The sequence below is a fragment of the Microbulbifer maximicatervae (SeqCode) genome (genome assembly GCF_052467955.1).
On record NZ_CP174329.1, the window covers coordinates 115,343 to 172,179 of the forward strand.

60 protein-coding genes and 1 tRNA gene (1 of these 61 cut by a window edge) are annotated in these 56,837 nt (G+C 51.0%); 26 read left to right on the forward strand and 35 right to left on the reverse strand.

The features are described 5' to 3' along the window. The 4 genes from ACJJI5_RS00360 to ACJJI5_RS00375 all read left to right on the forward strand — a co-directional run. Positions 1-255, forward strand: the end of a protein-coding gene (locus tag ACJJI5_RS00360; RefSeq protein ID WP_445355243.1) for a uroporphyrinogen-III synthase. It extends 561 nt beyond the left edge of the window; only the last 255 of its 816 coding nucleotides appear in the window; its start codon lies off the left edge, out of view; it ends in the stop codon at positions 253-255. A gap of 120 nt (positions 256-375) precedes the next feature. Continuing rightward, positions 376-1,704 carry a uroporphyrinogen-III C-methyltransferase gene (locus tag ACJJI5_RS00365; protein ID WP_445355244.1) on the forward strand — a complete coding sequence of 443 codons (1,329 nt, stop codon included), beginning with the start codon at positions 376-378 and terminating at the stop codon, positions 1,702-1,704. Beyond that, complete coding sequence (locus ACJJI5_RS00370; RefSeq protein WP_445355245.1) at positions 1,701-2,951, forward strand: heme biosynthesis HemY N-terminal domain-containing protein; 1,251 nt, start codon at positions 1,701-1,703, stop codon at positions 2,949-2,951. The genes ACJJI5_RS00365 and ACJJI5_RS00370 overlap by 4 nt, the downstream gene beginning before the upstream one ends. 87 nt (positions 2,952-3,038) lie before the next feature. Continuing rightward, the gene (locus ACJJI5_RS00375; RefSeq protein WP_445355246.1) at positions 3,039-4,067 is read left to right on the forward strand and encodes an alpha/beta fold hydrolase; all 1,029 of its coding nucleotides are present in this window, start codon (positions 3,039-3,041) and stop codon (positions 4,065-4,067) included. Between the two features lie 197 nt (positions 4,068-4,264). Here the strand turns inward: ACJJI5_RS00375 and ACJJI5_RS00380 are convergent, their stop codons facing one another. The 15 genes from ACJJI5_RS00380 to proC all read right to left on the reverse strand — a co-directional run bounded on the left by ACJJI5_RS00380 (position 4,265) and on the right by proC (position 19,289). Beyond that, on the reverse strand, positions 4,265-4,594 hold the full coding sequence (locus ACJJI5_RS00380; RefSeq protein ID WP_413664065.1) for a hypothetical protein: 330 nt from the start codon (positions 4,592-4,594) through the stop codon (positions 4,265-4,267). A gap of 306 nt (positions 4,595-4,900) precedes the next feature. Continuing rightward, the gene (locus ACJJI5_RS00385; protein WP_445355247.1) at positions 4,901-5,437 is read right to left on the reverse strand and encodes a hypothetical protein; all 537 of its coding nucleotides are present in this window, start codon (positions 5,435-5,437) and stop codon (positions 4,901-4,903) included. Between the two features lie 53 nt (positions 5,438-5,490). Further along, entirely contained in the window at positions 5,491-6,711 is a 1,221-nt protein-coding gene (locus ACJJI5_RS00390) for a serine hydrolase domain-containing protein (protein WP_445355248.1), read from the reverse strand. Positions 6,712-6,894: 183 nt separating this feature from the next. Continuing rightward, positions 6,895-8,361 carry a 4-hydroxy-3-polyprenylbenzoate decarboxylase gene (gene ubiD, locus ACJJI5_RS00395; protein ID WP_445355249.1) on the reverse strand — a complete coding sequence of 489 codons (1,467 nt, stop codon included), beginning with the start codon at positions 8,359-8,361 and terminating at the stop codon, positions 6,895-6,897. Positions 8,362-8,517: 156 nt separating this feature from the next. Then, entirely contained in the window at positions 8,518-8,787 is a 270-nt protein-coding gene (gene rbp / locus ACJJI5_RS00400) for an RNA-binding regulator (RefSeq protein WP_108731407.1), read from the reverse strand. Between the two features lie 270 nt (positions 8,788-9,057). Further along, positions 9,058-10,317 carry a transcription termination factor Rho gene (gene rho, locus ACJJI5_RS00405; protein ID WP_108731406.1) on the reverse strand — a complete coding sequence of 420 codons (1,260 nt, stop codon included), beginning with the start codon at positions 10,315-10,317 and terminating at the stop codon, positions 9,058-9,060. A 365-nt stretch (positions 10,318-10,682) separates the two neighbouring features. Continuing rightward, positions 10,683-11,012, reverse strand: a complete 330-nt coding sequence (gene trxA / locus ACJJI5_RS00410; protein WP_282930316.1) for a thioredoxin TrxA — start codon at positions 11,010-11,012, stop codon at positions 10,683-10,685. A 147-nt stretch (positions 11,013-11,159) separates the two neighbouring features. Then, positions 11,160-12,374 carry a radical SAM family heme chaperone HemW gene (gene hemW, locus ACJJI5_RS00415; protein ID WP_444918787.1) on the reverse strand — a complete coding sequence of 405 codons (1,215 nt, stop codon included), beginning with the start codon at positions 12,372-12,374 and terminating at the stop codon, positions 11,160-11,162. Next, positions 12,367-12,984, reverse strand: coding sequence for an RdgB/HAM1 family non-canonical purine NTP pyrophosphatase (gene rdgB, locus ACJJI5_RS00420; protein ID WP_444906642.1), 618 nt, complete (start codon positions 12,982-12,984; stop codon positions 12,367-12,369). The genes hemW and rdgB overlap by 8 nt, the downstream gene beginning before the upstream one ends. Before the next feature lie 92 nt (positions 12,985-13,076). After that, the gene (locus ACJJI5_RS00425; protein WP_413664060.1) at positions 13,077-13,526 is read right to left on the reverse strand and encodes a DUF4426 domain-containing protein; all 450 of its coding nucleotides are present in this window, start codon (positions 13,524-13,526) and stop codon (positions 13,077-13,079) included. Between the two features lie 140 nt (positions 13,527-13,666). Then, positions 13,667-14,257 carry a methionine biosynthesis protein MetW gene (metW, locus tag ACJJI5_RS00430; RefSeq protein ID WP_444918786.1) on the reverse strand — a complete coding sequence of 197 codons (591 nt, stop codon included), beginning with the start codon at positions 14,255-14,257 and terminating at the stop codon, positions 13,667-13,669. Next, positions 14,257-15,441 (reverse strand): homoserine O-succinyltransferase MetX, encoded by a 1,185-nt coding sequence (metX, locus tag ACJJI5_RS00435; RefSeq protein ID WP_445356338.1) that lies wholly within the window; start codon positions 15,439-15,441, stop codon positions 14,257-14,259. The genes metW and metX overlap by 1 nt, the downstream gene beginning before the upstream one ends. A 137-nt stretch (positions 15,442-15,578) precedes the next feature. Beyond that, positions 15,579-17,546, reverse strand: a complete 1,968-nt coding sequence (locus ACJJI5_RS00440) for a dynamin family protein (RefSeq protein WP_413664058.1) — start codon at positions 17,544-17,546, stop codon at positions 15,579-15,581. 233 nt (positions 17,547-17,779) lie between these two features. Next, positions 17,780-18,388, reverse strand: coding sequence for a YggT family protein (locus tag ACJJI5_RS00445; protein WP_445355250.1), 609 nt, complete (start codon positions 18,386-18,388; stop codon positions 17,780-17,782). A gap of 67 nt (positions 18,389-18,455) precedes the next feature. Beyond that, entirely contained in the window at positions 18,456-19,289 is an 834-nt protein-coding gene (gene proC / locus ACJJI5_RS00450; RefSeq protein ID WP_445355251.1) for a pyrroline-5-carboxylate reductase, read from the reverse strand. Between the two features lie 126 nt (positions 19,290-19,415). On the opposite strand from proC, the gene ACJJI5_RS00455 reads away from it, so the two are divergent. After that, entirely contained in the window at positions 19,416-21,431 is a 2,016-nt protein-coding gene (locus ACJJI5_RS00455) for an alpha/beta hydrolase family protein (protein ID WP_445355252.1), read from the forward strand. Positions 21,432-21,508: 77 nt separating this feature from the next. Here the strand turns inward: ACJJI5_RS00455 and ACJJI5_RS00460 are convergent, their stop codons facing one another. Both ACJJI5_RS00460 and ACJJI5_RS00465 read right to left on the reverse strand, forming a co-directional pair. Next, on the reverse strand, positions 21,509-21,796 hold the full coding sequence (locus tag ACJJI5_RS00460) for a hypothetical protein (RefSeq protein ID WP_413664054.1): 288 nt from the start codon (positions 21,794-21,796) through the stop codon (positions 21,509-21,511). A 38-nt stretch (positions 21,797-21,834) separates the two neighbouring features. Then, entirely contained in the window at positions 21,835-22,539 is a 705-nt protein-coding gene (locus ACJJI5_RS00465; protein ID WP_413664053.1) for a YggS family pyridoxal phosphate-dependent enzyme, read from the reverse strand. A gap of 69 nt (positions 22,540-22,608) precedes the next feature. On the opposite strand from ACJJI5_RS00465, the gene ACJJI5_RS00470 reads away from it, so the two are divergent. The 4 genes from ACJJI5_RS00470 (at position 22,609) to ACJJI5_RS00485 (ending at position 26,461) form a co-directional block, all read left to right on the forward strand. Then, complete coding sequence (locus ACJJI5_RS00470) at positions 22,609-23,643, forward strand: type IV pilus twitching motility protein PilT (protein WP_108731395.1); 1,035 nt, start codon at positions 22,609-22,611, stop codon at positions 23,641-23,643. Positions 23,644-23,703: 60 nt separating this feature from the next. Then, on the forward strand, positions 23,704-24,855 hold the full coding sequence (locus tag ACJJI5_RS00475; protein ID WP_108731394.1) for a PilT/PilU family type 4a pilus ATPase: 1,152 nt from the start codon (positions 23,704-23,706) through the stop codon (positions 24,853-24,855). Positions 24,856-25,091: 236 nt separating this feature from the next. After that, positions 25,092-25,841 carry an SDR family oxidoreductase gene (locus ACJJI5_RS00480; RefSeq protein ID WP_445355253.1) on the forward strand — a complete coding sequence of 250 codons (750 nt, stop codon included), beginning with the start codon at positions 25,092-25,094 and terminating at the stop codon, positions 25,839-25,841. A gap of 11 nt (positions 25,842-25,852) precedes the next feature. Next, positions 25,853-26,461, forward strand: a complete 609-nt coding sequence (locus ACJJI5_RS00485) for a LysE family translocator (protein ID WP_445355254.1) — start codon at positions 25,853-25,855, stop codon at positions 26,459-26,461. Between the two features lie 3 nt (positions 26,462-26,464). Here ACJJI5_RS00485 and ACJJI5_RS00490 read toward each other — a convergent pair whose 3' ends face one another. Both ACJJI5_RS00490 and ACJJI5_RS00495 read right to left on the reverse strand, forming a co-directional pair. Beyond that, on the reverse strand, positions 26,465-27,211 hold the full coding sequence (locus ACJJI5_RS00490; RefSeq protein WP_445355255.1) for a LytR/AlgR family response regulator transcription factor: 747 nt from the start codon (positions 27,209-27,211) through the stop codon (positions 26,465-26,467). Beyond that, positions 27,208-28,365, reverse strand: a complete 1,158-nt coding sequence (locus ACJJI5_RS00495; RefSeq protein WP_445355256.1) for a sensor histidine kinase — start codon at positions 28,363-28,365, stop codon at positions 27,208-27,210. The genes ACJJI5_RS00490 and ACJJI5_RS00495 overlap by 4 nt, the downstream gene beginning before the upstream one ends. 89 nt (positions 28,366-28,454) lie before the next feature. Between ACJJI5_RS00495 and argH the strand changes: the two genes are divergently transcribed. After that, positions 28,455-29,879 carry an argininosuccinate lyase gene (gene argH, locus ACJJI5_RS00500; protein WP_445355257.1) on the forward strand — a complete coding sequence of 475 codons (1,425 nt, stop codon included), beginning with the start codon at positions 28,455-28,457 and terminating at the stop codon, positions 29,877-29,879. A gap of 7 nt (positions 29,880-29,886) precedes the next feature. Here the strand turns inward: argH and cyaY are convergent, their stop codons facing one another. Continuing rightward, positions 29,887-30,213, reverse strand: coding sequence for an iron donor protein CyaY (gene cyaY / locus ACJJI5_RS00505; protein WP_282930329.1), 327 nt, complete (start codon positions 30,211-30,213; stop codon positions 29,887-29,889). Between the two features lie 107 nt (positions 30,214-30,320). On the opposite strand from cyaY, the gene lptM reads away from it, so the two are divergent. From lptM to ACJJI5_RS00525, 4 genes are all read left to right on the forward strand, one after another. Continuing rightward, positions 30,321-30,671 carry an LPS translocon maturation chaperone LptM gene (lptM, locus tag ACJJI5_RS00510; RefSeq protein ID WP_282930330.1) on the forward strand — a complete coding sequence of 117 codons (351 nt, stop codon included), beginning with the start codon at positions 30,321-30,323 and terminating at the stop codon, positions 30,669-30,671. An 11-nt stretch (positions 30,672-30,682) separates the two neighbouring features. After that, positions 30,683-31,936 (forward strand): diaminopimelate decarboxylase, encoded by a 1,254-nt coding sequence (gene lysA, locus ACJJI5_RS00515; RefSeq protein ID WP_445355258.1) that lies wholly within the window; start codon positions 30,683-30,685, stop codon positions 31,934-31,936. Positions 31,937-32,029: 93 nt separating this feature from the next. Next, the gene (gene dapF / locus ACJJI5_RS00520; protein ID WP_413664046.1) at positions 32,030-32,860 is read left to right on the forward strand and encodes a diaminopimelate epimerase; all 831 of its coding nucleotides are present in this window, start codon (positions 32,030-32,032) and stop codon (positions 32,858-32,860) included. 123 nt (positions 32,861-32,983) lie between these two features. Beyond that, positions 32,984-33,721 carry a DUF484 family protein gene (locus ACJJI5_RS00525; RefSeq protein WP_445355259.1) on the forward strand — a complete coding sequence of 246 codons (738 nt, stop codon included), beginning with the start codon at positions 32,984-32,986 and terminating at the stop codon, positions 33,719-33,721. Between the two features lie 74 nt (positions 33,722-33,795). Here the strand turns inward: ACJJI5_RS00525 and ACJJI5_RS00530 are convergent, their stop codons facing one another. The 5 genes from ACJJI5_RS00530 to ACJJI5_RS00550 form a co-directional block, all read right to left on the reverse strand. Beyond that, on the reverse strand, positions 33,796-34,020 hold the full coding sequence (locus ACJJI5_RS00530; protein WP_108731384.1) for a hypothetical protein: 225 nt from the start codon (positions 34,018-34,020) through the stop codon (positions 33,796-33,798). Between the two features lie 383 nt (positions 34,021-34,403). After that, positions 34,404-34,742 (reverse strand): P-II family nitrogen regulator, encoded by a 339-nt coding sequence (locus ACJJI5_RS00535; RefSeq protein ID WP_108731383.1) that lies wholly within the window; start codon positions 34,740-34,742, stop codon positions 34,404-34,406. An 87-nt stretch (positions 34,743-34,829) separates the two neighbouring features. Beyond that, the gene (gene amtB, locus ACJJI5_RS00540) at positions 34,830-36,089 is read right to left on the reverse strand and encodes an ammonium transporter AmtB (RefSeq protein ID WP_413664044.1); all 1,260 of its coding nucleotides are present in this window, start codon (positions 36,087-36,089) and stop codon (positions 34,830-34,832) included. A 54-nt stretch (positions 36,090-36,143) separates the two neighbouring features. Continuing rightward, entirely contained in the window at positions 36,144-36,482 is a 339-nt protein-coding gene (locus tag ACJJI5_RS00545) for a P-II family nitrogen regulator (RefSeq protein ID WP_282930336.1), read from the reverse strand. A gap of 52 nt (positions 36,483-36,534) precedes the next feature. Further along, complete coding sequence (locus ACJJI5_RS00550) at positions 36,535-37,248, reverse strand: TorF family putative porin (RefSeq protein WP_445355260.1); 714 nt, start codon at positions 37,246-37,248, stop codon at positions 36,535-36,537. Positions 37,249-37,680: 432 nt separating this feature from the next. On the opposite strand from ACJJI5_RS00550, the gene ACJJI5_RS00555 reads away from it, so the two are divergent. From ACJJI5_RS00555 to ACJJI5_RS00580, 6 genes are all read left to right on the forward strand, one after another. After that, a complete protein-coding gene (locus ACJJI5_RS00555) occupies positions 37,681-37,929 on the forward strand; it encodes an accessory factor UbiK family protein (RefSeq protein ID WP_282930338.1) in 249 nt (82 codons plus the stop codon). Positions 37,930-37,958: 29 nt separating this feature from the next. Beyond that, a complete protein-coding gene (locus ACJJI5_RS00560; protein WP_445355261.1) occupies positions 37,959-39,455 on the forward strand; it encodes a YifB family Mg chelatase-like AAA ATPase in 1,497 nt (498 codons plus the stop codon). A gap of 153 nt (positions 39,456-39,608) precedes the next feature. Beyond that, on the forward strand, positions 39,609-42,041 hold the full coding sequence (locus ACJJI5_RS00565; RefSeq protein WP_445355262.1) for a Kelch repeat-containing protein: 2,433 nt from the start codon (positions 39,609-39,611) through the stop codon (positions 42,039-42,041). Between the two features lie 182 nt (positions 42,042-42,223). After that, complete coding sequence (locus ACJJI5_RS00570; protein WP_444915003.1) at positions 42,224-42,511, forward strand: putative quinol monooxygenase; 288 nt, start codon at positions 42,224-42,226, stop codon at positions 42,509-42,511. Between the two features lie 7 nt (positions 42,512-42,518). After that, the gene (locus tag ACJJI5_RS00575; RefSeq protein ID WP_445355263.1) at positions 42,519-42,962 is read left to right on the forward strand and encodes a MarR family winged helix-turn-helix transcriptional regulator; all 444 of its coding nucleotides are present in this window, start codon (positions 42,519-42,521) and stop codon (positions 42,960-42,962) included. Beyond that, entirely contained in the window at positions 42,959-43,156 is a 198-nt protein-coding gene (locus ACJJI5_RS00580; protein WP_445355264.1) for a putative antibiotic biosynthesis monooxygenase, read from the forward strand. The genes ACJJI5_RS00575 and ACJJI5_RS00580 overlap by 4 nt, the downstream gene beginning before the upstream one ends. A 32-nt stretch (positions 43,157-43,188) precedes the next feature. On the opposite strand, the gene bla is transcribed toward ACJJI5_RS00580, so the two are convergent. The 6 genes from bla to ACJJI5_RS00610 form a co-directional block, all read right to left on the reverse strand. Next, entirely contained in the window at positions 43,189-44,055 is an 867-nt protein-coding gene (bla, locus tag ACJJI5_RS00585) for a subclass B3 metallo-beta-lactamase (protein ID WP_445356339.1), read from the reverse strand. Between the two features lie 15 nt (positions 44,056-44,070). Further along, positions 44,071-45,021: an alpha/beta hydrolase family protein gene (locus ACJJI5_RS00590; RefSeq protein WP_445355265.1), complete on the reverse strand. Its 951-nt coding sequence runs from the start codon at positions 45,019-45,021 to the stop codon at positions 44,071-44,073. A gap of 145 nt (positions 45,022-45,166) precedes the next feature. Next, positions 45,167-45,724 (reverse strand): GNAT family N-acetyltransferase, encoded by a 558-nt coding sequence (locus ACJJI5_RS00595; RefSeq protein WP_445355266.1) that lies wholly within the window; start codon positions 45,722-45,724, stop codon positions 45,167-45,169. A 12-nt stretch (positions 45,725-45,736) separates the two neighbouring features. Next, the gene (locus ACJJI5_RS00600) at positions 45,737-46,240 is read right to left on the reverse strand and encodes a GNAT family N-acetyltransferase (protein WP_445355267.1); all 504 of its coding nucleotides are present in this window, start codon (positions 46,238-46,240) and stop codon (positions 45,737-45,739) included. Between the two features lie 17 nt (positions 46,241-46,257). Next, positions 46,258-46,710 carry a YaiI/YqxD family protein gene (locus ACJJI5_RS00605; RefSeq protein ID WP_152450565.1) on the reverse strand — a complete coding sequence of 151 codons (453 nt, stop codon included), beginning with the start codon at positions 46,708-46,710 and terminating at the stop codon, positions 46,258-46,260. Between the two features lie 2 nt (positions 46,711-46,712). After that, the gene (locus ACJJI5_RS00610; protein WP_445355268.1) at positions 46,713-46,931 is read right to left on the reverse strand and encodes a DUF3565 domain-containing protein; all 219 of its coding nucleotides are present in this window, start codon (positions 46,929-46,931) and stop codon (positions 46,713-46,715) included. Positions 46,932-47,084: 153 nt separating this feature from the next. Between ACJJI5_RS00610 and rep the strand changes: the two genes are divergently transcribed. Next, the gene (gene rep, locus ACJJI5_RS00615) at positions 47,085-49,118 is read left to right on the forward strand and encodes a DNA helicase Rep (RefSeq protein ID WP_252084133.1); all 2,034 of its coding nucleotides are present in this window, start codon (positions 47,085-47,087) and stop codon (positions 49,116-49,118) included. 102 nt (positions 49,119-49,220) lie between these two features. Here the strand turns inward: rep and ACJJI5_RS00620 are convergent, their stop codons facing one another. Further along, a complete protein-coding gene (locus ACJJI5_RS00620) occupies positions 49,221-49,643 on the reverse strand; it encodes a c-type cytochrome (protein ID WP_444898270.1) in 423 nt (140 codons plus the stop codon). A 191-nt stretch (positions 49,644-49,834) separates the two neighbouring features. Between ACJJI5_RS00620 and ACJJI5_RS00625 the strand changes: the two genes are divergently transcribed. The 4 genes from ACJJI5_RS00625 (at position 49,835) to ACJJI5_RS00640 (ending at position 51,586) form a co-directional block, all read left to right on the forward strand. After that, positions 49,835-49,911: transfer RNA gene (locus tag ACJJI5_RS00625), tRNA-Arg, on the forward strand. Between the two features lie 759 nt (positions 49,912-50,670). Further along, entirely contained in the window at positions 50,671-50,991 is a 321-nt protein-coding gene (locus ACJJI5_RS00630; RefSeq protein ID WP_445355269.1) for a hypothetical protein, read from the forward strand. Then, positions 50,991-51,176 (forward strand): hypothetical protein, encoded by a 186-nt coding sequence (locus ACJJI5_RS00635; protein WP_444906666.1) that lies wholly within the window; start codon positions 50,991-50,993, stop codon positions 51,174-51,176. Before ACJJI5_RS00630 ends, ACJJI5_RS00635 begins: the two co-directional genes overlap by 1 nt. Continuing rightward, positions 51,173-51,586 (forward strand): type II toxin-antitoxin system YafO family toxin, encoded by a 414-nt coding sequence (locus tag ACJJI5_RS00640; RefSeq protein WP_444906667.1) that lies wholly within the window; start codon positions 51,173-51,175, stop codon positions 51,584-51,586. Before ACJJI5_RS00635 ends, ACJJI5_RS00640 begins: the two co-directional genes overlap by 4 nt. A gap of 198 nt (positions 51,587-51,784) precedes the next feature. Here the strand turns inward: ACJJI5_RS00640 and moeA are convergent, their stop codons facing one another. Both moeA and narL read right to left on the reverse strand, forming a co-directional pair. After that, the gene (moeA, locus tag ACJJI5_RS00645; RefSeq protein WP_445355270.1) at positions 51,785-53,026 is read right to left on the reverse strand and encodes a molybdopterin molybdotransferase MoeA; all 1,242 of its coding nucleotides are present in this window, start codon (positions 53,024-53,026) and stop codon (positions 51,785-51,787) included. Positions 53,027-53,067: 41 nt separating this feature from the next. Further along, positions 53,068-53,733 carry a two-component system response regulator NarL gene (gene narL / locus ACJJI5_RS00650; protein ID WP_108731363.1) on the reverse strand — a complete coding sequence of 222 codons (666 nt, stop codon included), beginning with the start codon at positions 53,731-53,733 and terminating at the stop codon, positions 53,068-53,070. Between the two features lie 198 nt (positions 53,734-53,931). Here narL and ACJJI5_RS00655 point away from each other — a divergent pair, with 198 nt between their 5' ends. Next, positions 53,932-55,545, forward strand: coding sequence for an MFS transporter (locus ACJJI5_RS00655; protein ID WP_444911918.1), 1,614 nt, complete (start codon positions 53,932-53,934; stop codon positions 55,543-55,545). 54 nt (positions 55,546-55,599) lie between these two features. Here the strand turns inward: ACJJI5_RS00655 and ACJJI5_RS00660 are convergent, their stop codons facing one another. Continuing rightward, positions 55,600-56,799 (reverse strand): hypothetical protein, encoded by a 1,200-nt coding sequence (locus tag ACJJI5_RS00660; protein ID WP_445355271.1) that lies wholly within the window; start codon positions 56,797-56,799, stop codon positions 55,600-55,602. Between the last annotated feature and the right edge of the window lie 38 nt (positions 56,800-56,837).

Genomic DNA, 56,837 nt, shown 5'->3' on the forward strand with positions numbered 1-56,837 from the left:
CCGGAGGCTGCAACCTCCCTGGCTGAGTATAAATTCCAACCCGATATTATCAGTGTGCACAGCGGTGAAACACTCGATAACCTGGTTACCTGTATCCGCCAGATAAACCGCAATACACTCTTTGAAACCGCTCTTATCTGCCCGAGTATACGAGTTGCCACTCGGGCAAATGAGCTTGGTTTTGCCCATTGCTATAGCGCGCTAAATGCCGGCGATAACGCTATGCTGGAAACACTGCGTAAAGCCCTCGGCTGATTTGCTATCGAATTCTCGACCGCTTTGCGCTAAAAATCTTAAAACGGCGTTTAGCCCGCTATTAAGGCTCGCGCCACTCGTTATAATCTGACGACATTTTCCACCTGCGCCGCCATACCCATGACCGATAAAAAAGATCAAAATATAGCCGCGACCAATGAGCCCCCGGAAAACACAAAGCCTGTAAAAGGCAAAAGTAATTTCGCCAAAGCCTCAGAGGAAAAAGCCTCTACTGGTAAAGCCAGCGGCGGTGCTGCGGCCAGTAGATCCAATGGGCTGTGGTGGTGGCTACTGTTCATCCTCATTTTGATTGCTGTGGCCTCACTGGCCTGGTTCAACTCTCCTCAGCTGCGCGAACACCTTGGCGCTTACCTCAACTATCTACCCGGAAAAACGGCAGCCCCGGAGAGCACCACCACTATTACCCCTGCAACGGAAGTGCCGGTTGCCGCTGAAAACACCACCCAAGCGCCGACCTCCAATACCACTTCGGAAACCCCAGCTGCTACCCCTGCCCCAACTGAACCCCAAACCCCCGATTATTCCGGGGAGTTCAATCAGCTGGAGCAGGCCGATGCCAATTTACGTAATCAACTGGAGCGACAAAATCGCACTATCGCCCAACTGCAGCAGCAACTGGCTTCCATGCAGCGCAGTGTCACCGCACAGGGAAACCGCTTGGGTCAGCTGGGAAATGTAAGCCGCGACGATTGGCAATTGGCTGAGGCAGATTATCTGTTGCGTCTAGCCAACCAGCGCCTGCTTCTCGAAGACGATAGTCGCGCTGCGCTGGGGCTGGTCGAACGCGTGGACGAGATATTGCGCAATGTGGACTTACCGGATCTGTACGGGGTACGCCAACAGCTTGCCCGTGATATCACCTCACTGAAGCTGGTCCAAAACATCGATCGCCAGGGTTTATACCTCCGTCTCAGCGCCTTGGAAGAACAGCTAATCCGCACAAATATCCAACCACAATTCGATATGGCTTCGGCAGAACAACCCAGTGAAGAGCAGCCCAGCATTGAGGAGAGTGCCCCCCTGTGGAAGCGGGAGTGGCACAACTTCACCCGCTTCATGCGCGAATCGGTGCGCCCCATTGATGGAGACATCAACCCGGTAATGCTGTCCCCTCAGAGTGAAGCTCGCTTTCGCCAGACTCTGCGCCTTTATATGGAGCAGGCCCAACTGGCATTGCTTCGCGGCGATACCACGGTTTACAGGGACGCTCTGGATAGTGCGCGGTCGCTACTACTCAGTTATGGCACTGCCAGTCCGCAGCGCGATGCGCTGGCCCAACAACTAACGGAACTTAGCAAACAACGTATCCAGGTCGAAATGCCTGACCTCAGCGCCTCCCAGCTTGCCCTGCGCAATTATATTGAGCGTTTACACAAAACATCCGGCACCACCACACCAACTGCCTCGCAACAGGAGGAGAGCCAGTGAAAAAACTGTTCTTCACCGCTCTGGTACTACTGCTGCTCGGCGCTTTTCTACCGGAGGCTATTAACAATTATCCCGGCTACCTGGTAATCGGTATTGGCGGTGAGCTGAATAAAGGCTACGAGATGAACCTCTGGTTCGCAATTTTCTCGCTGGCAGCAGCTCTAATTATCCTCTTCTTTGCCATTTGGCTGGCTCGCAGTATCTTTCGCGGATTCCGAGGTAGTGTCGACCGGCTGAGATTTGGTCGCCAGCGTGTAGCGCGCCGACGCCTGACCAGCGGCTTGGTGGAATTTATGGAGGGCAACTGGTCCCGGGCCCGTCGTCAGCTGCTGAAGAGCGCCCCTCGATCTGAAGCCCCGCTGATCAATTATTTGGCGGCAGCGCGCAGCGCCTTTGAGCTGGGCTTTCGTGAGGAGGCCAATGAATTACTCGCCAAGGCGGAGGCCTGTGGTGAAGATACCCGCCTGGCTGTAGCCCTAAGCCAAGCTCGTATGCAGCTCCTCGATAAACATTACGAGCAGTGTATTGCCAGCCTGGAGCGCGCCAAGCAGCTCGAGCCGAAACATCCTGCCCTGTTACAACTTCTCAAGCAGGCTTATTACCTTCTGGGTGACTGGAGCCGTCTTCGCGCATTACTGCCCGAGCTGGAGAAACATGCGAACATGCCCGAAGCTGAGCTGCACCAGCTTGAACTCAAGGTGTATCAACATCAGCTGACCGAAGCAGCTAATCGCAAAGATATCGATAAATTACACGATACCTGGCAAAGCCTGAGTGGCCGCTGGCAACGCAACGAAGCCCTGCGCAGTCTCTATGCACAGCAACTGCATCGGATTGGCGAAGACACAGAGGCAGAGAAGCATTTGCGCTGGCTACTCAATCGAGCTTGGGACCCCAATCTTGCCGAACTCTACGGCTGCCTGGTGGGGGCCGCCCCTGCGGCACAAATATCAGCAGCTGAAGGTTGGCTGAAAGAGTATGGGGAGAGTGCCGCACTGCTAACCTGTCTCGGGCGCCTCTCAATGCGCAATGAACTTTGGGGCAAAGCGCAGCAGTATTTCGAGAAAAGCCTGTTGTTGCGCCAAGATCCCGCTACCTCCGCTGAACTGGCTCGCCTATTTCAATCCCTTGGGGAAAAAGACAAAGCAGCAAAACTCTATGAGGAAGGTTTGCTACAAGCAGTCAAGGACTTGCCCCAGTTGCCTATGCCCAGCCAGGGCACTCCCCTACTAGGCGCACACGCCTGAGTCATCCCCCTGAAAGGCCGACGGGCCTTTCAGCCACTCCCCAATTGCGCCTATAGTGAACTCCCGTTTACCAATAAGGACATGGCTGTGACCCTCTTTGTGCGCTACATAGTTGCCTTACTTTTTACCGCCAGTGTGTTTTTTACCGGCCATGCATCTGCTGAATATTCAGTAACACCTCAAGATAAAGCCTTAACTGATTACGAATATCCCTATCCAGTTCATCACTTTCATTTCGAACAACAGGGGCAACCACTGGCAATGGCCTTTATGGATGTACCGCCTACAGAGGGTAGAGATGCAAGAGGCACGGTACTCCTGTTACACGGTAAGAATTTTTCGGCGGCCTACTGGAAGGAGACTATCTCCCAACTCAGTCAGCTAGGGTACCGGGTTATAGCACCGGACCAGATCGGTTTCGGAAAATCCAGTAAACCGCTTACCCAATATACTTTTCAGGGGCTTAGCAACAATACCAAAGTTTTATTGGATAAATTGAAAATAAGAGAAGTTATGGTAGTTGGGCACTCTATGGGAGGTATGCTGGCTACCCGGTTTACCCTGATGTACCCGGAGCGAGTCAAAAAGTTAGCACTTGTAAACCCTATAGGCCTTGAAGACTGGAAGCGATGGATTCCCTATGAACCTTTGGACAAAGCCATTACTCGCGAGAAAAAACAAACTCCAGAATCTATCAAACGCTACATGAGTAAAGCCTACTTTTCTGAGCAGTGGCGCGAAGAATATAACCCGCTACTGGATATTCAAGCTGGCTGGACCCTGGGACCCGATGCGGCTCATATGGCAACCGTGGATGCCCTAACCTCCGAAATGGTATTCACTCAACCGGTACTTTATGAGTTTGCCAATATCAAGGTGCCCACCCTACTGATTATAGGTACCCGAGATCGAACAGCTATTGGCCGCGCCCGTGCGCCTGAAGCTGTACAAGAAAAATTAGGCCGGTACGATCAATTAGGCAAGCGTACAGCAGCAAAAATCCCCAAAGCCGAATTAGTTGAGATGGAGGGGGTTGGACATTTACCCCAGTTCGAAGCCTTTCCAACTTATATTGATGTTTTAAGTAAATTTCTTGCGGCTCCTATTGGAAAGTAGGACCTACAGCCTGCCCAGTAGAAGCCCTATCTAGGAAACACATCATTGGCACAGAGACTGATGTGTAGAGCGTCCATTTTTCAGAAAGTTATAGCTTGTACGCAAGGGAACTATTAGTAATCAATGATAGTGCAAATGGCGATTTAACATTCAATAAGTCGCCGCTTGCAAACTTTCTACGAGAATTTATTTCGTTTTTAAACAGCCCAGGGCAAACCCACAAAAAGTAGCATGGCAAAATAAGTAATTACCCCTTGTAAAAGGGCAATTAGAATAGCTTTTAAAAAACCCGTACCAAGTACCAGCATATAGGCAATAGCAGCCAGGGGAATTGTCATTAAAATTCCAGCGCTATCCGTCACACCCGGCAACATGCCGCCAACAATTCTTTGAATAATTAGGGCCAATAGCAAAGCGAAAAGACAATAAAATACACCCGTATTTTTCGCCCCCAACATGGCAGCTGCCAACTTCAGAGGCAGAACAAGAACTGCCACCATAATAATTACAAAAATAATTAATTCCATTTGTTACCTCTCCATTTAATTTTAGTTATTTACTCACTTCCAACTTCTACCGTTTCCCAACCCCAGGAATTAGATATCCACTTGTTTTCAATGCAGCATGTCGTCATACGCAAAACACACCCCGGGCATAGCGCGCTCTGTCACCCCATGCCAATAAGCTGGCAACAGCATGCAAATTCAGTCGCGAATCATACTTATATAAACCAAAACCACAATAAAGTTCACAAATAAAAAAGCTGGCGCGAATTTCGCTCCAGCTTTGAGAAATAATACATCTAAACTATCAGTTAATAACGATTTGGCAGCTTATTTACGTACCAGGGTCAGGGATGAGGGTAACTGCTCCCCGTTCTTCAAGTAAGTCTCTTCCCGCTGTAACTTGCCGTTACCTAACCAGGTAAAAGAAAGACTATCCAGACGACTCTTACTGTCCAAAGTAAAATTAGTTACATCCTTGAAAGAGAATGCCAAAGTATCTTCAGCACTATTTTTTTGCCAGCTTAATCTGGGCTGATTACCCTGGGGGCAATAGTGCGTCACTATTAAATTATCGTTATCCAAGTGGTAGGCCGTCAGAGAATGTTGGCGCCCGTTATAAAGCCAACTTTCCAGTACTACGCTCCCCCCAGCTGTATCGGAAAAACTAATAACAAAATCGTCATTTTTTGCCCCTTCCTCTCTCCACTCTCCAGCTAGCCCTTTGATCTTCTCAAAAATTGCCTCTGCACCATTACCCTGGCTGGCAATTACAGGCTGAAATATTACTATCCCAAAAAATAGAATTACTAGTTTTGATAAATTCCCTATCATATTCTCATCCAACCTAAGAAAAATACGCAACAAGAAAGGCCCTCCTTAAAATAAAAATTTCAGGAGTGGTCATCCTACAGTTGTTTTTATATTTTCATGAGGCGAATAGCAATACGCTTCATCGCATTGGCCGATTTAATATCCATATCTCTGTTCATCAAGATAATAAAACCATCCTTACTTTCTGGCTCAAAATACATAGCTACAAATACACCCAGATCAGTTCCCATGTGCCCAGTAAGGCCATTGCGATCGCGCCAAAAGAAGCGCTGCGAATCTGATACAGACAGCGGTAATTGCAGACGAAACATTTCCTGATACATAACATCTGATAAGATCTGAGCTCCAGCTTTATCCCGATTATTAAGCAGCGCTAGCAAGAAATCGCTGAGGTCAGCAATGCTTACACGAACACCACCGTCGGGATATTGCGGATTACCACTGTGTGCATACGAATGAAATTGCTTGTACTCAAAAGGAGGATCAATAAATCGACCAATTAAATAATTCATCTTCTCCGCTTCACTATCTACACACAGACCGATATATGGTACACATTGCTCTACTTTGTAGGGGACTGCGATAGAGCTCAGATCTACTCCATTGAGTCTCCAATTGGCAGTCTCCATATCCAGGCTGTGGAATAAAGTATCCCGACTATAATTGGCGAGAGACTGGCCGGTTACTGACTCAACCAATAAACCAGCTAAACCGGCAGAAAGATTACTGTATTGTCTGTGCTCCCCGGGGTTATTTGTCAGATAATAATCCCCACTACCGTACAGGCTTTCCCCTTTAACCAGCAGGGAACGTAGATGTTGCTCCAAACTGATAGAGGGATCACGATTTTCAGTGTAAGTGGTGTAGTCAAAATAATCTTTAATTGCTGCAGAGTGACTCGCCAGATGTCTCAGTGTAATTTTTTCCCCTTCTATATGTGGATTGTCGACCTTAAATGGTAAATAGCTATTAATGTCCTCATCCAACGCCAATTTACCATCGTCGACCAATTGCAACAGTGTTACGCCCATAATCGGCTTACTTATCGAGGCAATATTAAATAACGTATCCTGAGTAACTGGTTTGCCGGCCTCAATATCGGCCATCCCGTACACTTGTTGAAGCGCAAGTTCACCTTCTTTTATTCTGGCAACGGCTATTCCGGGTATAGCTGCCTCATGCATAACTGCAGGAATAAAATCTTCGATATTATCAATTCCGGCACTTTGCTTCTGCTCACTTGGTACGACTAGCAAGAATATGAAAATACCTATCGATATCAGGCCCACTAAATAAATTTTCCTCATTAAAGCAATCCTTACAGTTAATTCAGGGCCACGGTCGAGCCCGTACCTAACTGCGACGCCAGCAGTGAAGGCTATAGATGCAAAGAAGGAAGAAAAATAAAGAGTGACCGCTAAGCGGTCACTCTACTGAGCGCCGCCAGAGGCGCTTATTCGGACGGGAGTACTGGGAATATGTCGCCGTGCTTATTCGAGGCCCAATTTAGACCAAATTTCATCAACCTTTTTAACCACATTCGAGTCGCGCTCAATGGGTACACCCCACTCACGACTAGTTTCACCTTCCCATTTATTAGTCGCATCAAAGCCTATTTTTGAGCCTAAACCAGAGACCGGTGAAGCAAAATCCAAATAATCAATCGGAGTATTTTCTACCATCACCGTATCCCGCGCAGGATCCATACGTGTGGTCATCGCCCAGATTACATCTTTCCAATCCCTGGCATTGACGTCTTCATCAGCGACAATAACAAATTTGGTGTACATAAATTGACGCAGGAAAGACCAGACCCCCATCATTACCCGCTTGGCGTGGCCCGCATACTGCTTCTTCATGGTGACCACGGCGAGACGGTAAGAGCATCCCTCCGGCGGTAAATAAAAATCGACAATTTCAGGAAATTGCTTTTGTAGGATTGGCACAAAAACCTCGTTTAAAGCCTCGCCTAAAATCGCAGGTTCATCCGGTGGGCGCCCGGTATAGGTGCTGTGGTAAATGGGGTTTTTACGGTGCGTAACCTTCTCTACCGTAAACACAGGGAAGCTGTCCACTTCGTTATAGTAACCGGTGTGGTCCCCATAGGGACCCTCATCAGCCATATCATTGGGATAGATAAACCCTTCCAGAACATATTCGGCACTGGCAGGCACCTGAAGATCACTGAGTAAGGCATCGGTCACTTCTGTCTTATCCCCCCGCAGCAGGCCGGCAAAGGCATACTCAGACAAAGTATCCGGCACTGGGGTAACGGCCCCCAGAATTGTGGCGGGATCGGCACCCAGGGCAACAGCTACCGGATAGGGTTCACCGGGATGCTTCTTGCACCAGTCCCGATAATCCAGCGCCCCCCCGCGATGACTGAGCCAACGCATAATTAGGCGGTTCTTTCCGATTAATTGCATCCGGTATATGCCCAGATTTTGCCGTTTCTTCTCAGGCCCTCGGGTAATTACTAAGGGCCAAGTGACCAGCGGAGCGGCATCTCCCGGCCAGCAGGTTTGGATTGGCAGCTGATGCAGATCAACCTGATCCCTCTCAAGGACTATCTGTTGGCAAACTGCACCCTTTACGACTTTTGGCCCCATATTCAGGACCTGCTTAAAGACCGGCAACTTCTCCCAGGCATCGCGGAGATTTTCCGGTGGCTGCGGCTCCTTGAGAAAAGCCAGTAGTTCTCCCACTTCACGCAGCTCGGCAACACTCTCTCTTCCCATTCCCAGGGCGACACGCTCTGGTGTTCCGAAAAGATTGGCGAGAACGGGGGTATCGAAGCCTACCGGATTTTCAAACAGCAACGCCGGCCCCTCTGCTCGCAATACGCGATCGGAAATTTCTGTCATTTCCAAAATGGGGTCAACAGGGTGCTTGATTCGTTTTAGTAGGCCGCGCTTTTCCAGCAACTTAATAAAGTCGCGTAGATCTTTATATTTCATGGGCTAACAGGGCGTGACTATAAACCAGAGCGCAGTGTAAAACAGAAGGCGCAGGATGGGTAACAACACACCAATTGGAATGAAGAGAGAGGCAGGAGGGAGTCGCGGCTCGCAAGCCTAGGCTGCGAGCCGCGGAAATAATAAGCTTTTTACAGCTTAGAAGCGGGGGCGACGCGGACGATCTTCGCGAGGCTTAGCTTCGTTAACGCGGATGTTACGGCCAGACATAGGCTGGTCGTTCATCTCTTCGATAGCTTTGCGTGCTTCATCGTCGTTAGGCATTTCTACGAAACCGAAGCCTTTAGAGCGGCCAGTCTCACGGTCGGTGATAACAGTAGCCCGAGAGATCTCTCCGAATGCACCGAAAGCTTCGTGCAGGTCGTCAGAGGTTACCGCGTAGGCCAGATTTCCAATATAGATATTCACAAAAGGTTCTCACTAGGTGTGTGGGCTGTCGTGCAGTCACAAATGGATAACCAGCTCCACCAGATTAACCATTTGAGATTGGCCCTTTCGGAGAAACTCCTGGGCCAATTCAGTAAGGCGCGTTGCCTAAAATCCATATCAAGCGCCACAATATGGAACTTTATATGCCTAATGGCTCGCCTTTTCAACAGTAATAGACGTAATTAACCGCCTTATTCTGCTTTAAGTAAATAAAGAGCGCCTTTATAGACGCTACTTTATATACAACAATTATTTCCGTTTCATGGATAGGAAGAATTCATCATTTGTCTTGAAATCTTTCAATTTATCCACTAGGAATTCAGTCGATGCAACATCTTCCATATCGTGTAACAGCTTACGCAAAATCCACACTCGCTGCAGCTCGCCCTCTGGCATTAACAGCTCTTCCCGGCGAGTGCCGGATCTGCGCACATTAATGGCCGGATATACGCGTTTTTCAGCAATTTTGCGATCCAGCTGCAATTCCATATTACCGGTACCTTTAAATTCCTCGAAAATCACTTCGTCCATTTTCGAGCCGGTATCGATAAGTGCAGTAGCAATAATAGACAGACTTCCGCCTTCTTCAATATTTCGCGCTGCTCCAAAGAAGCGCTTCGGGCGCTCTAAGGCGTGAGCATCAACACCACCGGTTAATACTTTACCGGAGCTAGGAACTGTTGTGTTGTAAGCGCGAGCCAGGCGGGTGATAGAGTCGAGCAAAATAACCACATCTTTCTTGTGCTCAACCAGGCGTTTGGCTTTTTCAATTACCATTTCCGCAACTTGTACGTGACGTGCCGGCGGCTCATCAAAAGTAGAGGCAACAACTTCACCGCGCACGGAGCGCTGCATTTCTGTCACTTCCTCAGGACGCTCGTCAATCAAAAGTACGATCAAATGGCACTCTGGATTATTGCGCGTAATGGCCTGTGCCATATTTTGCAACATAATCGTTTTACCGGCCTTCGGCGGCGCAACAATCAAGCCGCGCTGGCCTTTCCCGATTGGAGCTACAAGATCAATAATACGACCAATCAGGTCTTCGGAGGAGCCGTTTCCGCACTCGAGGGTGAGGCGATCGTTGGGGAAAAGAGGGGTGAGGTTTTCGAAAAGAATTTTGTTACGTGCGTTTTCCGGTTTGTCAAAATTAATTTCGTTAACTTTTAATAAGGCAAAATATCTTTCACCTTCTTTCGGTGGGCGAATCTTTCCGGAAATTGAGTCACCCGTACGTAAATTAAATCGGCGAATCTGACTTGGAGATACATATATATCATCCGGTCCCGCAAGATAAGAGGAGTCAGCAGAACGCAAAAATCCAAAACCATCTTGAAGGATTTCTAATACGCCGTCGCCATAAATATCTTCACCGCTTTTGGCGTGGCGCTTGAGGATATTGAAAATAATATCCTGCTTGCGCGAACGGGCCAGGTTTTCAAGGCCCATGCCTTTGGCTATTTCAATCAACTCTTCAATGGGTTTGGTTTTTAATTCGGAGAGATTCATACCAATTGCTTATTAATGTTTCTGTTGTCATATGGCGCGGACACGCCTGAAATTTTGAGGAGGGGTTTGATATTAGAGATTAGCTCGTCTATTTACCCGATACACCTAGGTACCTTTTCCTACCAAGACCACAGTACTCAGTAAACTTTTGCTCTCCATAATCAATTTATGGAGCATTATCAGAACAAGTTCAACTCGAGGAGTATACGCGCCGGGGATGGTCAGGGACCCTGTGGAGGGGCGTTTTGTCAGCTCGTCTCATTTAATTCAAGACCGCTGAACTATTTCAGAATTACAGCCAGTATAACGGGTGTTTCCAATCCTGCAAAGAAATTTACCCCCTTTGCAGGATGGAAACGACAGTCTTACAGCTGACCGTCGATAAACTCAGTCAGCTGCGCGCGGGACAGTGCGCCGACTTTAGTACCTTCGACATTGCCGCCTTTGAACAGCAGCAGCGTGGGGATACCACGGACATTGTATTTGGCCGGGCTCTCTTTATTCGCATCAACGTCTACTTTTACGATCTTCAACTTATCGCCGTAGTGGCCTGCCAGGTCTTCCAGCACTGGAGCGATCATCTTGCACGGACCGCACCACTGTGCCCAAAAATCTACCAACACCGGGCCTTCAGCTTTGAGAACTTCTGCTTCGAATTCAGCGTCAGATACGTTGACGATTGAGTGCTCGCTCATATTGCATTCCTGTTCTTTAGTTACTCGATGCGTGGGCACCGCCAACGCATCTTCTCACGGTCACAGCAGTGGTTATACAGCTGCGATGCACCATTGCCCTCAAAATTGGGGCGCAAAATGGGATTTCAAGTCTTTCCTGCCACAGACTTACGCCTGCTCCAGGAAGCGCTGCAAAATCTCATCGATATAGTCAAAGCCAAAAGCCGTGGCAGCAATCCGCTTATCGAGACACTCTACAAGCTCCATTGCCATCAGGGTAGGCCATTGTTTTTGCAGCTCGGACATCGGCAGCCCGGTGTAGCGGGTAAAAGTATCACTGGGAACACCATCCGCCAGGCGAAGGGCATTCATAAGAAACTCCAGTGGCAAATCCTCATTCTCAACCCTGTCAGTATGGGGTTCAGACAAGGCACTATGCAGCAGCTCGGGATGTTGCCTGGCGATAGATAAGTAGTCCCTCGGAGTGCGTGTGCGACGACTGCGCAGAATTTGCCCAGTTTCAGCTAGGGTTACCTTGCCATGAGCACCGGCACCAATCCCCAGATAATCTCCGAATGACCAATAATTAATATTATGGCGGGATTCAAGTTCGGGTTTGCTATAAGCCGACACCTCGTAACGACGATAGCCCTCGGACGCCAGTAGTTCGCGTCCGCTGCCCTGCATACTGGCTATCAGCTGGGAGCCGGGGGTGACTGGTGGCGCACTGTAGAATGCAGTATTTGGCTCAATCGTTAATTGGTACCAGGAAATATGCTCTGGAGCCAAGGAAATTGCTCGGCGCAAATCGCCAAGGGCTTCCACCTCGGTCTGATTGGGCAATCCGTGCATCAGGTCGAGGTTAATATTGTCAAAGCCCGCGCGACGCGCCATTGCCAGGGCACCTTCGGCCTCTTCTCCGCTGTGAATACGTCCCAACTGTTGTAGCTGATTGGAATCGAAGCTTTGCACTCCAATAGAAAGACGATTAACTCCAGCAGATCGATAGCCAGTGAACTTGGCTTGTTCAAAAGTGCCGGGGTTGGCCTCCAGGGTTATCTCGACCCCCTCAGCAAAACCCACCACCTGCTCAGCAGCCTCCAGGATCTGCCCAATTGCTTGGGGGGAGAACAGACTCGGCGTGCCGCCACCAAAAAAGATGGACTGCAATTTTCGCCCCTGCACCCAGGGCAACTGGCTGATAAGATCCAGGCGCAACTGCGCCACATACTCGGATTCCGGTAGGGCGTAGTCCGAATTAGCCCGGTCTCTATCAGCCTGGTGGGAGTTGAAATCACAGTAGGGACATTTGCGCACACACCAGGGGATATGGATATACAGGCTCAGCGGTGGCAGCTGTAATTCAGCAATCTGATCAGGCAAGGTCGGCACCCTGCATATTTTGCTGCCATAAAAGCTCAAATTGAGACATAGCCTGGGCCCTGTGGCTCAGTCGATTCTTCAAGTCTCTCGGCAGTTCAGCGGAGGTCATTCCCTCAGATTCAACAAAGAACAGCGGGTCATAACCAAAACCCTGCTCTCCCGCCGGCTCCCGCAAAATTGTCCCACTCCACTTTGCACTAGATACCAAAGGCACCGGGTCATCCCATTGCCGCACAAAAGCCAGTGCGCAGTGGAAACTGGCAGTGCGATGCTTAGATTCAACATCAACCATGGCCTCCAATAACTTCGCATTGTTTTTTTCATCAGTCGCCCCGGCACCTGAGTAGCGTGCAGAGTAAATTCCCGGCGCACCACTCAATGCATCTACCGACAGCCCGGAGTCATCGGCTAATGCAGGCAGGCCACTGATACGGCTGGCGTGGCGGGCCTTAATCAAAGCATTCTCAATAAAGCTCAATCCGGTCTCATCAGCGTCACTTACCCCAAAGTCAGACTGAGGAAGAACCTGTATATCCCATGAGGCGAACAGCTGTGAAAATTCGCGAAGTTTGCCGGCATTACCGCTGGCAAGAACAATTTTATTTACCATATTGCTTCAAACAAAAAGCGGGCCTCGGCCCGCGGTGAATCTTAAAGAAGGGGTTTCGACCAGCTCTCAGCCAGCGGAACCTTGGCAGATGTCTATCGGTTCAATCTGCGACGGAAAGTGATCGTCTCACTTTTACCATTGGGCAGCTTGATATCTACGTTAAAGGTAAGGGTCTCCTCATCCTCAAAGCGCAGGGGTGCGAGATAGTAAACAGCATCTCCTTCCCGAATTTCTTTGAACTTAAGTGGTCTTGACTGCTGGATCAGGTTGGTAGCTGTGCCAGACATCTCAGCGCTGAGGCCATGGGTTCCGCCCTCTTTCTTGACGACAGAGACATTTACATACGCCCGATCTTTTGCTCGAGCCAACTGGTACTGACGGGCGATATCCGGCTGGATAAAATCGCTATTGAACACTGAATAGACTACTCGATAGTCGCCAAAATCAGCGTAGTTCTTAATCGTACGCGCTTCTTGCGCGGCAGCGCCGACAGATAAAAATAGCAAGGCCACAGAAGCAGCCAGGGTAAGGATGCGTTTCACGCTCCACCTCCAGTTGTTATAGGCGCCACCTCTCCCGGTAGGTTTGGTGGTCAATTCCAGTCAGGCCCCCTCAGGAGTGCCTCTCTCGATCTATTTATCGCGCCAAAGTCCTCCACAAAAGAGCTGGCGCAAATCTTAGTTTAGCGAGTTAGATGATAGATGGCTGTCTCACCAAACAAATTTGGTAAAAAGTCTTTGAATGCCCGCCCAACCGAGGACTCAGAAACCACTTGCCGATGCAGAATCGCCCAGCCATTTTCTCGGCATAACACCTCAAAGTCTGTAAAAGTACAAAAGTGAATATTGGGAGTGTCATACCATTCGTATGGCAATAAGTCGGATACTGGCATGCGCCCGGAGAATGCGAGGTGCCAGCGGGCCTTCCACTGCCCAAAATTGGGAAACGTAATAATGCAATCCCGCCCAACCCGGAGCATTTCCTCTACCACTAAATGAGGCTGACTCAAGGTTTGCAGTGCCTGGGTCATCACCACAGCATCAAAGCTGCCATCAGCAAAATTTCCCAGCCCTGTATTCAGATTTTGCTCGACAACATTGACCCCACGGGCCACACATCGCTCTATTTGCTCGGGATCAATCTCCAGGCCATAGCCTTTCACATTTTTATTTCTCCCCAGCTGATCGAGCAGTGCACCATCGCCACAGCCGAGGTCGAGAACCCGGCTGTTGGGAGCGATCCATTCCTGGATCACATCCAAATCTATCCGCATCAGTACACCTCCTCAGCAATTTCTGCCGCAACTCTATGCATATAGGCACGAAATACACCTTCATAACGACCATTGGGCAGCAGGAAGGCATCGTGTCCCATTGCTGACTCTACTTCGGCATAGCTGACTGGAATATCCGCGTGCATCAGGGCATCGGCGATTTCCCTCGAGCGCTCCGGCGCAAAGCGCCAATCAGAAGTAAATGACACCAATAAAAACCGGCACTTGGCATGGGAGAAGGCCTCTACCGGGTCATCCCCGTATTCCCGAGCTAAGTCGAAGAAATCCAGCGCTCGAGTCATCAGAATGTAAGTATTGGGATCGAAGGTGGTGGAAAAACTGGCTCCCTGGTAGCGCAGATAACTTTGTATCTGAAACTCCACCTCTTCATCCGACCCCTGCTGAAAGCTGCCACTGCGCAATTCTCGACCAAACTTGCGCCCCAACCCATCGTCAGACAGATAAGTGATATGCCCGATCATACGCGCAACGGCCAGGCCTCTACGGGGTAACTTATCCTGTTGGAGGTAGTGCCCATCGCAAAAGTCTGGATCGGATGTTATCGCCTGGCGTGCGGTCTCATTAAACGCGATATTCTGTGCAGATAACTTCATGGCAGAGGCAATCACCACACAATTACGCAGGCGCTCAGGGTATTCCAGTGACCAGCGCATCGCCTGCATTCCACCGAGACTGCCGCCAACAACCGCCGCCCATTGTCGAATACCTAGCATATCCGCCAGACGCGCTTGACTGTGGACCCAGTCGCGGACACGCAGTGATGGAAAATCCGGCCCCCAGGTAGTGCCGGTATCCGGGTTGATGGATACGGGGCCGGTAGATCCGTGGCAACCGCCGAGATTATTAACAGACACCACAAAGAAATGATTAGTATCTATCGGCTTACCCGGACCGATATAGTGATCCCACCACCCCGGACGCTTATCATCGATACTGTGTCGCCCCGCAGCGTGATGATGCCCAGACAGAGCATGACAGATCAGAACTGCGTTAGTCTTTTCCCTATTGAGTTCACCGTAAGTCTCATAAACCAGAGTGTAATTTTTCAGTACTCGGCCACAGGCCAATTCCAGCGGTTCACTAAAGTGATGGCTTTTAGGCTCAACAAGGCCCACGGAGCCTGGGTCACCGGTAGTTGCGGTTTGGGCTTCCGCAGAAGCGATAGGATTTTCCGTTGACAAGGCACTGTATCTGTCAGGTTGATAGGTGCTGCCTGGCAAATTGCCGAAGCAGTCAGTGAATAAGATCACTGCAACTTATAACAAATGCCAGTCAGAACCAATATCAATTAGCACCCAATTCAGGTGGTATGCGAGGCCTTCAAGGGGGTTACGTTGTGCGCGCGCGGCGCCGGCGCAACCGGCTGTGGTGCAGAGCTGTTGTGCCGCAGTAAATCCTCTAACGCCACCAGCGCCTTATCATTGCGCTGAACCTCATCCTCGAGTGTCCGAAGATCCGTGCGACGACTGCGAGTTTTCTGTTTCAACTCGGTGAGCTTAATCAAATGGCGATTGAGTAATTGTTTCTGATACTGCGCATGCTGTTTAAGAGGCTCAAGAGCCTGCTCTAACCAATTTTCCGCTTTGTTACCCATATCGTCGTAAAGCCGACCCACTTCACTGGCAAGCGTGGTAATAAAGCGCTCGCTGAGACGGCTGCGGCGCGCCAATAACAACTGCGGGGATCGCCTCAGCTGAGCGGCCTGGCGATGCAGTCCACGCAACGCGAAGCGAAATTTGCGGATAGTAAAATACTGCTCGGCATCATCCACTTTCTTTAAGCTGGAGCGCTCAAATACAGCGTCGAGCAAGCGATTAGCCTGATCCACTTCCCGCTCGAGGTTAGACATCTGATGGTCTACCCCTTCCATAAAAGTATCGATAGCCCTGGCCATGCCCATAGGCGTCCAACGGCGATTGAGAGTAGCCAGGGTATCGTCAATCAGCGCCTGCAACTGCTGTCTGGATATCGGCGCCAACAAAGAAGTGCTTTGTCGTGTAAGCATTCTCTGGCTGGATTTGAGCGTCAGCAATTCCTGATGACAAATCTTATGCTGCTCGCGCACGGTCGTCTGCAACTGTTCCAACTCTGCCAATTGCTCTGAGGTGTTGCCACTATTGCGCTGCAGGTGAGCCAACGCTGCCCGGCCACTATTCAAACGACGCTTGAGTAGATCGCGGGTATCAGCCATCAGGGTGAGAGCTTGATGCAGTGAGCGGTGCTCGGCCATTTTATGCCGGTGCTCCAACAGGCGCTGAACCAGCATCCTTTCAAACTCACCGAAGCGGCTGCTTCGCACCAAATCCGCATCCCGCTGCTGGCGCCCCAACAGAGCCATTTTTGCAGAGACTCCGGCAACACTTTCCTGAGGCAGAGACAAGAGACCGGCCACTTCGCTGCGCATGCGTCGCAGCAGCAGCTCAGCATCCTCCTCCGGATCATCCCAAAGCACATCCATCTTGTTGAGCAGGGCCATCACGGATGTTCCGCGATGCTCTTGCAGTGGCGCCAGGTGAGTTTCCCACATGCTCATATCGGTACCACTTACCCCAGCATCGGCAGCCAGCAGAAAGGCAACCGCCTGGGCCCCGGGCAGTGTACTCAATGTGAGCTCCGGCTCATTGCCGAGGGCGTTCAGTCCCGGGGTATCAATAATACGCAACCCCTGATCCAGCAATGGGTGCGGCAGACAAATCAAAGCAAAACGCCAGGCGGGGATCTCGACTAGGTTCCCCTTGCCATCCAAGTGGCGCCGATCAAAGCCATAGCGGGCGGCCTCTTCCGGCATTACTGACTTGGTCGAGGCAACCTTCAATAAAGTCTCTCGGGTCGCCTCGGGATCATTGGCATCAAACTCGTGAGTTACCCATTTTTGCGGAATTCGGCGGAAGCTCTCCAGGCTGGTATTCGTCGCCAGGGTCTCAATCGGAAGCAGCCGCAGACTGGCGCGCTCACCGCCATCACTGAAAATTTCCGTGGGGCACATAGTGGTGCGCCCCGGTCTTGAGGGCAGTAGACGCTGGCCGTAAGTTTGCGACAACAGGGCATTGAGCAGTTCAGTTTTCCCCCGTGAAAACTCCCCAACTAAAACCAGGGTGAACTGGTCATCTGCAAGTAGGGCGCGGGCCTGCTGTACAACCTGGCAGGCACCAGCAGAATTAGAGAAGTGCTGTTCAAGCCATTGGCTGAAGTGGGCAAACTGGCGATCGAGATTCTTTTTCCAACGGTCGTAGTCAGAAATATGCTGGCGTAAAAGTGCGTCTTCCATTTCACGGTGTTCTTGTTATTGAGACCCGGGACTAACGGCCCCTACTAAGACAAGAGAAAGGGCCGTCAATCGATAGTATAAGAGTCTAACACCGCGCCAAATACGATCTAGTACGCACAGGTGAAGAAATGTTCAGCCGGTCACAATTTAAGAAACCTTCGAACAACTGCACAAGCCCCAGAGGGCGGGGCTTGAAAGATGCAGGGGATATTTTGGGGTTGAGCAGAGTCCGGTTAAAAGCCGGGAATATGCCAAAACAGGCTGTACACGAAAGGCGGCATATTGGCCATTTGGGCAAAACCAATAAGCAGCCTGTTAATCACAGTGAGCAGGATAAAGACAAATATCGGGCTGATATCAATCACCCCCAACGGCGGAATCAAGCGTCGCACAGGTCCACAAAATGGCTCCAGGAGTTGGTGCAGTAAAATTAGAATTGGATGGCCGCTATTCGGCGCAATCCAGCTGGCAACGATGGAGACCAATAAGCCGACAAACACCATCGCTATCACAGTGGAAACACAGCCGATCAACGACCACAGCAGAGCACTGAGGAGGTTAACCAGGCCGTAACCTGCGATCATGGCGCAAGCCATAATCATCGCCCAACCGACTATCAACGCCAGTACTACTGAGGCCATATCGACGCCAAAAAGTCCTGGCACCACTTTGCGCAGCGGCAGCAACAAAGGGTTGGTAACCTTCACAACGCCCTGAGATATGGGGTTGTAAAAATCCGCACGGCCCAACTGCAATAGGAAACGCAATAACACGGCGAAAAGGAACAAAATGCCCAGTATGCCCACGACATAAACGCCGATATCGCTGAAGGTATTGACCATGGATAAACCCTAAACAAAAAGATTTTCAGCAGCCACCGCTGCACCTACCCAATTGGACCGGAACCTGTTACCGATCCAATTCCTTTGCCATTTCCGTCGCCCGCTCCTCGCAATCGCGCATGGCATCGGCCACTAACTGCGGCAACCCACCCTTCTCGAACCGTTGAACAGCGCGCTCAGTGGTTCCACCTGGTGACATCACATTGCGCTTCAACTGGGCGACGTCAACATCGCTGGCGACCGCCAGTTTGGCGGCGCCCAGGGCAGTTTGCAACACAAGGCGCTCCGCATCCGCACGGGCAAGGCCACCGGCGGAAGCCGCATCAATCATGGCCTCCATAAACTGGAAAAAGTAAGCCGGTGCCGATCCCGCTACCGCAATCACCTGATCGATGCCGCGCTCTTCCTCAACCCAATATGAGATACCTACCGCATCGACGATGCGCCCGGCAAGTTCCTTCTGTTCGCCCGTAACCTTGCTATCGGCATAAAGACCGGTAACTCCGGTTTGCACCAGGGCCGGGGTATTAGGCATAGCCCTGACAATAGGGAGGTGCATTCCCATCCAACGGTGGTAAGCCGCGAGCGGAATTCCCGCAGCAAAAGTGATAATCAAGGGCGAGCGATCCACCAAATGGGGTTTCAGTCCCTCACAAAGTTCTCGCATAACTTGCGGTTTCACCGACAGTACAATTACATCGGCATCAACAATAGCGGCAACATTATCGTCACTAATAGCTACCCCATGGCTCTCGGCAAAAGCATTAAGTTTGTCCCGATCACGGCCTGTAGCAGTGATCCGGTCCGCCGGATAACCGGAGGCCACCAAACCACCGATCACTGCCCCCGCCATATTGCCGGCGCCACCAATAAAAACCATCTTAGGGATCGCTGTACTCACTCATATCACCTTGGGCGGTTACAAAAATTTTGTTGCTTTTCCCCGTTCGGGGCACTCCGCTAATATGTGGCCGCCAGATTCAAATAACAAGAGAGCCATACCAAGTGGCTCCTAACGGAGGACAGTATGCAAAAAGGATGGCGTTCACTGCTTATAGCGACACTGATCACTGCGACCAGTGCCGCTGGTGCAGTAGAAACTCGTACGCTAAACAACGGCCAATTGGTACTCGAAGATGTGCCAAACATTCCCCAAACTATCATCAATGAGCTCAATCGTTATCAGAACGTACGCTCAGCTAGCTTCCGGGGCTGGGACCTTGACGGTAACGGTATCTATGTCAGTACCCGCTTCGGCGAAGTTTCTCAATTACACAAGGTAGAGAATGCAGGTGGCGCTCGCCGACAGCTAACCTTTTTCGAAGAACCTATAGGTGGCATCTCTACCCGCCCGGAGCACCGCCAACTGGCATTCACCATGGATGCCGGCGGCAATGAATACGCCCAGATTTTCCTGTTTGATACAGAAAATGGCACTAGCGAGATGATTACCGATGGTGAGTCTCGCAATGGCAGTATTCTCTGGAATAAGCAGGGCTCCGCTATCTCTTACCAGAGTACTCGCCGAGATGGCAGGGCCAATGATATATGGCTAACCACTTTCGACGGTGACAAAAAAGAAGACCGCTTGATCCTTAAGTCTGAGGATGGCAGTTGGTGGGGTCCCAGTGATTTCTCACAATCCGGCAGCCAAATTTTGGTCATGCAATATATCTCCTCCACTCGATCTAATGTCCATTTGCTGGATCTCGACAGCGGCGAAGTCTCACTACTCGCCGGTACGGGCGATGAAGAGGCTGATTCCCGCAATTTCCCAGCGGGTTTCAGTTATGACAATCGCTCGGTTTATATCATCTCTGACAAAGGGCGCGAATTTACCCAACTGATCCGCAAAGACCTGGAGAGTGGCGATGAAAAGATAATTACCTCCGATATCCCCTGGGATATCAGCAGCTTTATCCTCAGTAAAGACGGTCGCCGCGGCGCTTTTGTCGCCAACGAAAATGGTATGTCCTCCCTCTATCTATACGATCCACGCAATGACCGCTACCGCAAGGTCGACTCGCTGCCGATCGGTCTTATCGGTGGAATAGAATTTAACCCCGAAGGTGATAAGCTGGCCCTAACCCTAAACACGCCTAAAACTCCCTCCGATTCCTTTGTAATGGACCTTGGCCGCCGCCCGCTATCCAGTGGTGACCTTACCCGATGGACATTTAGTGAAGTCGGTGGTCTCGACAGCGAAAGCTTTGTCGAACCCGAACTGGTGCACTATCCCACTTTCGACGAGGTGGATGGAAAGCCGCGTGAAATTCCCGCATTCGTCTATAAGCCGCGCAATGCCAAAGGCCCCGTACCTGTGGTTATTTCAATCCACGGTGGCCCTGAAGGACAGTACCGTCCCATGTTTTCCAGCACATACCAGCTGTGGCTAGAAAAACTTGGCGTTGCTGTAATTGCTCCAAATGTACGCGGGTCCGCTGGTTATGGTAAGAGCTACCTAGCCATGGATAACGGCTACAAGCGCGAGGACTCAGTTAGGGATATCGGTGCTCTTCTGGATTGGATTGCTACCCAGCCTGATCTGGATCCGGAACGCGTTGCTGTGTTTGGCGGCAGCTACGGTGGTTATATGGTGCTGGCCAGTAGTGTTTACTACTCAGATCGTTTAAAAGCAGCAGTGGATATCGTCGGCATCTCTAACTTTGTCACCTTCCTCACCAATACCAAGAGCTATCGTCGCGACCTTCGTCGAGTCGAATACGGTGATGAGCGGGATCCGCAGATGCGCGCTTTCCTGGAAAAAATCAGCCCCAACAACAATGTAGACAAGATCCAGGTGCCAATGCTCGTAGTGCAGGGACAAAATGACCCTCGGGTACCTGTCACCGAAGCTGAGCAAATCGTGGCTGCACTTCGCGAGAATGGCAATCGAGTCTGGTATATGAACGCACTCAATGAAGGGCACGGTTACCGCAAGAAAGAGAACAGTGATGCCTTTACCCAGGCAACAGCGCTCTTTTTTGCCCAACACCTGCTGAGTGAAGATCAAAAAAAGCAGCTCAGCTTGAATGAACAATAATTATTTGTTCCCAGAGAAAGAAAACGGCCTTTAGGGCCGTTTTCTTTTTAGAACTTAACTATGTAAGGAGCCCCTGATTAACTAAACAAAAAAGGAAATGTTTCCACAATCGCGATCAAGTTCAGAACAATCGCCAATATCCAAAGCCAGTAGCGGCTCTTATCTCCGAATATCCCAATAACTGCCGAATTCAAAAAACCGGTAACCAATGAGATTTTGGGAGAAACAAATGCAATCAGGCAGATAAAAGCCAACCACTCAAGCGCCACCCAAGTCACCAGTACACTATTTGTTACAGACAGAGATAGCACCGCGCTCACTGACAAAAGCAGCAGCAATACATCTACAGTCCCAGATTTTGTCATCCCGTATCCCAAAAAAATCTACTTGCGTACTAATTCTGTCATGCAGAATAGTTTCGTGCCCCAAAAATATCTGTGCCGATACGCACAATAGTGGCGCCGCAGGCAATAGCAGCCTCCATATCTTTAGACATCCCCATGGATAGAGTATCGAAGGTCTGCTCAGGAAATTCTTCACGAAGACTTTGCAGCAACCCTGCCAACTGGATAAATGGTTTTTCCTGCTCAAATACATTGTCACGAGCAGCGGGAATCGCCATCAAGCCACGCAGGCATAGCCCCGGCAATGTCATCACTTCACGCGCCAGAGCCACCAAATCCTGTGGAGCTATGCCAGACTTGCTCTGCTCGCCATCGATATTCACCTGCAAGCAGATATTGAGTGGTGCCATATTACTGGGACGCTGTGCCGACAGACGTTGGGCGATTTTTAAGCGATCCACCGTGTGCATCCATTGGAATCGCTCTGCCACAGCGCGGCTTTTGTTCGATTGAAGCGGTCCAATAAAATGCCAGTGAATATCCAGGTCGGACAGGGCATCCTGTTTTTGCAGGGCTTCCTGTAAATAATTTTCGCCAAAGTGATGCTGGCCAGCAGCAAAAGCAATCCGCAGGTCTTCCGCCGGTCGTGTTTTGGAAACCGCCAACAAGGTAATTTCTGCGGGGTTGCGATCGCAGTTGTTGCAGCATGTCACAATCCGCTCACCTACTGCATTCAGGTTTTCGACGATTGTCTCTTTGCGCATATACTGATGCCCTTACCGATTTGAGCGGCGATTTTACCTGAGCCCAAACAAGAACCATAAGGTAGCAGTATGGATATCACTGAACTCCTCGCCTTTAGCGCCAAGCAAAACGCCTCGGACTTACACCTCTCGGCGGGCCTGCCGCCGATGATCCGTGTCGACGGCGACGTGCGCCGTATCAACCTGCCCTCAATGGAGCACAAGCAGGTACACGGCCTGATCTACGAGATCATGAACGATAAGCAGCGCAAGGATTACGAAGAACTACTGGAAACAGACTTCTCTTTTGAAGTCCCCGGTGTCGCCCGCTTTCGTGTAAACGCCTTTAACCACAACCGGGGTGCCGGCGCCGTATTCCGGACCATTCCCTCCAAGGTTCTCACTATGGAAGACCTGGGAATGGGTCAGGTGTTTAAACAGATCTCAGATACTCCCCGTGGCTTGGTACTGGTGACCGGGCCCACGGGTTCCGGTAAGTCCACCACCCTGGCGGCGATGATGGACTACATCAACGACAATAAATACGAGCATATCCTCACCATCGAGGACCCGATCGAATTTGTGCACGAATCCAAGAAGTGCCTGGTGAACCAGCGTGAGGTGCACCGGGATACCCACGGCTTTGCCGAAGCGCTGCGCTCTGCACTGCGTGAAGACCCGGATATCATTCTCGTGGGTGAGATGCGGGACCTGGAGACCATTCGCCTGGCGCTGACTGCGGCAGAGACCGGTCACTTGGTATTCGGCACCCTGCACACCACTTCCGCCGCCAAAACCATTGACCGTGTGGTGGATGTATTCCCGGCGCAGGAGAAAGCCATGGTGCGTTCAATGCTGTCGGAATCCCTGCAGGCCGTTATCTCCCAGACGCTAATGAAGAAAAACGGCGGTGGCCGGGTCGCTGCCCACGAAATTATGCGCGGTACCCCAGCCATCCGTAACCTGATCCGCGAAGACAAAATCGCGCAGATGTACTCGGCCATCCAGACCGGAGCCAGCGTCGGCATGCAGACCATGGACCAATGCCTGGAAGACCTGGTGGCGCGGCGCATCATCAGCCGCGAAGTGGCTCGCGAAAAAGCCAAGATGCCGGAGAACTTCTAAACGGCCAAAACCCGCCCCCAATCTGGGGAAGAAAAGTCGAGATAAAACGCGGTAATCACCATGGATATTGAAAGACTTCTACAACTGGTTGTAGAGAAGGGCGCTTCGGATTTATTTATCACGGCGGGCGTCCCGCCCTCCATCAAACTGCACGGCCGAGTTGTGCCCTGTAGCAGCACCGCGCTCACGCCAGAGAAAGCGCGCGAGCTGGTGGTGGGAACCATGAACGAGAAACAGCGGCGCGAGTTTGCCGAGCAAAAGGAATTGAACTTCGCGATTGCAGTGCGCAACGTGGGGCGTTTCCGGGTATCGGCCTTCTTTCAGCGCAATCTGGTGGGTATGGTGCTGCGTCGCATCGAAACCAAAATCCCCACTATCGATGGACTCGGACTACCCGACGTACTCAAAGACCTGGCCATGACCAAACGCGGGCTGATTATTTTTGTGGGCGCCACCGGTACCGGTAAGTCCACATCCCTCGCCTCCATGATCGGCCACCGCAATGAGAACACCAAGGGCCATATCATCACCATTGAGGACCCGATCGAATTTATCCACCAGCATCGCGGCTGTATTGTGACCCAGCGCGAAGTAGGCCTGGATACCGAGTCTTTCGATGTAGCCCTGAAAAACACTCTGCGTCAGGCACCAGATGTTATTCTGATCGGTGAGGTACGCTCCCGCGAAACCATGGACCACGCCATCGCTTTCGCCGAGACCGGCCATTTGTGTCTGTGCACCCTTCACGCCAACAATGCGAACCAGGCCCTCGATCGGATCATTCACTTCTTCCCGGCAGACCGCCACAAACAGTTGTTTATGGACCTGTCCCTCAATCTGAAGGCGATGGTGGCCCAGCAGCTGGTACCGACCCCCGATGGCGATGGCCGCCGTGCCTGCCTTGAGATCATGATCAATACCCCACTGATGTCGGACCTGATCCGCAAAGGCGAAGTGGATAAGATCAAGGAGTTGATGAAGCGCTCTGGTGAGCAGGGAATGCAGACCTTCGACCAGGCACTCTACGAGCTCTACGATGGGGGAGAAATTACCTATGAGGATGCCCTCTCCCACGCCGACTCCGCCAACGATTTGCGCCTGATGATTAAGCTCAAATCCGAATCCGATGCCGAGTACTTAAATAGTGCCGCTGGCGAGTTGAGTCTACAAAATGATTCAGAGTACGGAGACGGTGGTCCTCAGCTCTACTAGCCCCCGATCCAGCCAGATCAAAACCGTTTACAGACATATCAAAGGTTCCCAGCCTGTAAACGGTTTTCACCCGGTATAATCCGCTGCGGATATTTCCGCAATGCAAAAGCTGATCCCGCCCGATATTGAATGATCTCGCAGGCTCTTTTCTGCAGCATTTTTATTGGAAGAAAATAGCCTTTCAATAAGTCTCTATTTTCCTGCGCAATATCCCGTTAAAAGAGTGACCAATCAATGTGAATAAAAAAGTCGCCTTGATCACTGGTGGCAACCGGGGCATTGGTGCCGCGACAGCCAAATTACTTGCCCATAGGGGGTACCAGATTGCCATTAGCTACCGGCAGCGCAAGCAGCAAGCGGAAGAACTGATCGCCGAGCTTCGGTCTTTTGGTGTTTTAGCAATAGCCGTTCGCGCCGATATCTCCTCGGAGAAAGATATTGTCCAGCTATTCAATACGGTCGACGAGCAACTAGGCCCAATTAGCTGCCTGGTTAACAACGCGGCAATCATTAAACCGCAAATGCGCGTCGAAACGATGGACGCTGAGCGCATCAATGAAATCCTGCTTACCAACATCACTGGCACCCTGCTCTGCTGCCGGGAAGCAATCAAAAGAATGTCTATCAAAAATGGGGGCACTGGAGGAACCATCGTGAATATTTCCTCTGCTGCCAGCCGTTCGGGATCACCTAACGAGCACATCGACTATGCAGCGAGTAAGGGCGCTGTCGATACGCTGACCATCGGGCTCAGCCAGGAAGTCGCCGATGAAGGGATTCGTGTAAATGGTGTTAGGCCTGGCTTTATTTATACAGAAATGCACGCTGATGGTGGCGAAGCAGACAGAATTGAGCGAGTAAAGTCTGCGATTCCACTCAAGCGTGGGGGGCGAGCAGAGGAAGTGGCTAAAGCTGTGGCTTGGCTACTCGGTGATGAATCCACCTTTACTACCGGTTCATTTATTGACGTTGCAGGCGGGAAGTAGGACCAAAAATTATGTTAGAAGCACTCTTTTCACTAATTGCAGCAACCGCTCTGTTGCTCGGTTCCCCTGGCCCGGCACCACTTGCCCTGGCCGCATCGGGAGCGACATTTGGAGTGAGAAAAAGCGGCGGTTTCCTTATCGGCATCCTGCTCGGCCTGAGTGTCGCCATTGTCGGGGCAACCGCCGGCATCGCCGCACTGCTGGCAGCCTGGCCAGAAGCGCGCTTGGCGGTTCAGCTTTGCGGTGCCTTATATATTGGCTATATCGCGATCAAAATTGCCACGGCCCCGGTACTGGAGCAGGGCGCATCGGCGACGGCTCAGCCTCCGTCGCTGCTGGATGGGTTTATTTTTAACTTATTGAACCCCAAGGCCTATGCCGCCTTCCTTGCCATATTCTCCCAATTCTTACTACCGATTGAAGAGAGTGGCCTGAGCTATTTAGCCACAGGGTTGGTCTGTTTACTGGTAGCCGCTGCGGTGGATTTTATCTGGTTGTGCTTAGGAGGAAGCCTGAGGCCGGTTTTTCATAAACCCAGGCAGGCGCGAATAATCAGGGTATGTTTTGCGGTATTAATGGTGGCAGCCGTACTCGCTGTTTTTATCCGCGGAAGCATTTAAGCTCTAACACATCTCTGCGATCAATCCTTTTACCGAAGGCAGCATGCGCCGGCTCACCAGCGGCGCTGCTGTTACGCCATCCAGCTCTACCCGGTAATTTGTACCGTCCCTGCGCAACCCAACAATATATTGCACAGCCACCAGTGCGCTGCGGTGAATACGCACGAAACGCTGTCCAAACTCACTCTCAAGCTCTTTTAGAGACTCATCCAGAATGGTCTCTCCAGCGGAGTGATGGGCCACAACATACTTGCTGTCCGCAACCAGACAGCGGATAGAATCTACATCCAGCAGCTCCACCCCCAGGCGGCTTATCGCCTTAATGCGGCTGCGGCCACTGGGCTCCTCCAGATCCTGCTTGGTTAACAACTGCTGCTGCGGCTTACTCAGACGCTGCGCTTTGGAAACCGCCTCGCGCAGCTGCTCGACATTCACAGGTTTTAATAGATACCCCACCGCTGAGGTGGCAAAAGCGGGCAAAGCAAACTCATCGTGAGCTGTGCAGAATATTATTGCCGGCGGACACACAAAGCTGGATAACTGCTGAGCCAATTCCAGGCCGCTACCACCGGGCATTTCAATATCCAGTAGCACAAGGTCCGGGTCGAGTTCGCGGATCTGTGATAGTCCGGCTTCAATATCTGCCGCTTCTCCCACAGCAATACAATTATCGATCCTCTCCAACTGCCGGTGCAGACGGGCACGAGCCAAAGGCTCATCATCAACAATCAGTACGCGCAATTGGGTCACTCCATCACCTCGATAGTCTTCTTGGAATTTGTGCTGGACTCTATTTCCCGCCGGTCCACTTCCCGGGGAGATAAGGGTAGCTGTAGTATGACCCGGTACCGGCCCTCCTCCCGACAGGCGGTAAATTTGAAGCGATCGCCGTAGTATGCAGTGAGACGCTGGCGAATATTCTCTGTCGCCATGCCATTACCAGTCTTCGCAGGAACTGCACTGTCCTGTGGCAATGGGTTTTCAATAACAACTTTGAACATGCCCCCCTCTTGCGAGAGTTGTACACTGATCTCTCCGCCTGCCCGCAACTGTGCCACACCGTGCAACACCGCATTCTCCAATAGGGGTTGTAGCAACATACTGGGCAGCTGAACCTTATCCAGGCCCTCGTCTAGCTGCCAACTCTGGCGCAAACGTTCCCCCAGACGCAGGGCTTCAATCTCCAAATAGCGTTGAGCTAGAGTGACCTCTTGCGCTAAAGGCACCAGCTTTGGATCGGCGAGGCTTGCACGAAATAATGCACATAAATCCTCTACCAACCGCTCCGCGCGATCAGGATCAACGGCGATCAAACTAGCCAGGCTGTTCATACTGTTAAAGAGGAAATGGGGGCGAATCCGCGATTGAAGTGCCTCAATTCGAGCACCGAGCTCCGCCTGCTGCTGGTTGTAGAGTTGCTGCTGAAGATAGGCGTAGCGCAATACCACCCCCGCACAAATAGCCCCAAGCAGGCAGTCGCCCGCAAACCCCCAGCTGTCAAAGCTGGTCTGTAACAGCACCGCGCGCAGGGAGCGCTGCACTGCCATCACCAATGTGAGCACCGACAGCACTGCAATAAAACTCAAGCCGCCAGCGAGTTTGTGGGGCATTTTCGCCAGGCTCGGCCGAAGCCGGCACAGCAGCGCGGCCGAGGGTAATATCACCCATTGGATCACCAGAGAGATCAGCCCCAGGCGCTGCCAACTGAACTCCTGTAAACCGTCCAGGGCCAGGACCAAGACCAATGCCAGCAATTCCCCCATCAACACCAGTACCGCCAGAGAGGTGACACTACAGAGGTCTGGCAGAAACGGAAGCTGCCCAGGTAGCGCAGAATCCTTATTTCCTGTGCGATATTTTCGAATTTTCTGCGTTATAATGCCCGACGGCCAGGGGAATGACATGCAGTTGTTATTCTTGATTGTCCCAAAGTTCCAAGCGCAAGATATCACCAAGCTCCCCAGCCTTTCATCTCACTGCAGCCAGGAAAACCATGAGTAACGAAAAATCCCCCTCCGAGTCCGCCAATAATCCTGCCGCCAAACTCTGGGGCGGCCGCTTTAGTGAAGCCACCGATGCCTTTGTCGAGCGATTTACCGCCTCGGTGACTTTTGACCAGCGCATGGCCATGGAAGACATCCAGGGATCACTTGCCCACGCGCAGATGTTGTCAGAAGTGGGGGTATTAAGTGCTGATGAATATCACAAGATAGCCGACGGTCTGAAGGGCATCGCCGAAGAGATAAAAGCGGGAGAATTTCCCTGGTCTGTGCAGCTCGAAGATGTCCATATGAATATCGAAGCGCGCCTGACCCAACGCATTGGTGCCACTGGCAAGAAACTGCATACCGGCCGCTCGCGCAACGATCAGGTGGCAACCGACATCCGCCTGTGGCTGCGTGGGCGCATCGATCTAATAGCTGCCGAACTAACCCGCCTGCAAAATGGCTTGGTCGATTTAGCGGAGCGCGAAGCCGATACCATTATGCCCGGCTTTACTCACTTACAGAGCGCGCAACCGGTGACCTTTGGCCACCACTTACTGGCCTGGAATGCCATGCTGAGCCGGGATTTCGAGCGCCTGATGGATTGCCGCAAACGGGTTAACCGCTCACCGTTGGGGGCCGCAGCACTGGCCGGCACCAGCTATCCGATCAATCGCGCACGCACGGCGGAGCTGCTGGGCTTCGATGCCCCCACAGAAAACTCCCTCGACTCAGTCAGCGACCGGGACTTCGCTATTGAGTTTTGTGCTTTCGCCGCGCTGCTGCTAACCCATCTGTCTCGGGCCAGTGAAGAGCTGGTGCTGTGGACTTCCAGCCAGTTCGACTTTATTGACCTGCCCGATCGCTTCTGCACCGGCTCCTCAATTATGCCGCAGAAGAAAAACCCCGATGTTCCGGAGCTGGTGCGCGGAAAAACCGGCCGGGTTAACGGCCACCTGATTGCGCTGCTCACACTGATGAAGAGCCAACCGCTGGCCTACAACAAGGACAACCAGGAAGATAAAGAGCCGCTATTCGATGCCGCCGATACCGCACTGGATTGCCTGCGCGCGTTTGCCGATATGGCGCCAGCACTGAAGGCAAAAAAAGAAAATATGCTGGAAGCTGCGGCCAAGGGCTTCTCCACCGCGACGGACCTGGCCGATTACCTGGTACGCAAAGGGGTGGCCTTCCGCGATGCTCACGAAATTGTCGGGCAGTCCGTATCCTTTGCTATTGAACAGGGTAAAGACTTATCCGAACTCAGCCTGGCCCAACTACAACAGTTCTCAACAGAAATTGGCGAAGATGTATTTGAGGTGCTGACTTTAGAGGGCTCGGTTGCGGCTCGCGATCATATTGGCGGTACCGCACCAAACCAGGTGCGCGCGGCCTGTAAACGCGCACGGGAAGAGATTTCGCAGCACACTTAAGCGCTGTTTAAGCGGATAATCCGAGGGAAACCTGTTCGCCTTGCTGCTCGCTCAATACGCGGTCGAGCAAAGTCGGCAGGTCCTCACCGGTCGTGGTGCACTTCCAACCGGGGTTTTCAAAAGAAAGATGGTAGCCACCGGATTTGGCGGCGACCCACAACTCTCGGTTGGCAGACTGGCGCGAGAGAATTACCTGGCTGCCATTGTCTTCCAGGGTCAAGGTCAGCACCGCATCACTGCGTTCGTAGTCAATATCCCAATCGCAGTGATCGAGTGCATCCTCAATACCGATTAGAGTCTGCTCCACAGCCGCATCATATTCCGCTTGGCTCATCTTTGGTTACTTCTGTTACCGTGTAATGTGTTGAATCAGGTGGGCCGCTATACTATCAGGCTTTTGCCGGTTGCCGCTGCGAATCTCCGACTCTCAGGATGTTATCGATGCTCAAAAAACGACTCTCTCTATTAACCATCACCATCGGTGCCACCGCACTGTTACTGGGCTGTGGCCAAAAAGGTCCTCTCTATCTTCCACAGGACCCCGCCATGCCCGCCTCCAATATTCCAGGTGGCCCGCCGGAGACAGTACCCACCAGTGGTGCAGCACAACCCGGCGAGCCCGGCTCTGCAGCAGAGCAAGCGGTGGAAACCGTTGATGAAATTGAATCTGAAGACGGCTATGGGCCCGACTTTGATATCGATGACACCATTGAGACCGGCCCGACTATCGAAGTCGACGACGAATCGGGCACAGCGGATGACTCCAATGTCGAGGAAGATTTAGAAGAGTAAGAACCGGTCATATGAGAGAGTTTAGTTATCGCGACGGTAGCCTGTGGGCTGAGCAGGTTTCACTGGAACAAATAGCTGAGAATTTCGGCACCCCCACTTATGTCTACAGCCGCGCGCACTTTGAACGGCAGTATCGGGATTACGCCGAGGCCCTCGGCAATCGTCCCGGCCTAATCTGCTACGCAGTGAAAGCCAACAGTAACCTGGGCATTCTGTCACTGCTGGCACAGCTGGGGGCGGGCTTTGATATTGTTTCCGGCGGGGAACTTGAGCGAGTGCTGCTCGCCGGCGGCGACCCATCGCGAATCGTATTTTCCGGAGTGGGTAAAACCTCAGAGGAAATGCGGCGTGCTCTGGAGGTTGGAGTGCACTGCTTCAATATTGAATCAGAAGCGGAAATTGACCGCCTTGAGCGCGTGGCCACAGAGTGTGGCAAGACCGCCCCAATTTCCATCAGGGTCAATCCCGATGTGGATGCCCAAACCCACCCCTATATTTCCACTGGCCTCAAAGAAAATAAATTTGGTATCGCCATAGACAAGGCGATCGAGGTTTATCAGCACGCAGCGGATTCTGAGCATCTGAAAATTACCGGTGTGGATTGCCATATCGGTTCCCAGCTCACCGAAGTCGCCCCCTTCCTAGATGCACTCGATCGCCTGCTGGTCCTTATCGATCAGCTCGCCGAGCTGGGAATTACTCTGGAACACCTGGATCTGGGCGGAGGCCTAGGCGTGCGCTATCGGGGTGAAGAACCACCCCCTGTCGGGGATTACCTGGCGGAGGTCCACAAGCGTATCGACAAGCGCAATTTATCCCTGATTCTCGAACCCGGCCGCTCCATTGCCGCCAACGGCGGCGCCCTGCTGACCCGGGTCGAGTACCTGAAACGTACCGAAGAGCACAACTTCGCTATCGTCGATGCCGCCATGAATGACAACCTGCGTCCGGCCCTTTACCAGGCATGGCAGGATATTGTGCCAGTGACACCGGACGAGAGTGAAAGTACCCTGTGGGATATTGTCGGTCCGGTATGCGAAACGGGCGACTTCCTGGGTAAAAATCGCTCCCAATCTCTACGAGAGGGGCAGCTGTTAGCCATGTTGTCGACCGGTGCCTACGGTTTCACCATGAGTTCCAATTACAACAGCCGCTGTCGCGCAGCTGAAGTACTTGTGGATGGCGACAAGACTTACCTGGTGCGTGAGCGGGAGACTTTTGCCGACTTGGTTCGCGGTGAGACCACTGTCCCCAAAAAAGCCTGATCAGCTACTTGCATCGCAGTGGGGTCCATTTTTCAGCCCGGACCCCAAACCGCAGCTAACGCCGCGGAAAATCAGTACGAACAGAGAAATGGAATGCGCGTTAAATTCAGCAAGATGCATGGGCTCGGCAACGATTTCGTGATGCTCGACGGCGTCAGCCAAAAAATTAAACTGACCCCGGAAAAAACTCGTCGCCTGGCAGACCGCTGCCTCGGCGTGGGCTGCGACCAGGTACTGCTGGTGGAGCCGCCCCGCACACCCGAGGCGGATTTTCGCTATCGCATATTTAACGCCGATGGCAGCGAAGTGGAAAATTGCGGCAATGGCGCCCGCTGCTTTGCCCGCTTTGTACGTGAACGCCGCCTTACCGGTAAGAAAAATATCCAGGTAGAAACTGCCGCCGGTTTACTACACCTGAGAGTACTGGACGGGGATCAGGTTAGTGTCGATATGGGAGCACCGGTCCTCGAGCCCCAAAAAGTACCTTTTTCCGCCGATCGCCGTGCAGAGTCCTATCCCCTGGAAGTGGACGGGGAGACCTTCACCATTGGTGCTGTATCCATGGGCAACCCTCACGCGGTTCTGCTGGTGGAAGATATCGCTTCCGCACCGGTAGAAAGACTCGGGCCCCTAATTGAACGCCACCCGCGGTTCCCACAAAAGGTCAACGCTGGCTTTCTGCAAGTGGATACACGCACCGAAGCCCGGCTCAGGGTATTTGAGCGCGGGGTTGGCGAAACTCGTGCCTGTGGCACAGGCGCCTGTGCTGCCATGGTATACGCTCGCCTGCGAAACTTGGTGGATGACAAAGTCCAAATTCAGCTCCCCGGCGGCACACTGACAATTCACTGGAGCGGACCCGGCCAGCCAGTTACTATGACCGGGCCCGCAACCACGGTTTTTCACGGGCAGATTATTCTCTAAACAATTGTCCGGGTATTTGGCAGTAAACCCGCCACAAGCGGGTACGGGATAACTCAGAGAGCAGAACGCTTCGCCACATCAGTTGTCCGATGCCCCATCCCCGTGCCAGAAAAAGCAAACACAATGGAACACACAGACGCCAATCAGCCCCCCGAAGAGATTGCCGGCGACACCCACAAGGAAACCCAGCGTGACGATAAACTGCTGGCACGGCAGGTAGCCCGCTACCTGATTCAAAACCCGGAGTTCTTTGAAGAGCGCATGGAACTGCTGGAAACCATCAAGTTGCCGCGGGAAAATGGCAAGACCGTGTCGCTGATGACCCACCAAACGAATTTGCTGCGTGAGCGCAATATCGAAATGCGCCAGCGCCTCGACCAGCTCTTGCACAACGCCCGGGACAACGACCAGTTATTTTTCAATAGCCGCCGACTTATCCTGGCACTGCTGGAAGCTGAAAATATCGGTGAAGTCACAGAAGCTCTCTATGCCAGTTTCGCCGCTGACTTCAATGTTGAGTTCACCAGCCTGACTCTGTTCGAGCCATTATCTGCTCCCCGCCAAAGCCTGGGACAAGTTCAGACCAGCACATTTTCCGATGCCGAGACGGCAATTGGCGGAATAATTCGTAACGGCCGTCCCATCTGTGGTGTTTTACGCCAGCGGGAAAAAGAATTCCTGTTTGCGGAAAAAGCGCAAAATATCGCTTCAGCTGCCGTAGTTCCTTTGGGCAATCAACTTGGCACCCTAGCGGTAGGCTCTGCTGATCCCCAGTACTACCGGTCTAGCCTGGGTACTTTATTCCTATCCTATATCGGCGAAGTCCTGGAGCGCCTGCTACCGAAACTGCTCAATCGGTAAAAGCTCTGAGAGGCTGAGAGGGGTTTGGCCAACTGTCACTCCTCCTGCTGGAGGAGCAACAGCGACCAGAGAGATTAGATAGGGCGGCTGCCGTATTTTGGCTGCGGTTTGCGCGGGGGGTCGGCGGTAACTTCTGGATCAACTTCACTAATCGCGCCGCCACCGGCGAGAAACTCCTCTACATCGGAACTTAACTGGCTTCTGGCGCGCTGGCGAGAGGTGATACTGCGTTCTTCTGCAAATTCCTCGGAGTCCTTGCTGCGAGAGTTCTTACCCTGATCTTCATAACCATCTTTCATAGCTAAAACCCTGTAACCTTTACTCCTGTTACAGAGGGAGTACCTCTGTGCCGCCCCTTTCCCGCGGCATCTACAAAACTGACAACCACTTTTCAGTGGCGATCCCCTACCGCGTCAATAGCGGCGATTAATTTATAGGCAGTTCCCCACCCCCGTGCCAGTAACACAAGGAGGAGGCTGTAGAGTTTTTTGTTGGGAAATGAAATGGGAATATTTCAGTTAGTTATGCAGATTTTTGCGCCTGCACCCGTAGCAGGTATTTCAAGCAAAATAGATAACAAAGATCGAAGGCGAGATAGCGGGACTTATCAGAAGTGCGTATAAAGCCCCTTGCGGGGCTTATGATACTCAATCGCTACGTTATGAAAGAGTTATCAAACAGGTTACACAGCTTCGCTACCGGTTTCACCGGTACGGATACGAATGACTTCTTCGAGAGCCGTGATAAAGATTTTGCCGTCACCGATTTTGCCGGTTTGCGCCGCCTTGGTGATTGCCTCGACAGCGGAGTCCACCATCTCATCATCAACAGCGAGTTCCAATTTTACTTTCGGTAGAAAGTCCACCACATATTCGGCGCCACGATAAAGTTCTGTATGGCCTTTTTGACGCCCAAAACCTTTTACCTCGGTGACGGTCATTCCTTGCACGCCCACTTCAGACAGGGCAGTGCGTACATCATCCAATTTGAAGGGCTTTACTACAGCCGTAATCAATTTCATCTTGAGTATTTCCCCTGATTCGTCCTCGTCGAGAGAACCTTACCCAGGCCACTGCCCCGCCTATGGGGCAGCACCGACACTGTTAACTTACTTGTTCATAAATTCCGGGTAAGCTTCCATTCCGCATTCGGTCAAGTCAACACCCTCTTGCTCCTCATCTTCGCTCACACGGATACCAGTGACGAGCTTGAGCAGGTACCACACTGCAAATGAACTGACGAATACCCAGCCAAAGATGGTCAACGCACCAATCAATTGCCCGCTGAAACTGGAATCATTGTTAGTCACAGGTACCAATAGCAAACCGAGCAAGCCGACAACGCCGTGTACAGAGATAGCGCCCACCGGATCATCAATTTTCAGCTTATCCAGGGTGATGATAGAGAAGACCACCAACACACCGGCGATCATACCGAAGAGGGTTGCCTGCAATGCAGTCGGGGTCGAAGGCTCCGCAGTAATTGCTACCAGACCGGCCAGGGCGCCATTGAGCAACATGGTCAGATCAGCTTTACCGAACAGGATACGGGCGGTGATCAGTGCAGCAATAGCACCACCGGCAGCAGCGGTATTGGTATTCACAAAGACCATGGCGACGGAGTGCGCACTGGCAGCATCGCCCAGCTTCAGTACGGAGCCGCCATTGAAGCCAAACCAGCCCATCCACAGGATAAAGGTACCCAGGGTTGCCAACGGCAAGTTAGCACCGGGAATGGCATACACTTGGCCGTTGGGGCCATATTTGCCTTTGCGCGCGCCCAGTAGCAGGACACCAGCAAGCGCAGCCGCTGCACCCGCCATATGCACGATACCGGAACCGGCAAAATCAGAGAAACCGAGATCGCCCAAGTTGTACAGGCCGAAAACCTCTTTGCCACCCCAAGTCCAGGCACCTTCCAGTGGATAGATGAAACCGGTCAAAACTACTGCAAAGGCCAGGAAGCTCCACAGCTTCATACGCTCGGCAACCGCACCGGATACAATGGACATGGCGGTAGCTACGAAAACCACCTGGAAGAAAAAGTCTGAAGCTCCGGAATAAACGGAGTCACCCTCAAAACCATTTTCTGCAGAATCGCTGAGGACGCCTTCCAGACTAAACGCCTCAATACCGGACAATGCCCAGCCACCATCGTACATAATGGCGTAGCCAGTTAGCAGATACATAATGCAGGCAATCGCAAACAGGGCCACATTCTTGGTGAGAATTTCCGTGGTGTTTTTGGAGCGCACCAAGCCGGCTTCCAGCATAGAAAAGCCGGCGGCCATCCACATTACCAAGGCGCCGCACATCAGAAAGTAAAAAGTATCAATTGCATACTGCAATTGAAAAATTTGGTTCTCCATATTCCTCTCCGTTCAAATCTGGATATTTATTAAAATTATGTTTTCGGTTTTTAATTAAATTGCTGCATTACCGGTTTCTCCGGTACGTATGCGCACGACCTGCTCAAGCTCTGCAACAAATATTTTTCCGTCACCGATCTTGCCACTCTGCGCGCTGGAACCAATTGCTTCGATAACCGCATCCAGTTGCGAATCTGCCACCGCTATTTGCAGCATGGTTTTCGGAAGAAAATCCACCACATACTCTGCACCGCGATACAATTCCGTATGCCCTTTTTGGCGACCAAAGCCCTTCACTTCAGTAACCGTTACACCATTAACCCCCGACTCCCGCAGGGCATCTCTCACAGCATCCAGCTTGAAGGGTTTAATGATTGCAGTGATTAATTTCATGGTATTCCCCCAAAGAAAAACGAGCCCTCGCATTAACGAAGGCCCTTTTGTATTACCAGGTATAAGTCGCGCCGGCGAGCAATGTAGGTTCGCACCAGTCAGTCTCGTAGCACTCTTTATCGCTGACATCGGTGCCCACGAAAGAAGCGCTCAGGCTCAAGCCGCCAAATTCTTTACTGAGGGAAACGGAGTAATCGATATAGGAATCAGATCCATCGAGAAAACCTTCTTCTTCAAAGAGGTTTAATCCCAGATGTAGATCGAGAGAAAGATCTGAGGGAAGAGCGAAACTATATTCCGCATAAGGGTAATAAAACTCACCGGTATCCGCCCAATAATCATCGGAATAGGCAAACCCCAATGTTAAATCTGAAAAACTCAGGCTGCCGTATATTTCCTGATAATCTTCATCTTCACTTCCGCCATGATAGGCGTAATAAATGTAGCCAACATCAAAGCTAACGCTGTCATTGATATCCGCACTATAACCGCCGTAAAAATCCTGTTCGTAGTCGGTTTGATCAGTCTCATAATCAAAATCCACTTGGGACGCCCAGGTGCCAATATAAATCCCATTTCCAAAATCGATATCGACACCACCTTGTACTGCGGGGCTTCCATCAGTCTGGCTAATTCCACGGAATCTATAGTCAGAAACAAGACCCACATTGGCACTAACGCTGGGACCGCCCTCGGCAGCCATCGATAAATTTGCAGCGCCCAGTGCGAGAACGGCACCGGTGACGAGAGTGGCAACTTTATACATTTTATTTTCCACTTTGATCCTCCAAGGCTTTTGAAGCTGTTTTTTCGAGTGCTTTTATGGCGCCGCCTGCAATCAGTCCTTCACTGTCGGGTGTGACAGAGGGTCGCTTGCGTCTCGTGAACTGCTACTTTCCCAGACTCCCAATGATCGTTAATGGGACACCTGCACAGATTGTTTGCAGACTTGATGCCAACACTGCAACCACAAGCAAAATCAATAAGTTAGGATTAATTGAGTTAGTAAAATTCGTACGAATAGAAACTCGAAGGCAAAGTGCTGCACCAACATGGAACTGCCTTTCTTCCTTTGCACTGAAGTGGGGAGGTAAAGATTAAGGTGCGCTCAGAACGGTGCGCTGTTAGGCTGCTTTTTCCAAAAAATGCACTGGGTTACAATCCCGTGCTATTCATATCCATCTTATTTAGCGAGGAAATGCCCGTGGCAGCAGATAAACTGCAACAGCTGCTGAAAGAGCTACAACAACAGGGCGCCGTGGTGACCAGTGACTTGCGCAGTGCTCTGGAAGTATCACTGGATAAATTGCCATTGGTCTCCCAGCGAGAGTTCGACACTCAGGTGGAGATACTGCGCCGGACCCGGGAAAAGCTGGCACGACTCGAAGATAAGGTCGAAATGCTGGAGCAAGCCCTGGCGCAGAGAGACAGCGCCGCCAAGGACTAAGCCCAGGGAGCCACTTCAAGGATGAAATCGTGAGCCTCTCAGTCACCTACTCCCGAGCTCAGCTCGGGGTCTCTGCACCTCTGGTTACCGTAGAAACCCACCTGGCAAATGGACTCCCTGCTTTTCATATTGTGGGTTTACCGGAAGCGGCGGTGCGGGAGAGCCGCGACCGTGTGCGCAGCGCCCTAATCAACAGCCATTTCGACTTCCCCCAGCGCCGTATTACCGTCAACCTCGCCCCCGCCGACTTACCCAAGGAAGGTGGCCGCTACGATCTGGCCATCGCCATCGGTATTCTCAGCGCCTCGGGACAGGTTCCCACCGAAACGCTGGAACGTTATGAATTTATTGGCGAGCTAGCACTCACTGGCGCCTTGCGGGAAGTAAGTGGTAGCTTACCGGCAGCCGTAGCCTGCACCAATGAAGACCGTAAACTCATTGTGCCTATGGAAAACGGTGCGGAAGCCGCGCTGGCTACCGGCGAAGTCAGCATTGCCAACTCCCTGCTGGAAGTTTGCGCCGAACTTCATGGGCGTGAATCTATGCCCAAAGCTGTTGCAGAGCCTATTGCCGAAGAGCACCTGTGCGCAGACTTGGCCGATGTGCGCGGCCAACTAAAGGCCCGCCGCGCGCTCGAAGTAGCAGCAGCCGGCGGCCACAATCTGCTTTTTTACGGCCCTCCCGGCACCGGCAAAACCATGTTGGCCAGCCGCCTGCCAGGTATATTGCCCCCGCTGACAACTGAAGAGTCATTAGAAGTAGCGAGCGTTTACTCCAGCGCAGGCCTACCTCACCAGAGCCTGCGCCCTTTCAGGGCCCCGCACCACAGCGCCTCACCAACAGCACTGGTCGGTGGTGGCAGCACCCCAAGGCCCGGTGAGATATCCCTCGCGCACCGGGGAGTCCTGTTCCTCGATGAAATGCCCGAATTTCCCAGGCACGCTCTGGAGATACTGCGGGAACCTCTGGAGAATGGTGAAGTGCGAATCTCCCGCGCCCGAGCCCAAGTCACCTACCCCGCCCACTTTCAGCTGGTCGGGGCTATGAACCCTTGCCCTTGTGGCTATTTAGGCGAACCCCGCTGTCGCTGTACCCCAGACCAGATAGATCGATATCGCAACAAACTCTCTGGCCCTCTGCTGGATCGTATCGATATGCAGGTAGAGGTGGGCGCTATGAATGCTGTGCAATTACAGGACTCAGCTCCCGGAGAAACTTCCGATGCCGTGAGAGAGAGAGTTTGTGCCGCACGCCAGCAACAAATACAGCGGCAAGGTAAGACAAATAACCTGTTAAAAGGCGCAGAGCTGGAAAAGCACTGTGCCTTGGGGGAAAAGGAAAAGCACCTCTTACGTCAGTCGGTGGAAAAACTGGGGCTATCCGCGCGTAGCTACCACCGTATTCTTAAAGTAGCTCGAACCCTGGCAGACCTCACTAATTTTGAACATATAAGTACTACTCAAATTGCTGAGGCACTAGCCTATAGAAATCTCGACCGAAGAAATGTAATTGCTTTATCAAACTAGTCAAAAACCTGAGTTATAAAGTAGATAGTTATTAACCCTTTCCAATCCCTATCAATATTTAGGATTAAAATCAGTATCTAAATACTGTTATTATTTTCTATATAAAATTAGCTCTAATTAATACGTAAGTACGTACTCATAAAGGACGAGTCGATGATAAAAATAAAAATTAACCCCATTTTATCATTATTTATCACTATATTTATTAGTATTTTTTTAACTGGCTGTGGTGGTGGTGGTGGTGGTGGTGGTGGTGGTGAGAAGTCTGACTCATCGTTGAGCCAACAAAATTTGACATTCGCCTACACTGGTTCAATTGATTTATATCTTGGCGACAGTTTACAAAATACTGCAACTGGGCAAGGCTCAGGCTTAATCGCTTATAGTTCTAATAATCCAGAAATAGTCACTGTTGATTCAGAAGGCTTAATCACTGCTATAGCCGCAGGCTCAGCTACCATAACGGCAAATATAGATCAGGACAATCAATACTTTTCCGCTTCATCTAGCTATCAAGTTAACTCTGAAATAAAAACAATCAGTATGACTGCGTGGGTAGGCAAATCTGATACTAAAATTCAGTTTTCTGAGTCAGATGACAATATCTTATTTTATCGTAGCGCTGAGAATGAGTGTAATCTAGAAAGCTATAATACTTGTAAAAATGGGCAGTTAAGTACTATCAACGGTCAAATAGTTACCGATACAGCTGCCACTCTCTCCCAGCCAGCTTTCTACAATCTTGTTTCTGATACTTCAAAAGCCTCTGTCACAGTAACTACATCAGAATTTTCTGGGAGAGAGGGACACCAGGTAATAGCTTTTAAAGAAAAACTTTGGCTCATCGGTGGTTATGATGGTTTGGAGTACCAAAATGATATCTGGTCCAGTAGTGATGGAATTATTTGGGAACTACAAACCAAAAATGCACCTTTTCCTCTAGCCTGGTCCCCTAAAGCCGCCGTATACAATAATAAATTATGGGTTGTTCTAAGTCCTATTAGTAACCCTGAAAATAATGAAATTTGGTCATCAGATGACGGCATTACCTGGGAACTGGTTACGGATAATCCCAATTTTCCGAGTCGCATTACACAGAGGTTTATTACTCACGATGATAAATTATGGATCATTGGTGGTGCGTATAGAGATTCAACAGGGGACAATTTTCACAATGATGTATGGTCGTCTACTAATGGAGTCACATGGACTCTTGTTACAGAAGACCCCTCATTCTTAATCGGATGGGCAGCAGAAACAATTAGTTTCAACAATAAACTATGGATGATCGGCGCCCTGGGATTTGATTTCACAAAGAGTGAAATTTGGTCATCAGAGGATGGAGAACATTGGAAACAGGTATCAGAAGAGACCCCATTTATGGCGAGAGAAGATCACCAACTAGTATCCCATGACAATAAGCTTTGGGTAATTGGTGGCAGTGAAGGTGGCAGCCCAAATAATATAAACGATATTTGGTCATCAACAGACGGAGTTAGATGGCAGCAAGAAACCGAAAGTACTCCTTTTTCATCCCGTGAAAACCATCAAGCTATTAGTTTTACCGGAAAAATATGGTTAATTGGCGGTCGGTCAGGTGGTATGTTTAGTGGGTTAAGAAATGACATCTGGTCATCTATAGATGGTGTGAATTGGCAACAACACACAAAAACTGATGAGATACCACCAAGAACACAACATCAAGCTATTTATTATAAAAATAAATATTGGATTATTGGTGGTTCTGGAAGTTCAAAGAATGATATCTGGTCATCTAGTAACGGGGCAGATTGGACACTAGCGACAGACAGTCCAAATTTCCCTTTCAGTTATCGACATCAAGTCGCGATCCACAATGAAAAAATGTGGTTAGTTGGAGGTAATGACGGAGCATGTTGCGAGCAATCTCACGGATTAAAGAATGACGTTTGGTCATCTATTGATGGAATAGATTGGAAGTTAGAGTCAGAGACTCCTGGATTCTCAGCCCGATTCGGCCATCAACTCATAAGTTACGATGAGCGGCTATGGCTTATTGGAGGTACCGAAGATTATGGCGATACAGGAAAAAAAGATATCTGGTCATCAATAGATGGTATTAACTGGACACTTGTCACAGATAACCCTCCATTTATATCTCGCCACTTTCATCAGGCACTCAATTTCAATAATAAAATTTGGGTTTTTGGAGGAAAAGGGGACTTAGGTTCAGATGATGTCATGTGGTCATCTACCGATGGTATCAATTGGTCAAAAGAAACGCTTAACCCAATCTTTAATACTCGTTACGATCACCAATTTGTAGCCTTTAAGAATAAGCTATGGCTAATTGGGGGATGGGACACAGAAATGGCGGAATATACCAATGATATATGGTCTTCTATGGATGGGGTTAACTGGACTCTGGAAACCTCTTCCGCCCCCTTCTCAGCCAGAGGCTCTCACGAAATAGTGAGCAATGGTGACCATCTATTACTTATTGGGGGTCAGGGTGAGGGAATAAATAATGACATATGGAAATCAGAAGACGGTATCCAGTGGCGTAAGCTTTACAAGCGCCAAGTTTATTTTGCCACTCCAAGGTAGCTCATTACTAGTTTCGTGCAATCATCATTTCTGTGGCTCCTAGTTGAGCCACTGCTATCTCTACAATGTTAAGTAAACCGACTGTTCTCCTCCACTCCTTACATTAAACTGACCCACAAGTAGTTTGACAATCCACCCCATTTGATTATCATGATAACTAAATTCCATAGAGAGTGACGTTTATGGCTATAAATTTATTCATTATTGCCAAGATTTCTCCCAAGACAGAGTTCTTTGACCAAGCCAAGCAGGCCATCCTGTCCATAGTGGCTAATACATTGGAGGAAGAGGGCTGCCTGAAGTTTGCAGTACACGAGGACGGGGAAAACTTGTTTTTATACGAGGAGTGGCGCAGTCAGGAAGATCTCGATAAGCATTACACTATGCCCTACATCACCCCGATTTTCGAAGCCTATCAAGAGTGGCTAAAAGAGCCTGTGGAGATCAATAAGCTGGAGAGGTTAGCTTAAAACCCTTATGTTTTTTCTCAAAGAACTTCCCTCACAACAGATGGTTGAGGGATATTCCAAACGATTTTCTGTAAAAGATCCCGCTGCCGTTCAGGGTGCTCTTACCATGATGCGGGATGCGAGTCTGCTATTGCGGGAGCTGGAGAGTTATTTTTCCGAGCATGGAACCTCCCAGCTGCGCTTCCTGGTGATGATCGTTATCGACCGGGAGCCTCAAAGAGACAGTTTGCTGGCTTCAGAAATTGCAGAGCGCATCGATGTTTCTCGACCGGTAATGACACGAACCCTGAAAAGCATGGTGGAAGATAAGCTCATCGTTATGGAAGCAGACTCCAGCGATGGTAGGGCAAAATGTGTAGCACTTACCAAGAGTGGAAAACAATTTTTACAGAAATTATTGCCGGGATATTTTAAGACAATTTCTAAATTTATGGAGGAATTGAACAAATGAAGAAATCGATACTACACGCCCTGTGCATCTGGGCACTGGTTTACCCTATTGTTACTCTATTACTTCTGGGGATGCAGGCACTGGAATTTCAAATTGCAATTGGTTTAAAAGCGCTAATAATGACCGCTATTCTGGTCCCACTAATGTATTTCTATCTTGTGCCAAAGGTACATCAATTTTTGGCCCGGCATTAATTCTGACAGGCCATGTTTTATATCACCAATATCTAATCAACTGAATCTCTCTCAGTCTCTAGCTTTTTATTTAATTTTGCTTCCGCTTTCTCTGCATATTGATGACAGTTCACTGATTTTTTCTGTATAGCTATGTTTTTAAACTCCCAACCGCTGGCAGGTGCATGAGGGGTAAGTAGTAAATCACAAGGTAAATCCCGCACACGGGCAAAGCTTGTGCGGAAGTCCTCTACGATGTTTGGATAGCGGCGATTATCAATCAGTTGATAACCGGGCGCTGTAAGGCTATCCACATAAGCTATATCTTTAGTTTTACCATCAACTTTGTCTTCCCAGGTCCAGGCCATACTGCCTGGTGTATGGCCTGGGATAAAATGTACGCGTAGACGCAAATCCCCTAGAACCACTTGCTCGCCATCGTGCAAGATACGATCCGCCTTTATTGGCGGATATAAAAGTTCGTCGGCGAAGTGAATATCATTAGCACCACCGCGAGCCATTAACACTGCTGATTCGGCATTGGTTACCACCTGTGCACCAGTTACGCGTTTTAGCTCAGCTATAGAACCAATGTGGTCTGCATGGGCCTGACTGTGCAATATTAATTTGAGATCCGAGGGGGCGACTCCCAACCTGCGCATATTCTCCAATAAATGCTCAGCCGTCTGCTCCATGCCACCGTCAATTAGAATCGATCCCTCTTTGCCTTTTAATAGCAGTGAGGTAATTCCCTCAGTACCTATTTGCCACGTGTTACTTGCAATCTTTAGAGGCGCTACTGGCTGACGCCAGGATTCTGGTACCTTGTAGGTTTCCAGTTGTGGTAAGGCAGCATAGTTTTCCGCTGCCGAAAAACTGGAATAAGCGGCCATCACTATTGCGGCTAATTGGATTCTTATATTCATTGATCAGTCTCAACTTTTACCGGCATCAGGAATACACCCGGGAGCCCCATTTAGTGCAGCTTTGTTAATCCATCCTGCAATTCTTTCAAAAACTTCTCCCCGGTGATTTACACCATCCTTATCCGTCATATAGTGATCGTAACCGGGGTACTCCCAATAAGTCAGCTCACAACGTCCGGCTGATGCATAGGCATCTCGCGCTGCTCGGCCGGAACTGACCGGGGCAGATTTATCTTCTGTACCCTGGATCAATAATACGGGGGCATGGCTGTTCAATAAATCGTTGACCGGTACCCGATCGACGACATCGGCCCACCAACGCATAGAGTTTCCACCCCAGACTTCCGCGCTTTCTGGGTTAGCTCGGGCATAGGCGAGTTTGGCATCTACCTCTTTAGCTACGTGGGGCGGAACCAAACTCTTTAGCACTTGAGCAAAGGACTCCCCCAACCCAGTTGAAAAGACCACTGCCGCATCGGGATTTAGCCTCGGCGCCAGTCGTGCAACAAGATCACCACCCTCGGAACCGCCGAACAAAACCAGTTTGCCATTCCACCAATCAGCCCCGCGCAGTTCGCTGACAATCTGCTCTACATCTACCGCACGCTGCTCAACTGTATGGTTAGCTATATACTCTTTTGAACAATCTTTAAATTGCTCTTCCGGGCTGTCAGAGTGAGTTACACCATATTTTTCTACCATTAAAACAGCATATTCTGCCGCCAACTCTTTAGCCTGTTGGATAGTAGTATTTTTAACAGCAGGCAGGCAGCCAGACCCCTGGGCTATCAAAAACAAGCCATATTTCCCTTTAGCCGATGGTTGCTCTAAAGACCAGTAAAGCGCTGACCCATCTGGGCGTTTACTGACTTTAAGTAGAGGTTCGGCGGATACGCCGATATGCAAAGCCGCTAGCAGAAAACCAGTTGCCGTTATAAAGGCCGATTTAAGAAAACCCATAGCGAGAACTCCCTGCCCTCACCTGAAATTAATGGTGGGGCTATATTTGCTTGGTTATTGTCGAAGAGGGGGTGGACCTCATATTCACCCCCTCTCCGAACCCAAGAAAAAGTAATGGTTCCCGAGCTAACTGAAGCTAATCACATCAAGATTTTTTCCAATCATCGCCACTTAAGCGATAAAGGCAGTGCCGCTGCAGATGGCTTTCGCTGGGGACCAGTGGATGTTCAAAGACGAGAGAATCCCGCCGCATACCCAGCCGCTCCATCACCCGCTGGGAACGAAGGTTTTGTAGTGCAGTAAAGGAAACGACTTCGCTGAGATTCAGGGTATTAAAAGCTACATCCAAAGATGCTTGTGCAGCTTCACTGGCATAGCCTTTTCCCCAGTGGGGAAAGGCCAAGCGCCAGCCAATCTCTACCGCTGGAGTGAAAGGCAAATCTTCGGTCACATTTTTCATACCGACAAATCCGAGAAACTCGTTGGTATCTCTCAGCTCCAAGGCCCAAAAGCCCCAGCCGTATTCCTCAATATGCGCGATACTGCGATCCACACCGGCATCACTCTGCTGTCGCGTCAGCAATGAAGGGAAGAACTCCATCACCCTTGGGTCGGCATTCATTTCGGCGAATACAGGCTTATCTTCCGCTCGCCACTGGCGCAGCTGTAAGCGTTCGGTCGTGGGTTGTATTAATTCAGGCATGAAATATTCGCGCTATTCAATATTTTGTTTCTGCTGAAATTCTACAGACGGTGCGACCATAAAATCGCACTGATCCAGCCATTTTCGCTGCTCTGGATAAGCCGCTTCCTCAAAACCCAATTTCTGGTAGAGAGTCCGTGCCGCTAGATTAGTACGCAGGACAAATAAAGAGCACTCGATTGCATCCAGGGCTCTGGCTCCTGTTTGTGCAAGCTGTACTACCAGCGCACGCCCTAATCCGGCTCCGCGATGATTGGGGGAGACAATTAAGCGACTTAGGTGGCAGCGGCCCAGGTGTTGGTAATACTGCCCAAAAGCCAGCACATCACCGCTGCTATCCTGAAGTGCGTAGCTGGGCAACTCCGGCCAACGACAATCCTCCAAGAAGGACCTCCCCTCGAACGGAAACCTGAAATCGGGACCACCCCACTGTTGGCACTGCTCCCTATTAGGTAGCCAGGACATCAATGTTGGGAATTGCCACTCTTCCATTCGCTTCAGTCTCAAGTTCTCCACGGCAATTCTCCTTAAAGTTACTTGCGACTCTTTGCCAGCCATCGATCTAACTGATCGGCAAAAGCTTTGCGGTCCGCCTGGCTAAGGGCCGGTGGTCCGCCGGTATGCACACCGCTGGAGCGCAGGGTATCCATAAAGTCCCGCATATTCAGGCGCGCGCGGATATTGGCTTTGGTATAGCGCTCCCCACGGGGATTAAGGGCTTCAGCACCCTTGTCGATCACCTCTGCTGCCAGTGGGATATCGCTGGTAATAATCAGGTCCCCCGCCTCGCAGCGCTGCACTATCTCGTTATCCGCCACATCAAAACCCGCTGTCACTTGCACGGAGCGAATATAGCGCGACGGCGGCACCCGCACCGCTTGGTTGGCCACCAAAGTCAGTTCTGTGGCTGTGCGCTCAGCGGCGCGAAACAGGATTTCCTTGATGGCGACCGGGCAGGCGTCGGCATCGACCCAGAGTTTTGTCATGGCTATACAACCTTTTCGAGCGTATCGGGCGGTGCGCCCTCATCGCATTTCTTGCAATTGAGCTGGAAACCCAGCATAGACTCGCGCCCTTGTTCAGTGATCACCCAGGGCCGGTTGGTCCAGGGAGGATTGTGGCGTACATGTTGGAAGTGGCCACAGGCGAACTCCGCCACCCAGTGATTCTCTTCATCCAGGTGGTAGCCGGCGATGGGTTGTTGCATGGGGTTACACAAGCAGGGAATAAGGCGCAGTTATAGCCAATCCCAAGGGCAAAGTATACGTGTGGCCGGTGGTTCGCACTGGTACTGGGATGATTCGAGCCAAGACTGCTAGAATCTCCCGCTTTTCCGCGACGCGAAGATGCAGCCCCATCTATGACCCAGCTCAATCCCCGCCAATCCGAAGCCGTGAAGTATGTCGATGGCCCCTGCCTGGTACTGGCCGGTGCCGGCTCCGGCAAGACCAGCGTAATCACCCGCAAGATCGCCTACCTGATCGAGCAGTGTGGCTACGCCGCGCGCAATATCGCCGCCCTCACCTTCACCAACAAGGCGGCACGGGAGATGAAAGAGCGGGTCAGCAAACTGCTGGCAGGCCCGGATGGCAAGCGGTCCAAGGCGAGTCACGGTCTCACTGTATCCACCTTTCACAACCTTGGGCTGAATATCCTGCGTAAGGAATACCGCGCCGCCGGCTTTAAGCCCGGTTTCTCCATCTTCGATGCGGAAGACGCCCGCGCCCTGATCAAGGAGCTGATGCTCAGGGATGGCGACCTGGATACAGACCTGTTGGATCGGGTACAGAACCAGATCTCCAACTGGAAGAACGATATGCTCACCCCGCGCCGCGCCCTTGAGCAGGCACAGAGCCCCGGTGAGCAGGCCATCGCGGTTGCCTACGATCGCTACTGTGAAGCCCTCAAAGCCTACAATGCCGTCGACTTCGACGACCTGATCCTGCTGCCGGTACAGTTGTTCGACAAAGATCCAGAGTTGCTGCAACGCTGGCGCAAAAAGATTCGTTACCTGCTGGTGGACGAATATCAGGACACCAACAACTCCCAGTACCTGCTGGTGAAGCTGCTAGTGGGCGGGCGCGGCGGCCTCACAGTGGTGGGAGACGATGACCAGTCTATCTACGCCTGGCGCGGCGCGCGCCCGGAGAACATGAGTGCGCTGAAGACCGACTTCCCCAACCTTCGCCTGATCAAACTGGAGCAGAACTACCGCTCCACCAGCCGCATTCTCAAAGTGGCCAACCACCTGATCGCCCACAATCCTCACGAATTCGACAAAGCATTATGGTCCGATCGCGGCCTGGGTGAGGAGATCCGCGTTCTCAAGGTGGCTAATGAAAATGAGGAAGCGGAGCGGGTCGCCAACGAGATATTTCTGCAGAAGAGCCGTCGCGGCTGCAAGTTTATGGATTTTGCCGTGCTCTATCGCGGCAACCACCAGGCGCGCCTGATCGAAATGAAACTGCAGGAACACCAGGTTCCCTACCAGATGTCCGGCGGTACTTCCTTCTTCGCCCGCGCTGAAATCAAGGACGTGATGGCCTACCTGCGCCTGTTGGTGAATCCGGATGATGACAACGCATTCCTGCGCATCATCAATACCCCGCGTCGCCAAATAGGTACCAGCAGCCTGGAGGCCCTGGGCAACTACGCAAAGGGCCGCGAGATTTCCATGTTCAAAGCCTGCTCGGAATTGGGCTTTAAGGAGCATATCAACGAGCAGGGCTACGAACGCCTGAATCGCTTTGCCCTGTGGCTCGAAGGGGTACAGCGCAACTGTCGCGATACCACTGCCAATGGCGCCCTGCGCGAGATGCTGGAAGATATCGACTACGCCGGCTGGCTATCGCAAAACGCCAGCAGCGAGAAAGTGGCCGAGAAGCGCATGGAGAATGTGTATTGGCTGTTGGAAAGCCTCAACAAAATTATGGAGGGCACCGACGACGAGCTGGAGCAGGATATTCGCCTGGAACAGGCCATCTCCAAACTGATCCTGCGGGATATGCTGGAGCGCCAGGAAGAAGAGGAAGCCACCGATAAGGTCAGCCTGATGACCCTACACGCCGCCAAGGGCCTGGAATTCCCCCACGTATTTATGATCGGTATGGAAGAGAACTTACTTCCCCACCGCAACAGTATTGAAGACGACAATATCGAAGAGGAGCGCCGCCTCACTTACGTAGGCATTACCCGCGCCCAGCGCACCCTTACCATGACCCTGGCGGGCAAGCGCAAACAGTTCGGCGAAACCCAGGACACCACACCCAGCCGCTTTATTGACGAATTGCCGGAAGAAGATGTGTTGTTGGAAGGATTTGGTAAAGCGACGCCGGAGCAGAATCAGGCGAAGGGAGAGGAAACTTTGGGGTCTTTGTTGAGTATGTTTGATTAACCTCTTATTGATTAAATATTTTCAAATATCTGTACCAGCTAAGCAGATATCCAAAATAAAAAAGGCCGCTCAATGAGCGGCCTTTTTTCAATAGGAAACAGCTTACTTACTGTTATCCACCATGTAATTCACAGCAGCTTTAATCTCGTCATCGCTACAATCCATACACAGGCCTTTGGCCGGCATGGCATTAATACCATTGATGGCATTGTTATAGAGAGTATCCATGCCCTTAGCGATACGCGGTGCCCAAGCTGCGGCATCACCGAATTTTGGCGCACCTGCAACACCCATTGCGTGACAGGTCTGGCAGCTTGCGTTGTAGATATCCTGACCACTGCGAGCAGCGCCGCCGCTAGCACCTTCAGGTGCTGCCGCTACTGCCGCCGCACACTCTTTACCTTTCATGCAGGTTTCACCTGCCGGAGCAATTCGCTCTGCGATTTCTTCATTAACAGACTGCTGGGCCACTGCCGTAGCCGCACTGACGGCCAATGCCGCCACAATACCCAAAATACGCTTCATCATATTCCCCCAAAAGGACCGAAGTGAGTTGGCCCACAAACGTTCAAAATATCGTCGCAAACTCCTACGCCGCGCATTATAAGCACTGCATCGCCACCTGCCAAAGACTATATAAGCCAACAGAATGTCCTTTAACCCGCCCCCCAGCTTCTGTATAATCCGCCTCCCATTGGCACTGATAGCCAATTAAACCGCCCGTAGCTCAGCTGGATAGAGCGTCGCCCTCCGGAGGCGAAGGTCAGAGGTTCGAATCCTCTCGGGCGGGCCATATACAAAAAAAAGCCCGCTTATGCGGGCTTTTTTTGTATATGGCTAACTCCCAGGGTTTTGTTCGAACTCAGGTTCGACTCGAAGGCAGCAAAGCTGCCGTAGAGCAGCGAGCCCAAAGGGCGAAGCTAATCCTCACGCACACCACCCGCTTATGCGGGCTTTTTTGTATATGGTTAACTCCCGGGTTTTGTTCGAGCTCAGGTTCGACTCGGAGGCAGCAAAGCTGCCGTAGAGCAGCGAGCCCAAAGGGCGAAGCTAATCCTTCCGCACACCACCCGCTTATGCGGGCTTTCTTGTATATGGCTAACTCCCAGGGTTTTGTTCGAACTCAGGTTCGACTCGGAGGCGACAAAGCTGCCGTAGAGCAGCGAGCCCAAAGGGCGAAGCTAATCCTCCAGCACACTATCCGCCCGCTTATGAGAGTTTTTTAATATATAGCTAACCCTCTATCACAATATTCTATGCAGTGGATCCTATATATATTCACGTACCTCAGAATCTACTTGAACACAGATTCAACTTGGAAGTAACTCAGCGGCTAAAGATTCGCCTACCCACAGGGAGAAACGACCTACTTAAAACACAACCGTAAATATTTTCTCTTTATATTATTACTGAGGAGGAATCGGTCATCTCTATACAATGAGAAAAGGAACCTTATCAAATTAAAGAGGTTTCATAGCTGGCTTAGTCCTTAAGTTAGCCTCATACTTAGATTTATATAAAGCAACAATTTTGTAAATCAGAGAGGAGCATTATGCATCGGAAAGTAAAATTCGGTCGCACTATGCCTTTAAGCGAGTTCAAAACTAATCCAAGTGCCGCATTACACGAAGCAGAAGGTGACGCCATAGCGGTGACTTCAGATAATAAAGTCCAGTTTTATGCTGTACCCAGTCAACTGTTTGAAGACATGACTGAGTTCTGTGAAGTCGCCCAGCGTGGAACCATGGAAATGAAAGATTTACCTCCCCAAGCGACGGGAGATGCGATGGACATGGAAAAAGTGACTCGTAAAATGGCGAAGAAACTGAAAGATTCGAAGCCAAAAGATATAGGAGGTTTTGAGGAAGAGTAATGAATAAAGACTCAAGACATACCGAAGGTCGAAACCTAAATTTTCAATCTACTGAGTTCTCTGAAGAGATTATCGAGCCAAGTACTCGAAATTTCGAAATTCAAGAAAGTGAATTGAAGAAAATAGCACAGAAAACAACCCAGCACGCAAGGCTACGTCAACCTAAAAAGGATACTGGCTGGTGAAAGAAATTAGAGTCTTCACCCATACTTGGTTACGCGAGTCCATGGATGAACAAAAGAGAAAGGCACTAGTTGCGGAGTTTAAATCATATAAAGGGGAGGAAGGGATGCTTCCCCGTTCCTTTGGCCGTGATGTACCTTATGATCGCACATTTAGGCGCTCTTCCTTAGAACTGATGCATCTCCATTATAAAGAGCAAGGCTTTCCCGTGAGACTATTACAGTACCGCCGTACTAGTGGTTATGTTCTGGCCTACTGCCCTGGTTTTATGGAACCGGATACTTATCTCCTTATTGGGATAATAAAGCATTTTGATCCAAGAAAACCTGAAGAAGTAATAAATACAGATAGAGACAATAATTTGATGGCAAAACTAGAGGATATTGCTGAAAATTTTCGAGAACAGTATTAGAAATTATTCAGTCTAATTACTTTACATAGCTTGGAACCTATTACGCAATACCATTTACTACTGCCAATTGAATTTCATCAGGAAATGATATATCCCATAATTACTTAATATTTAAAATAATTATGGGATGCTTAGCTTTACCTCTTTCAAGATCAGCCTCAACTGTTCAAGCAGCTTAACTTCACTCTGTATATTTACTCAACCCAACGGCACTCTCAAAGGCTCAATCACCACCTGCTCCCCAGCCTCTACACTACCACTCTCTCGCGCTAAAACGATAAAGCAGTTAGCAGCAGCCAGACCGGAAAGAATATGGCTCCCCTGGGTACCAACCGGTTCTACTACCAATACCCCGTTTTCATCACTGCGATATACACCCCGCTGGAAATCGGTTCGGCCGGGCTTTTTCTTCAGGGGTTTTAACAGTTTCGCCTGTAAGGTCTGCGGGCCAGTCCACTGATCGCCTTTCATCACACTCAGGGCGGGCACGGCCAGCTGGTAGAAAGTTACCAGGGCGGAAACCGGGTTACCGGGTAGGCCGAAGAAGGGCGTTCCCTGTAGGAAACCAAAGGCAAAAGGTTTACCGGGCTTCATCGCCACTTTCCAGAAGCCGATCTCTCCCAGTTCTTCCAACACTTCACGGGTGTAATCCGCTTCGCCAACGGAGACTCCACCGGAGGTAATAATGGCATCGGCCTCTTCGGAAGCACGTTGCAAGGCATCGGTAATGGCCTGTTTGTTATCGGGCAATATACCCAAATCCAAAACGTCCAAGTCCAGCTGTTCCAGGGCGGATAACAGGGCAATGCGGTTGCTATCGTAGATATCGCCCTTACCCAGGGCTTCGCCAGGCTGGCGCAATTCATCGCCGGTGGAGAAAAGTGCGATTACCGGTTTGCGCACTACAGTCACTGTGCCCACACCGGCAGCAGCGAGCAGGGCAATATGTGGAACGCTGATGCGCTCTCCGGCCTTGAGCAGGCTGGCTCCTTCAGCCACATCTTCACCGCAGCGGCGAACATGGTCGCCAGCGCGAACTTCACAATTTATTCGTATCGACTCCCCCTGGGCATCGACATTTTCCTGCATCACTACCGTATCTGCACCGGCGGGCACTGCGGCTCCTGTCATAATGCGCACGCAAGTGCCGGGGTTCACCACACCGTCAAAAGGTGCTCCGGCGAATGATTTGCCAATCAGCTCCAGCGGCAAGCCACTGGCCAGGTCTTCAAAGCGCAGGGCGTAACCATCCATTGCGGAGTTGTCGCAGGGCGGTAGGTTTACTGTGGAGATAACATCCTCAGCCAATACCCGACCGGCAGCTTGTGCCAGGGGCAAAGTCTCAGTGCCACTGATTGGGCTCAGTGCCTCAAGAAGTTTTTCGCGGGCGCTTTCGATGGGCATCAGGCCCGGTTGGCTACAGCAGTCGATAGTGGGCATGGACAATATCTCTTACTTCATTCCTTTGTAGTTGGGAAAAATCAGTGGCTGCGGTTTTGCGATTCCGGTCGCTTTTGATTAACCATCCACACAGCGGCTTCCACCCGGGAGCGCATGCCCAACTTTTTCAATAAGTGTTTAACGTGAACCTTTACAGTGGCATCACTGATATCCAATTCACGGGCGATTAACTTGTTACTGAGGCCATCGGCGATCAATTGCAAGATTTGGTATTCGCGACTGGTGAGCGTTGACAGGGTATCCGCACCGGAATTGTCCGGCTTGCGCAGGGCGGAGGCGAGGATCTCGGTAAGGCGCTGGCTGATAGCGAGCTTGCCGTGAGTGGCCTGGATAACCTGGTCGAGAATATCTTCCGGTTCCATATCCTTGAGCAGGTAACCATCGGCACCGGCGCGAATACAGGAAACTACGTCCGCGTTGTTATCGGAAACGGTGAGTATCACGATGCGAGAGGCTACATCGGCTGCACGCATTGCCCGAAGGGTATCCAGCCCGTCCATACCGCGCATATTCAGGTCCAACAGAATAAGGTCCGGCTCGTGCTGTTTGGCCAGCTCCAGCGCTTCCTCCCCGCTACTGGCCTCGGCTACTAACTCCAAGCTGGGCTCCATAGCAAACAATTGCTTGAGACCTTTACGAAATAGAGGATGGTCATCAACCATCATTACCGTGGCAGAAGAAGTCATGGGGTGTCCTGCTTCATTGCTGTAAGTTGTACTAATTCTGAACAGTGACTTTAACACAGGGCTCAGTGCCTGCGCTTACCCCCAAAGGGGTAGCTATTACGCGCGGGGGCAAAGGGGTTACTTACTGTTGGTAATTGAGCAGGGATACACCCCAGCCCATAGTGGCTGGACGAATCATTTCGAGGAGGAGTGGCCGCCGTGTCTGACATCTACGAGTGGGCCCCAGAGGACAGCAAATTCTGGCAGTCCAAGGGCAAAAAAATCGCAAACCGGAATTTGTGGATATCCATTCCCAGTTTGCTGTGCGGCTTCGCCGTGTGGCTCTACTGGGGCATTATTACCGTTCAAATGCTCAACCTTGGCTTCCCCATTGCCAAAGCCGATCTGTTTACCCTGATGGCAATTGCCGGCCTCACCGGTGCTACCCTTCGAATACCCAGTAGTTTCTTTATTCGATTGTTCGGTGGACGCAACACCATTGTCTTTACCACGGCCCTATTGATGATCCCTGCCCTAGGCACGGGTATCGCCTTGCAAAATCCTGAGACCCCATTGTGGGTATTCCAGCTGCTGGCTCTGCTGTCTGGTATTGGCGGTGGTAACTTCGCCTCTTCCATGTCCAATATCAGCTTCTTTTTCCCCAAGGAAAAACAAGGGTTGGCACTTGGCCTGAATGCGGGCTTGGGTAACTTCGGTGTTACCACCATGCAGATCCTGGTACCGCTGTTTATGACCTTCGGTGCTTTCGGCGCTGCTGGCGGCGATCCCATGACCCTGGTGAGCAGCTCTGGCTCTCTGATTGGTAAAGTACCAGCCGGTTCTGAAGCGTGGATTCAAAATGCCGGTTTTGTATGGCTGCTGTTCCTGGTTCCACTGGCCTTTGTCGGCTGGTTCGGTATGAACAACCTGCGCACCGACGAAGTAACCCCGGATGTGGGCAGCTCTATCGGCGCGATGTTGAAGATGACCATGATGTTGGGAATCGGCCTCTTCACCGCAATCACAGGTCTGTGGCTGTTGCTTCCCGAAGCGGCCAACGGTTCAGGCTGGGGGGTGCCCAAGGAAATCGTTCTGGTACTGGTAATCGCCGCTACTGTGTTCGGCTTGAAGCTGCTGCCCGGTGAGATCAAAACCAGCTTGCAGCGTCAGTACCGTATCTTCAACAACAAGCACACCTGGGTGATGAGTGTCATTTACACCATGACCTTCGGCAGCTTTATCGGTTTCGCAGCGGCCTTCCCCCTGGCTATCAAGGTGATCTTCGGATACAGCCACGTGATGGTGGATGGGGTTATGACTCACGATACCATCAACAATAACGGCCCCAGCGCCCTGATGTACGCCTGGATGGGTCCATTTATCGGCGCCCTGATTCGCCCGGTAGGTGGTTGGATCTCCGACCGCATCGGCGGAGCCCTGGTTACCCAAATCTGTGCTGCAATCATGGTGGGTAGTGCCCTGGGTGTGGCTTACTACATGAAGGCCGCCTACGGCTCAGCCACTCCGGAAGAGTTCTTCCTGCCCTTCTTCCTGCTGTTCCTGGTGCTGTTCGCCGCTACCGGTATCGGCAATGGCTCTACCTTCCGCACCATCGCCATGGTATTCCCGAAAGAACAGGCAGGCCCGGTATTGGGATGGACCTCAGCAGTTGCCGCCTACGGTGCCTTCTATATTCCCAAAGTCTTCGGCGAGCAGATCAAAGCCACCACCCCGGAGTACGCTTTGGCAGGCATTGCTATCTTCTACGCGGTTTGCCTGGTGGTTAACTACTGGTTCTACCTGCGCAAAAACGGTGAATTCTACAATCCATAATTTGGTCTCACGGGCGGGAAACCGCTTTTGCGGGGAGGTTTAACCTCCCCTTTTTTATTTCACCTGAACCAATATCGGCGTTATATCCGAACCTTCAAGCAGGCTGGAAATCAGCTGTCTATCGATATCCCTGCGATAGTAGATCGTCACTTCATCCAAGTCTTCAACGGTCGGCATCGTCGGGCATAGATACCTGGCAATATCCATACACATCTGCTCATAAAAATCTAAATCGTGCAACTTATCCAGATAGATATGGCCCCCTGCGATATCCTCAGCACTAATCGTATAGTTGTAACCTACCGGCGGCTGAAAATAGTAGGCCTGCACAGTAATAGACTCATCTGCATTTTCAGTGACTTCGTATTGGACAGGTCTGCCGCAGATACTCTGTTGGTACCCAACAAGATCCTCCGCAACTGAGGCAAGACTGTCATCCGTCTCAATGGTGCTCTCAATTTCACTGTAGGCTTGATGGATAGCTTCAAAGCAGCTCAAGCAGGACATAACACCCGCTTCTTGCAGCTCTGGCAGCAGTTCTGTCGCCATATCTTCAAGCAATTTCAGCAGCTTTTCTGCCGAGATAGAGTCGCGAAAATAGTAAGAACCTTCTCTCTCAAGCGCCGACTGGAAGATTTTTAGCTTGCGCTCCGGGCAATAGAAATCGAGGTGGTAGAGAGGCTGTTCTGAATCGGATGTTTGGTTATTCAGCTCTACCTTGCCCAAATACGGAATAAAGAAGGTAAAGGACCAATACTCCGGGCAGTGTATAAATCGCCGGCAGTGCTCTTCGATATAACCGGGCAAATGTTGAAGATCGAAGAAATTGGCCAGATGGTAGTTACCACCCTGGTATTCCGCTATGGAGTCATAGTTATAAAACGGGTGCTCGCCGTGGAAATCTATCTTAACGCTCTGCCCACTGGCTGCGCGGCAAGCCAGATGAAAGTACAAGGCATCGTCTTTGTAAGTAGAGTGGATAACGATAGCGTCGCCCTTTCGGCGAAGCTGATAGCGGAAAGCATTGATCCGGTAGGGCTCACAATCCTCAAGTAGCTCGGCAATTTCCAGCTCACCCGATTCCAGGCGGCTTACTCGATAGTTGTGCCCGCCTTCTTCTATGCAGCGAGTAAGTACCGGGTGTAGTTCCTCAATGGTCACAGCTTTCGCTAAAGGTAAGCCCTCGACCTGTGCTTTTTCCCGGTAAAACTTATCACCCTCGTTAAAGAGGGAAATTCCCAACAGAACGCCCATAGGAGCACCACTCAGTTAGCTGGTGTTCAAACTTAGCA

Excerpts from the sequence above, each read along its gene's own strand:
- ACJJI5_RS00365 (WP_445355244.1), top strand. The coding sequence starts at position 376 with ATGACCGATAAAAAAGATCAAAATATAGCCGCGACCAATGAGCCCCCG.
- ACJJI5_RS00380 (WP_413664065.1), bottom strand. The coding sequence starts at position 4,594 with ATGGAATTAATTATTTTTGTAATTATTATGGTGGCAGTTCTTGTTCTG.
- ACJJI5_RS00390 (WP_445355248.1), bottom strand. The coding sequence starts at position 6,711 with ATGAGGAAAATTTATTTAGTGGGCCTGATATCGATAGGTATTTTCATA.
- ubiD (WP_445355249.1), bottom strand. The coding sequence starts at position 8,361 with ATGAAATATAAAGATCTACGCGACTTTATTAAGTTGCTGGAAAAGCGC.
- rho (WP_108731406.1), bottom strand. The coding sequence starts at position 10,317 with ATGAATCTCTCCGAATTAAAAACCAAACCCATTGAAGAGTTGATTGAA.
- trxA (WP_282930316.1), bottom strand. The coding sequence starts at position 11,012 with ATGAGCGAGCACTCAATCGTCAACGTATCTGACGCTGAATTCGAAGCA.
- rdgB (WP_444906642.1), bottom strand. The coding sequence starts at position 12,984 with ATGGTAAATAAAATTGTTCTTGCCAGCGGTAATGCCGGCAAACTTCGC.
- metW (WP_444918786.1), bottom strand. The coding sequence starts at position 14,257 with ATGCGGATAGATTTGGATGTGATCCAGGAATGGATCGCTCCCAACAGC.
- ACJJI5_RS00440 (WP_413664058.1), bottom strand. The coding sequence starts at position 17,546 with ATGGAAGACGCACTTTTACGCCAGCATATTTCTGACTACGACCGTTGG.
- ACJJI5_RS00445 (WP_445355250.1), bottom strand. The coding sequence starts at position 18,388 with ATGGTCAATACCTTCAGCGATATCGGCGTTTATGTCGTGGGCATACTG.
- ACJJI5_RS00455 (WP_445355252.1), top strand. The coding sequence starts at position 19,416 with ATGCAAAAAGGATGGCGTTCACTGCTTATAGCGACACTGATCACTGCG.
- ACJJI5_RS00460 (WP_413664054.1), bottom strand. The coding sequence starts at position 21,796 with ATGACAAAATCTGGGACTGTAGATGTATTGCTGCTGCTTTTGTCAGTG.
- ACJJI5_RS00465 (WP_413664053.1), bottom strand. The coding sequence starts at position 22,539 with ATGCGCAAAGAGACAATCGTCGAAAACCTGAATGCAGTAGGTGAGCGG.
- ACJJI5_RS00470 (WP_108731395.1), top strand. The coding sequence starts at position 22,609 with ATGGATATCACTGAACTCCTCGCCTTTAGCGCCAAGCAAAACGCCTCG.
- ACJJI5_RS00475 (WP_108731394.1), top strand. The coding sequence starts at position 23,704 with ATGGATATTGAAAGACTTCTACAACTGGTTGTAGAGAAGGGCGCTTCG.
- ACJJI5_RS00485 (WP_445355254.1), top strand. The coding sequence starts at position 25,853 with ATGTTAGAAGCACTCTTTTCACTAATTGCAGCAACCGCTCTGTTGCTC.
- ACJJI5_RS00495 (WP_445355256.1), bottom strand. The coding sequence starts at position 28,365 with ATGTCATTCCCCTGGCCGTCGGGCATTATAACGCAGAAAATTCGAAAA.
- argH (WP_445355257.1), top strand. The coding sequence starts at position 28,455 with ATGAGTAACGAAAAATCCCCCTCCGAGTCCGCCAATAATCCTGCCGCC.
- cyaY (WP_282930329.1), bottom strand. The coding sequence starts at position 30,213 with ATGAGCCAAGCGGAATATGATGCGGCTGTGGAGCAGACTCTAATCGGT.
- lptM (WP_282930330.1), top strand. The coding sequence starts at position 30,321 with ATGCTCAAAAAACGACTCTCTCTATTAACCATCACCATCGGTGCCACC.
- lysA (WP_445355258.1), top strand. The coding sequence starts at position 30,683 with ATGAGAGAGTTTAGTTATCGCGACGGTAGCCTGTGGGCTGAGCAGGTT.
- dapF (WP_413664046.1), top strand. The coding sequence starts at position 32,030 with ATGCGCGTTAAATTCAGCAAGATGCATGGGCTCGGCAACGATTTCGTG.
- ACJJI5_RS00525 (WP_445355259.1), top strand. The coding sequence starts at position 32,984 with ATGGAACACACAGACGCCAATCAGCCCCCCGAAGAGATTGCCGGCGAC.
- ACJJI5_RS00530 (WP_108731384.1), bottom strand. The coding sequence starts at position 34,020 with ATGAAAGATGGTTATGAAGATCAGGGTAAGAACTCTCGCAGCAAGGAC.
- ACJJI5_RS00535 (WP_108731383.1), bottom strand. The coding sequence starts at position 34,742 with ATGAAATTGATTACGGCTGTAGTAAAGCCCTTCAAATTGGATGATGTA.
- amtB (WP_413664044.1), bottom strand. The coding sequence starts at position 36,089 with ATGGAGAACCAAATTTTTCAATTGCAGTATGCAATTGATACTTTTTAC.
- ACJJI5_RS00545 (WP_282930336.1), bottom strand. The coding sequence starts at position 36,482 with ATGAAATTAATCACTGCAATCATTAAACCCTTCAAGCTGGATGCTGTG.
- ACJJI5_RS00550 (WP_445355260.1), bottom strand. The coding sequence starts at position 37,248 with ATGTATAAAGTTGCCACTCTCGTCACCGGTGCCGTTCTCGCACTGGGC.
- ACJJI5_RS00555 (WP_282930338.1), top strand. The coding sequence starts at position 37,681 with ATGCCCGTGGCAGCAGATAAACTGCAACAGCTGCTGAAAGAGCTACAA.
- ACJJI5_RS00565 (WP_445355262.1), top strand. The coding sequence starts at position 39,609 with ATGATAAAAATAAAAATTAACCCCATTTTATCATTATTTATCACTATA.
- ACJJI5_RS00570 (WP_444915003.1), top strand. The coding sequence starts at position 42,224 with ATGGCTATAAATTTATTCATTATTGCCAAGATTTCTCCCAAGACAGAG.
- ACJJI5_RS00575 (WP_445355263.1), top strand. The coding sequence starts at position 42,519 with ATGTTTTTTCTCAAAGAACTTCCCTCACAACAGATGGTTGAGGGATAT.
- ACJJI5_RS00580 (WP_445355264.1), top strand. The coding sequence starts at position 42,959 with ATGAAGAAATCGATACTACACGCCCTGTGCATCTGGGCACTGGTTTAC.
- ACJJI5_RS00590 (WP_445355265.1), bottom strand. The coding sequence starts at position 45,021 with ATGGGTTTTCTTAAATCGGCCTTTATAACGGCAACTGGTTTTCTGCTA.
- ACJJI5_RS00595 (WP_445355266.1), bottom strand. The coding sequence starts at position 45,724 with ATGCCTGAATTAATACAACCCACGACCGAACGCTTACAGCTGCGCCAG.
- ACJJI5_RS00605 (WP_152450565.1), bottom strand. The coding sequence starts at position 46,710 with ATGACAAAACTCTGGGTCGATGCCGACGCCTGCCCGGTCGCCATCAAG.
- ACJJI5_RS00610 (WP_445355268.1), bottom strand. The coding sequence starts at position 46,931 with ATGCAACAACCCATCGCCGGCTACCACCTGGATGAAGAGAATCACTGG.
- rep (WP_252084133.1), top strand. The coding sequence starts at position 47,085 with ATGACCCAGCTCAATCCCCGCCAATCCGAAGCCGTGAAGTATGTCGAT.
- ACJJI5_RS00620 (WP_444898270.1), bottom strand. The coding sequence starts at position 49,643 with ATGAAGCGTATTTTGGGTATTGTGGCGGCATTGGCCGTCAGTGCGGCT.
- ACJJI5_RS00630 (WP_445355269.1), top strand. The coding sequence starts at position 50,671 with ATGCATCGGAAAGTAAAATTCGGTCGCACTATGCCTTTAAGCGAGTTC.
- ACJJI5_RS00635 (WP_444906666.1), top strand. The coding sequence starts at position 50,991 with ATGAATAAAGACTCAAGACATACCGAAGGTCGAAACCTAAATTTTCAA.
- moeA (WP_445355270.1), bottom strand. The coding sequence starts at position 53,026 with ATGCCCACTATCGACTGCTGTAGCCAACCGGGCCTGATGCCCATCGAA.
- narL (WP_108731363.1), bottom strand. The coding sequence starts at position 53,733 with ATGACTTCTTCTGCCACGGTAATGATGGTTGATGACCATCCTCTATTT.
- ACJJI5_RS00660 (WP_445355271.1), bottom strand. The coding sequence starts at position 56,799 with ATGGGCGTTCTGTTGGGAATTTCCCTCTTTAACGAGGGTGATAAGTTT.